The sequence below is a fragment of the Succinivibrio dextrinosolvens genome, from assembly GCF_900116345.1.
GTDB classification, from domain to species: domain Bacteria; phylum Pseudomonadota; class Gammaproteobacteria; order Enterobacterales; family Succinivibrionaceae; genus Succinivibrio; species Succinivibrio dextrinosolvens_B.
Genome location: NZ_FPAH01000012.1, coordinates 1 through 57,671, shown reverse-complemented (window position 1 = coordinate 57,671; position 57,671 = coordinate 1). Strand labels below are relative to the sequence as shown.

The following is a 57,671-nucleotide window of genomic DNA, read 5'->3' as shown; positions in this document are numbered from 1 at the left end:
TTTAAGAGATTCTCATCTGGCATGGTGATCTGCTCTTTATGCTCGATCATGGATTTTAAAAGACGGTGATTTACCATATCGCCGTACTTTCTGATTGGAGAGGTCCAGGTGGCATAGTTGTAGACACCTAAGGCATAGTGTGGACCTGGCTTGATAGAAATCTCGGAAAATTCCTGAAGCTTGCGGATACGGCTGTCAAGATAGTCATTGTCATGTTCAATGGCAAATCTTCTGATAGCGTTGTACTCTTCAAGCTCGCCTAGCTTATCCTCATTGAAAGGACATTCTTCCTTCTTCAGAAGTTCAATCAGATCTTTCTTCTTCTGCATGTCAAAGCCCTTGTGCAGGTTGAAGATACCGCTGTTGAGCTTCTCTGCAAGGAAGTTACCGGCTGCAATATTGGCAATGATCATTGATTCTTCAACAATACGGTTGGCAATACGGCGGTAATTAACCTCGATATGATCAAGTGAACCGTCCTCCTTGAGCACAAAGTCATAATCAGGCTTGTTCTTGAAGGTGGCGGCATGAGTTGCACGATATTTATCGCGGCACTCGGTAAATCTTATAAGTTTCTCTAGAATTTCTCTGATTTCGTCGGTTGGAACATAGTCTGCCCCCTCTACCTTCTCAAAGAAATCTGAAACCTTGTTATAGGCAAGTTTGCCGTGGGACTTGATGGTTGCAAGCTTGAACTCGGTTTTATCGTTTAAAAGAGTTCCGTCTTTAGCCACAGTCATGATACCCACTAAGGCTGGTCTTAATTCATTCTCACGTAGAGAGCACAGGTTCTGAGAAAGAATTCTTGGCAGCATAGGGATATCTCTGCCTGGAAGATAGATTGAGAAGGCTCTGTGAGAGGCGCTTTCATTCTCAGGAGTATTCTGCTCAATATATCCGGTAGGATCGGCAATAGCCACATACAGCTTGTAGCAGTCCTCGTTCTCCTCGATATACAGAGCATCATCCATATCCTCGGTATGCTCTGAGTCGATGGTAACGAAAGGAATTGCAGTCATATCCTCACGAGGAAGATCTTTTTCCTTGAACTCGAATTCTGAATCCTCTGGCTCCTGAGTTGGCAGGTCGTATTTTCTTAAGCTTACAAGCCATGGAGTCTTTGGATCATCCTTTTTACAGATGAGCTCGTCTAAAGTTGCTCTGAACTCTTTTTTCTGCAGAGCATGGGCTTTGAGGTTACAGATAACCCAGTCACCGTTGTTCAGCTTTACTGACTGATCCTTGCGTCTGTCATCCGCTGCAATCTTGATATTGATGTTTGGATGATCAGGAATAATGAACAGTTTGCCTGAAACAAAAAGTACCTTGGCCACGAATCTTGTCAGATAGGCTTCAACCAGCTTCTCAGGAATAGCCTTGGTCTTGTCGCCATCCTTTTCGATAATGGCCACAACCTTATCGCCGTTAACCACATTCTTCATGTCGTTAGGGGCAATAAAGAAAGAATCTCTGTCTACCTCAAGAAAACCGAAAGCGCGGTCGGTAGTCTTGATATAGCCTTCTTTTCTGACTTTCTCTTTTTCAAAGGTGTTTTTCAGCTGTCTTAATGCTGGATCGTCAAATAACATTATTAAAGTGCTCTCCGAAAAAATAACAGCGTGAATTATACATGGATAGCGCATTCTTTTCACAAAAATTAAAAAAATCGCCAAAAGTAATTTAAAATAGAAAAAAAGAAGCTATAAAAATCAAATAATAATCATTATTTACTAAGAACAGAAAAACTAACACGATGCTTAATGATCAGATAAACTCCAAAATTCGTTTTAATTCGTATGCATTTGCTCTAACAAACTGTATTCTTGGCTGTGCGCTTGGATTTTTCTATGGTCATATCACCCTTGAAACTATAATTACCGCAATCTCCATTTCCATTACCGGTGTGAGCGTGCTTGCTCTGTGCAATTATTCTATTGACTACTCCAGAGCCTATAAGTCCCATCTTAAGGATAAAAAGGAAGGAATTATCTCTCCGATTATGGTGGGAGATATTCCGGTTACCCAGCTGCGTAAGCGTATGGCTATCATGACACTGATAGCTACTGTTTTCGGCGCCATTGCCATCTATCTGGCACTGGGATCTAATATTCAGGTTTTATCCTGGTTTATCTTTCTGTGCGTAATGTGTGTACTTGCGACACTTTTTTACAATGTTTCGGCTTTATACCTTTACAGAGGTCTTGGCGCAATTGCGATTTTTCTGCTTTTTGGAATCGCATCTGTAATTTGCGCACAGTTTCTGATCGTGGCTGCCAGTCATTCCACCATTGATATCTATCCTGATACCATCCTTCTGGCCTTCTCCTCCGGAGCAGCCTCTCTGATGATTCTCTATGGACGTTCCATAAGAATGATGGTGAACGATACCCCCAATGTGGTAAGAAAGTCCTTTGTCCTTTCCTTTGGCTACAAGATTACTTCAATCTATCTGTTAGCACTGCTTCTGGCCAATATTTTCTTTTCGGTTCTGGCATGTGTGTCCTCCCACAGACCTATTGAGTCTCTACTGCTGCTGATAGGCTTTATTCCTATGTCCTATCAGATTTACACCATTATTCGACATATGAAAATGTCGGTAATTCTAAAGCAGAGTTTCAATAATCTGATGTTCTACTGCTGTATAAATAATCTGGTATGGGTTATTATCCTTACTATAGATTACTGGTTATATAACTGATTCTTATTATTTCTGAGCTTTATATGATGTCCGACTGGTTAAGCGAATTACGAATTAAAACTCTTCTATTGTCATTTACAAACTGCGCAGTGGGCTGTGCTTTAGGTTTCTATTACGGAGCTGTATCTGTCTATACTCTCACCGCAGCGGTGTTGATTATTATGACAGGTGTACTGCTGCAGATTTTAAGTAACTTTGCGGATGATTATGGTGATGCCCTCAAGGAGGCTGATGGTGAAAACCGTATCGGCCCTATTCGTGCAGTCATGATCGGCTCCATATCTCTCACTCAGCTGAGAAAAGCTATGGGAACTGTTACCGTGGCAGCTACCATCTGCGGTATGCTTGCCCTTTATATGTGCCTTGGTCATGATCTTCAGGCTTTATCCTGGTTTGTATTCCTGGGTGTGCTGGCAATTCTGGCAGCAATCTTCTATACCATAGGCTTTGCATACGGCTATAAGGGATTTGGAGATATAGCCGTTTTTATCTTCTTCGGACTTGCTGCTGTGGTTGGAGCTCAGCTTCTGGTTCTAGGTGCCAGCGGTCAGCCTGTGGATATCTTCCCAGATTCTGTTTATCTTGCCTGTGCCATTGGTATCCATTCAGTGATGATTCTGCATATATCAGCCATGAGAGATATCGATGAGGATCGCACTACCGGCAAGAAGACTGTTGCTGCAAGATTAGGTCATAAGCTTTCAGCCCTATATCTTGCTGTAATGTTTGTGGTATCAGCTATGCTTTCCATAGGAGCCTGTCTGACTTCCCATAAACTCTGGGAGTGTTCGATTCTGGTTATTGCTCTGATTCCTCTTCTGGCCTCCACTTACAGAGCCTTTATTCACTGTGAGGATGGAACAAAGGTTGCCAAGGAGCGTAAGTTCAGTCTGATAGGCATCGCCATTCACAATATAGCCTGGATAATTATTCTGGTTATTGATTTCTGGGTTTATTATTAGAAATCTTTCAGAAAAAGGAATTGAGAAGGCTGAGACTTGATTGTCCCGGCCTTTTTTATAACTTGTAGAAGGTTCTGGTAAAGCACAGCAGTACAGGCAGAATCTCAAGACGTCCCAGAATCATGTCACAGCTGAAAAGCAGACATAGTGCATCTGAAATCTGGCTGAAATTGGTGGATGGGTTTAAGGTTGTACCCATAGCAGGACCAATGTTTGACAGACAGGAGATGGTTGCAGTCACAGAGTCTCCCAGATCAAGGCCTAGAATTGAGGCGATAACTGAGGATACTGCAAGCAGGGCAATATAGGACACCATATAGGTGATAACCGCTGACAGAGTACCTGGGTCGATAACCTTGCCCTTGAATCTTGGTTCACTGACAATATGTGGATGGATCAGTTTTAACAGCTGAGTCTTATACATTGAGTAGCAGATCTGAAGTCTGAAGGTCTTGATACCGCCAGAGGTTGATCCTGAACAGCCGCCGATTGCCAGAATAAAGAGGAAGGCCATGGAGGCAAAGTGATTCCATAGGGTGAAGTCCTCAAGACCGAATCCTGTAGTGGAGGTAATAGCCACCACGTTGAACAGGGAGATTCTGAATGCCTTTTCTATACTGTAATCATTCTTGAATACCAGAGATATTGCCACACTTATGGCAATAACCAGATTTATCATCAGAAAGCCGCGAACCTGCTGATCTTTGAAGAACTGCAGATAGTTACCTGCAAGTGAGGACAGAATCAGCATGAAAGGACAGCTGGAGATAAACATGAAGATGATTGCTGTGTACTGAATAAACGGTGTGGTTCCGTTCATAGACATATCAGTAGGGGTCATACCTCCGGTTGCTACTGTACTCATGGCAGTGGTTACCGCTCTGAACAGATCAAAACCGCCTACCACATACAGGAAGGTACACAGACCAAGAATTGCGATGTACCAGATGATAAGGGACAGAGCCATGATCTTGATATGAGGGGTATACTTGGCAGAATCATCAAAGGAGCTTGATTCGGTTCTGAAGATACTCATTCCACCCATAGCCGAGATAGGAAGAATAATAACCGCCAAAGCCACGAATCCTACGCCTCCAACGTACTGCAGAATTGCTCTCCACAGCAGAATAGCATTAGGTCTTGAATCAAGATTGGTAATTACCGTTGAGCCTGTGGTGGACAGGGCTGAACAGGACTCGTAGATTGCCTTGTAGATATTGATATCCGGCAGATCATAGTAAAAAGGAATTGCCGAGATTAAGGATACGATTACCCATAGAGAGGTTGTAAACAGGAACAGCACTCGCAGGGATGGATACTGTCCGGCCTTTTTGCCGATCAGATAGAAGATGAAACTGATAAAGATACTGATTCCGCCTGTAAAGTAGAAGGCTGTACCGCCTTTTGCCTCGTTGATATGTGCGTATATCGCCGGAATGAAGGTAATCAGTCCGAATACAAATAAAGCCGGAGTAAGTAGCTTTGCTACCAGTCTGAAATCTACAACCACGATGGAATCCAGAATGAATCAGGTCTGAACAGTTTAACAAGCTTACGCATCTGAGTGTGGTCATCCAGGAAGGCAATCACATGATCCTTTGGAGCAAAGACAAAATTCTCGTCGATACGTACAAATTTTCTTTCGCGTTTTACCAGACCTAAGGTAACACCCTTAGGCAGATTCAGATCAGATGCTTTCTTGCCGATAATCTTTGAACTTGATTTGGAGCCTTCTAGAATAAACTCAATCGCCTCAGCCTTTCCCTGTCTGAAGAGGCTTACCGACTCCACACCTTCCTGTCTGATTGAGGTCAGCATGGCGGAAATAATTGATTCCTTTGGCAGAATCACGGTTCCGATTTCGCTTCGCTCGTTATCGGACAGCTGGAGATATCCTTCAGATTTAATAATTGCTGCAGTCTGAACGTTATGCATTCTTCGCATAATCAGCGAAGACATGATATTGGTTTCATCAGTTGGTGTTGCCGCGATATACAGATCGGTCTTATCCAGATTTTCCTCCAGAATGAAGTCCATGTCTGTAGGGTCAGCGTTGAACACCTGTACTGAAGAGCTGTGAAGGTTGATTGCAGAACGCTTGGCTCTCTGCGGATCAGCCTCGATAAGCTTAATACGGTAGTTTTCAGAGAGAATTCTTGCCATGTAGTCGGCAATATGGGTGCCACCGGCAATTGTAATATATCTCTTGGAAACCGGAAGAGGTCTGAATGCTCTTAAGTGATGCTTGATGTTCTCTCTGATACAGCAGTAGAAAACCTCATCACCCTCTACGAAAACCTCGTTTTCCATCTTGGAGAGATACTTTTCTCTGCCTGTTTCATCCTTTCTGTAGATGGCCATTACTACGGCATCGGCTGCATCGAATTTGTTGAAATCAGCAACCAGCTTGCCGCAGAGTTTTCCATCGGCTGTAACCTTGGTGCTGACGACAACTAAAGAGCCGTTGCAGAAGGCTCCGTAAGCATTGATTCCCGGGAAGTCCACCTTGGCCTTGATAATCTTGGTGACCTCATCCTCAGTGGCAATGATGTGATCGATTGGAATACCATCCTTGCCGAAAAGAGTGTTTCTCTCCTCAAGATAGTCATGAGCGCGAAGACGGGCAATGGTTCTGGTGGTTTTAAACAGGAAGTGGGCCACAGAGCAGGCGGTGATATTGGTTTCATCGTCTGAGGTGGTGGCTACCAGCAGTTCTGTATTCTTGGCACCTGCCTTACGCAGGGTTTCAGGAGATGCAGGATTGCCCACCACAACACGAAGATCAATACGGTTGGCAATTTCAGCCAGCTTGTCTGATGCAGTATCAGCAATGGTAACCGCATGACCGGCATCCACAAGGTACTTTGCAAGCTCTAAACTTACATCACCTGAACCTAAAATAATGATCTTCATATATGGTTATTCTTTGATAAATCTTGCGTAGAAGAATCCGTCGGCGTTTAATTCACCCGGAAGTCTCTGATAAGTCTCAACTTCATTCCCATTCATTATAAATGGAAGAAGCTTTGCATCAGTATGGCGGGTTAAAAAACTTCTAACTTGCTCAATATTTTCTCGTTTCAGAATTGAGCAGGTGGTATAGACAAGGATGCCTCCTTTTTTTAGTTTGGCAAAGGCATTGTCCAGAATCTTCTCCTGAGCCTGTACCAGTTTTTCAATATCCTTCTGACGGCGCAGCCATTTGATATCAGGATGTCTTCTGATGACACCGGTACCTGAACATGGAGCATCCACCAGAATTCGGTCAAACTCACCTTCAATACCGTTTAAGGACTCTGATGCATCTATCTGTTTTAAAACAGGATTTCTGTTAAGTCTGGATAAACCGCGCTTGGTTTCCTCAAGTCTCTTCTCGTCAATGTCACAGGAGATGAGTTCAATATCCTTTGCTAAATCAAGAATATGGGCTGACTTGCCACCAGGAGCTGCACAGGTGTCCATAACTCTCATACCATCCTTCAGATCTAAAAGAGGTGCTGCCATCTGAGCGGAAATATCCTGAACTGCAACATAACCCTGTTCAAAGTAAGGCAGTCTAGAGACATGCTCTGGCTCATCTAACAGTACTGCTGAAGGACACTGCTCAACTGCAGAAGCTCCAATCTCTTTTTTCTCAAGGCACTTGAGGTATTCTTCGGTGGAGATTTTGGAGTTCTCTACGCGCAGATACATTGGAGGATGTACATTAGAGTTCTTCATGATCTCCAGCACTTCCTCTTCAGTGTAGGTTTTGGAAAGTTCATCAAAAAGCCATTTTGGGAAAGAGTGCTCTACACATGGATCTGAACTGTGAACCAGATGAGCTCCCTCACGCAGGAATCTTCTTAAAACAGCATTAACTACACCGGTGAATTTTCGGCATTTGATTAAATCACAGGCGCCAACTGTAGCTGCAACCACTGCATGAGCAGGGGAACGGGTAAAGATAATCTGGTACAGAGCACAGATTATCAGAGTTCTTACCTGATTGAATCTCTGGTTGATTCCTCTGTCTAAAAGCTCTGAGGCTGTGGTGGACAGAAGTCTCTTATGACGCAGAGTACCGTAGACGATTTCCTGTACAAAGGCTCTGTCTCTATCATCAAGATCCTTTGTAAACATAGGCAGTGCGGTACTTAGTGAATTGCCTTCCTCAACAGCATTAACACACAGTGCTGCAGCAGCTCTGGACTGAGAGCCAGATGCAATTACCGGCTTTGAGAATGAAGGCTTGCGTTTTTGATTAGAAGGACGTGACTTGTATGGTCCTTTTCTTTGAATATCAGACAAATCTATTACCTACACTAAAAACATCTTTCTTTGATCTTGCAATATCTGCAGCCTTAACCGGACCTTTTCCTGGAGCCTGAATGGTTATAAGCTTGATCTGACCGCGGGCACAGGCAACATTGATGCCTTCCTTGTCCACGCTTACGATTGTACCAGGCTCTTTATTGCTGTCTTCATCGATAACTGCTGTGTCAAACAGCTTGTATTTGACATCATTTAGGGTTGAGGTAGCAACCGGCCATGGGTTTAATCCTCGGATAAGACGGCTTACAGCCTTTGCATCCTGATTGAAGTTTACAGCAGATTCTTCTTTTGAAATCTTGGCTGCATAGGTAACCTTTGACTCATCCTGAGGGGTTGCAGTAGCAGTACCGTCGAGAACAGATGGCAGAATATCGATAAGAGTTGATGCTCCAAGTGCTGCAAGACGATCAAACAGGGTACCTGAAGTATCCTCATCGGTAATTTTGGTGGTGGCGATCTTAAAGACGTCACCGGCATCAAGCTTCAGACCGATCTTCATGATGGAAACACCGGTCTCTTCCTCTCCGTCCAGAAGAGCTCTCTGAATTGGAGCTGCTCCGCGGTATTTTGGAAGAATTGATCCGTGAACATTGATACAGCCAAGCTTTGGTGCATCAAGAATTCTCTGTGGAAGGATAATGCCATAGGCAACCACGATGCAGAGATCTGCATTTAAGGCTTCAAACTGCTTAATGTCATCCTCGTTCTTGAAGTTAACAGGGGTATAGACATCAAGACCAGCCTCAAGTGCTACCTTTTTTACATCGGATGGGCATAGTTTGTGACCACGACCTGCTGGTCGGTCAGGCTGTGTATATACAGCAACAGGTCTGATTCCAGCCTTTAGCAGTTCCTGAAGATGGATTGCTGCAAAGTCCGGAGTACCTGCAAAAATAATTCTTTTATCCATTTTCTCTATTACTCTGCAGCGGCTCTTCTTTCTTTTTTGATTTTCTCAAACTTCTTTTTCAGACGATCTCTTTTTAGTCTTGAAAGCTTGTCGATAAACAGCTTTCCTTCAAGATGATCAATCTCGTGCTGCAGACAGATTGCGAACAGACCGTCCACGTTGTCAAAAACGCAGTGGTTGCCCTGAAGATCCTGATATTCAACAGTGGCTCTTTCAAATCTTTCAACAGTATCCTGATAGCCAGGAACACTCAGACAGCCTTCCTGTGACTCAACTTTTTCGCCCTCAAGCTTTTTGATAACAGGGTTGATGATTACCAGTTTGTTGTTGCCCTGTGAGCCATCCTCCTCAGGGATATCAATAACTACAATTCGTTTGTTTACACCGACCTGTGGTCCTGCAAGACCGATACCCTCAAATTCGTACATGGTATCGAACATGTCGTCGGTAAGAGCCTTTAGCTCCTCATTGAATTCTGTAACCTCTGTACAAGGTTTTCTTAAGATATCATCTGGATAAGTAATTACTTCGCGAATAGCCATTGTCATTCCTTTATATAGACAAACACTCCTTTATAAAAAAGGAGGAATCCAAACTTAAAACTTCTCTTTTCTGTAAACAAAACAATATATTCAGAGAAAACAATCGCGCTAATTTTACCATTGAAAAGTCTATTTTGCGCATTTTCCGGAATTCTCCTGCAAAAAGAAATCTCTATGCTTAAAAAATACTGATAAATGTGAGAGTTATCCAAAGGTATGGGTTAATAATTTTTACTTTTTGTCGCCTTGAAAAAATCCTTCATAAATTAAGTAGTAAAATGTGAGCCATGAAAGATTATTCTCAGTATGAGCATTTAAAGGAAGGAGATGCCTGTCCTTTATGCGGACAGAAACTGGTTTTAAGACATTCTAATCATGGTGATTTTCTGGGCTGTTCAGATTATCCGTCCTGTTCATTCCTAAAGCCTGTTGCTGTATCTCATTCCGTGGTTACCTTGGGGGAAGTTGGAGCTTCATGCCCTTCCTGTGGTGAACCGCTTTTAGTCAAGAAAGGACGTTTCGGTATTTTCATCGGTTGTTCAAACTACCCTGAGTGTACCTATGTACACAATCCTCAGGAGAGTGTGAAGATTAAATGTCCGGTATGTAAAAAGGGAGAACTTCACCAGAGAACTCTGCGATCTGGCCGAGTTTTCTACGCCTGCGGTAATTTCCCTGACTGCAAGTTTTCAACTCCAGGCAAGCCTGTAGAGCGAGTCTGCGAAGTCTGCTCCTTTCCTCTGATGTTTGAAAAGAAATTCAAAAGAGGTATCGGCCTTGTCTGTGCAAATGCTCTATGTGAGAGCAGAAAGAAACGTAAGCATTTAATCATTCGACCTAACTCATAAGCGTGATACAATTCACAGAGTTTTTTTAGGAGATTTCACTGATGTCTAACGCTTTTGTATCAATTATTATGGGCTCTGATTCTGATTTACCTTTACTGGAGAATACCATGGCTATTCTTAAGGGCTTTGGTATCCGCTATGAGGCCAGAGTTGCATCAGCTCACCGTACCCCTGATGTTGTATCCTCATATGTTGCAGATGCAGAAAAGAGAGGCTGTGCCGTATTCATTGGTGCTGCAGGTCTGGCTGCTCATCTTGCCGGTGCAATTGCAGCAAGAACAACAAGACCAGTAATTGGTATCCCATGTGATGGCGGTCCATTAAGTGGAATCGATGCTCTATACTCAACTGTTCAGATGCCAGGCGGAATCCCTGTTGCAACTGTTGCAGTAGGAAAAGCAGGTGCCAAGAATGCAGCTTATCTTGCAGCTCAGATCGTTGCTTTAACCGATCCTGAGATTGATGCCAAGGTTAAGGCTGACAGAAAGGCTGCCTGTGAAGAAGTCATGAAGAAAGATCAGAAACTTCAGGAAAAACTAGAAAATCTGTAATGTCTACCATATATACTGACAGTATTGAACAGGCAGCTTCAGTTATAGCCTCAGGCGGTGTTATTGTTTGCCCGTCTGAAGGTGTATACGGAATAAGCTGCTCTGTTTTTAATGAGGCGGCTGTAAAAAGAATTATTGCCATAAAACACAGAAGTTCCACTAAGGGACTGATTATTGTGGACAGCTCTCTTGAATACCTTAAGGAATACCTTGATGAATCAAGAGTTGATGATAAGGCCATGGCTTTAATGAATGGAATGTGGCCTGGTCCTCATACCTTTGTGGTTCCGGTGGTTGATTCCTTTAAGAATGCCGCTGTAAGAGATGATCACAGTGCCGGTGTCAGAATCTCCGCATTCAGACCTTTTGCACAGATCTGCTCTCTGGCCAGGACTCCTATTGTCTCAACCAGTGCCAATATCTCCGGAGAGAGTGCCACAACAGAACTGGATTCAATTGATCCTCGCGTAACCGATAATGTCGATCTGGTTCTAACCCTCCCATGCGGAGGTCTGTCATCCTCAACCTCTATCTACAATACATTAACCCACTCCCTGATAAGACAGGGGCCGATGTGGGAAGAGAAACTGGCAAAAATACTATAATCCTCATACATAAGGTGCAAAGATGAGTAATACCGATAAATATGCTGTCCTTGGAAATCCGATTGAACATTCGATGTCTCCTCTTCTGCACGAGTTTTTTGCCGAACAGACCAGTCAGAATCTATCCTATGGCAGGATCCTGGTTGAAACCGGTACTTTTGAGAAAACTGTAAGGGATTTTTTCAAAAGCGGCGGTTGCGGCTGTAATGTAACCGTGCCATGTAAGCTAGATGCCTATGAGCTTGCCGATAGCCTTAGTGATTATGCAAAAGCTGCGGGGGCAGTTAATACTCTTAAGGTAATGGCAGATGGTTCCATTTATGGTGACAACACCGATGGTCGAGGTTTAGTCTATGATTTAAAAAGACTTTCCTGTCCTCTTACCGATGCCAGAATTCTGATTATCGGTGCCGGTGGTGCAGCCAAGGGAATCCTGCTTCCTATTCTCAATGAATCTCCAAAAGAGATTGTGATTGCCAACAGAACCGTGGCCAAGGCTCAGGCTCTTGCAGCAATATATCCTGACAAGGTTAAAGGCTGTGGTTTTGATGAGATTGAGGGGGCTTTTGATCTGATTATCAATGCCTCATCATCCTCTCTAAGCGGTGATCTGCCTCCTCTAAAAGATGAGATAATAGCAAAGGCTTTGGCTGTTTATGATTTGATGTATTCAAAAACAGCTAAGACAACCTTTACTCAGAAGGCTTTATCTTTGAATGTTCCAAAAGTTAATGACGGATTCGGTATGCTGATTGGGCAGGCCATCCTGAGTTTTGATCTGTGGAGAGGAGTAAAGCCTGATTTTGATGCCGCAATTAAAAAGTTTCGCCCATGCTAAAGATTCAGATTGAAGATAATTCTCCTTTTAAAGAGGCTGCCCAGGATGTATTGTCTTATATAGACAGTCACGGTCTCTGCTTTGAGAATGATCTTCTCCTGAAGGTTGGTCAGAAGATTGTTCTTGAGCTTTCCGATGACTCGATTACTCCTCTTGACTTTGAAATTGATCTTTTCAGAGACAAACTTCTGTGGAGACTTGCTCATAGCGGTAAGAACTCAGAGGCGGTCTGCCGAGCCGTAATCGGTAAAACCGTTAAGCCTCTGGTGTTTGATGCTACTGCAGGTCTTGGCCGTGAGAGTATTATTCTGCAGTCAGCAGGCTGTCAGGTTTATATGTTTGAACGTAATCCTGTGATCTGGCTGCTGTTAAAATCTGCCATGACTCAGGCTGAGAACAACATTGAAATCCTATCTTCTCTAAAAAACGGTCTGCCTCACCTCACTTCATTAGGTTCTGTTGCTGAACAGTTAAAACGTGGCGAGAAATTACCTGAGCCTGATGTGATTTACTATGATCCTATGTTTCCTCAGCGAACCAAGAGTGCGCTGGTTAAGAAGGATATGAGAGTATTTCATGAGATTGTGGGCTTTGATCAGGATACTACCGAGTATGCCAATTATCTTCTGACAGTGGCAAAGCATCATCTGGTGGTCAAACGCCCTGCAAATGAACCACCATTAGAACTCAATCTCAGAAGAAGCAGCTTTGTTGACGGCAAAGCCTGTCGTTTTGACTGCTACTTCTGTGGAAACTAGTCGTTTAAAGCCTCGAATCCTGCGCTGTAGAATTCAGAGAGATTCTGTTTGTTTCCCATGATATAGTTGTAAAGTTGCTGAGTTTTATCTGACTTGTCGGTACTGATGATGTAGTAGTAGACAGGTGAATAATACTCATGAGGAACATACCAGTAGGAGCCGGTAGTCTGTCCGTTCTTCATGATCAGAGGCTTGGTGATAAATCCGGTCTGAATATTGTTGTTTTTCAGCAGAGAGAAGATCTGATACTCATGCTCAGCACGATAGATAGCGTTCTTCTTTTTTAGATACTCTGAAGGAAAATCCTTTCTCTTTACTACTTCGGTTGCAGCAAATCCAACAGTAGTCAGACTGTCCTTTGGAAGTGCCAGGGACTTAAGTTTCTTGTTGACGATAACGTTAATGTTGTCCTTTAACAGAAACTTGTTGTTAGACCAGAGGATCAGAGGGGCCTTAACAAGTCTTGCAACACTGTTCTGAGTGATTTTTCCTTCCTTGATAAGGTTTGCAGGTAATCTTTCCTCATTGGTGATAATCACATTGCACTTGCCTCGGTAATATATGGCGCGTGATTCGATATCCTGCATGGTTCCAAAATAGCTGTTAAAGGAAATCTTCGAGTTTTCTCTTATGCCTTCTACTGCTGAGTAAACCTGCGGAACACCGCAGACTTCAGGTGTGTCATCTGAGGCATAAACTGAAGTGAATGATGCTGAAAGTAGAAGTAATCCGATTAGTTTGATAATTCTGTTTTGCATAAAAGCTTTTCAAATGTAATGGTGAATTAGTGAGTTAATACTTTTAGGGCTATAAATCTGTTAAATAGCCTAACATCTTGATTTTTAGATAATATGGAATTATACCACAGATGTCCGTTTCGTATGCCTGCACCTCATTGAGCGGTAATTCTGGCATGAAATGTCCAAACAGAGAGCTTAGTTAATAATTGCACCTAGAGCTTATTTGCTATCGTATTTGTCTGATTTATTTAAACAACTTCTTTTCGCAAAGGATAAGTCTCTTGGTTATCTCCTCACTTGAACCGGCTCGTCTTAACTTATCAGCAAATCCAGGTTCACTTAAGATCAGTGATAAATTCGCAAGAATGTTGATGTGAGATTTACCATCATCAGGAACTGCAATCAGGAAGAACAGATCACAAGGCTTGTTATCTAAAGCACCGCAGTTAATAGGTCTTGAAAGTGAAGCTACAGCTACAGCAGAACGGTTAACAAATGGTCCTCTTGCATGAGGAATAGCAATTCCATGAGCAATTCCGGCAGGATTCTGCTCCATTTTCTCTTTAATTGCCTTTAGGAAATCATGCTTTGAATTGATAGCTCTGACCATGGACAGTCTGTCGGTCAGTACATGAATAATCTCATCTAAAGACTGTGCTTTAAGGTTATAGATTACGCTGTTTTCATCAAGAGCATATCTAACGGAGTTCAGATTTGATTTCGCTGAGTTTCTGTTTGCTCCGAAGTGGTTGATTGCATTGAGGATGTTTTCAAAGAAACTTCCGTGAAGTTTATAGTAATGGGTATAGATAACCATCATGCCGATTGTGCATACACACACCACAACCATACAGATATTGACAGAGTTGAAGAACAGATTCTCATCAAGTCCTGTTGAGGTAAACAGGGATGCATAGGAAGAGCCCTGAGTTGCAAAAACCATCGCTGCCAGAGAGCCAAATTTTGCTGACATGATTTGTACTGAGAAATCCATACACTCAGAACGGCAGCCAAACTTGAATTCACCATAGTCAATACAGTCTGCGGTCATAACTGTGGTTGATGCCTGTGACAGACTGAATCCCAGAGAAAGCAGACACATCAGGAAGCACAGTGATCCCATTGAGAGTCTTGCTGTTGTATGCATGGCATAAAGAGTCAGGAATGACAGCAGGATCAGCAGAGTAGAGAATATGAAAATCTGTCTGCGTGAGGTGTATTTAACTAAATGGTGGAAAGAGCAGTAAGTCAGCAGACTTACAACCAGCCATGGAACCTGTATATAGAAAAAGATCTCGTCATCGGATGGCACGCGATGAATGGTGATGGCAAAGAAGTTCTGATAACCTACAAAAACACACAGACAGGTCTGCTGAAGCAGTGTCAGGAAGAAAATAATCATCAGCTGATCATTTCCAAAGAAGGTTGATGCTGCCTCTTTTGCTCTGACTACCTTTCGCTTTGGTTCTTCCATGTCGAAGAATACATAGAACAGTATTGCACTTATGAAGGTAATTCCTGCCACATACCAGGAAACACTTCTGAATAGATTCTCATTTAGGGGAGAATAAATATGATCCGGTACCCCCTGATCCTGGTAAATAATGAAATATGCCAGAAGCATAACCAGAACGAAGCCAACAACAGCTGATGCTCTGCCAATGGCACAGATAATCTCACGGGTTTTGTGGTCTGAACCGAAAATTGAGGTTAGAGACCAGGATGGAATATCTATGAGAGAAAAAGTCAGAGCCCACATCAGGTACATGAAGATGGCGTAGATTACCTGTACAGACTGATGCATGTAAGGAATATCAAACATCTGGAGCAGGACTGCGGAATTAAGGATACCACCTGCCAGTACGGTCATTCTGAACTTGTTGTATTTAAAGACATCGGCACATAAATCTATAAGCATGCCGATAAAAGGCTCTTTTACAACGTCAAACAGCTTAACAATCAGGAAGATTGGAATTATATATATGGATGAGAGATCAAGAACGGTTGTCAGATACAGATAGTAAAAGGACAGCACGAACATATATATCGCGTCTCTGGCAATGCCCACGACTGCATATGGAAGCGCCCATTTTAAGGTGACCTGATTGTTCATAAAACTGAATTGATACTGTGTGTTTAATTAAAAAACATTGGCCTTCGATCTGAAAAAGAGGGAAGGCCGCTAGTTATATTTAAATTATTATTATTCTACGGTTACTGACTTAGCCAGATTACGAGGCTGATCAACGTCGGTACCGTTGATAACAGCACAGTGGTATGCAAGTAACTGCAGAGGAATTGTAAATAAAATCGGCTGCAGAATTTCAGGACAGTCTGGAAGTGACAGCATGTTGGTCTGACCGTCTGACTTGATAACTGTGGTTCCTGACTTGAAGATGTAAAGCTGTGCTCCGCGGGCTCTGACTTCCTCAACATTGGAGATAAGCTTGTCCATAAGAGAGTTGTCTGGAGCAACCACAACTACAGGCATTCTCTTGTCAATCAGAGCAATAGGACCGTGCTTTAACTCTCCAGCAGCATAACCTTCAGCGTGGATGTAGCTGATCTCCTTAAGTTTTAAGGCCCCCTCAAGAGCAATTGGGAACATCACTCCACGTCCTAGGAACAGACAGTGGTGTTTACCTGAGAACTGCTCTGAAAGCTCGGCAATAGTCTTGTCACAGGAGAGGAACTCCTCTGCAAGGGATGGCAGCATACGGATGGCTTCAACGATCTCGTGATTCTTTTCTGCACTGATTGAACCGTTCTGCTTGCCGATAATCAGGGCAAGGATCAGAAGTGACAGCAGCTGAGTGGTGAAAGCCTTGGTTGAGGCAACACCGATTTCTGCACCGGCCTTGGTGAACAGAGTGAAATCTGATTCACGAACTAAAGAAGAGCCGTTTACATTACAGATTGACAGAGTCTTGGTGTAATTCTGCTCTTTGGCAAGTCTTAATGAGGCCAGAGTATCTGCAGTCTCACCCGACTGGGAAATGGTAATGAACAGACTGTTGTCTCTTACTACAGCCTTTCTGTAGCGGTACTCAGAGGCAATCTCAACATTGGTTGCGATACCGGTTAACTCTTCAAGCCAGTATCTGCCTACAAGTCCAGCATGGTAGGAGGTACCGCAGGCAACGATCTGAATATTGCTGATGTTGCGGAAGGTGTTCTCGTCTGCGCCTACAACAGTCTCTAAAGAGATATCGTCGTCGTTTAATCTGCCCAGAAGTGTGTTTCTTAAAGACTGAGGCTGCTCGTAAATCTCTTTCTGCATGAAGTGACGGAACTTGCCCTTTGAAATACTCTCTGCATCAAGATCAGATTCAACAACCTGCTTTTCAATTATATTGCCGTCAAGATCGAATACCTTAACCTCATCAGTGGTCAGTACTGCAATCTCGTTTTCCTCAAGATAGATGAATCTGCGGGTTACAGGCAGCAGTGCCAGAGTGTCAGAGGCGATGAAATTTTCACCGATACCAAGACCGATAATCAGAGGAGAACCGGAACGTGCGGTATACAGTGTTGAAGGATCATTCCTGTCGATAAGTGCAAGACCGAAGGAACCTTTTACTTCCTTCAGTGCCTTCTTGAATGCTTCAAAAACAGAGGAGCTGTTCTTTAAATGACTGTGGATCAGGCATACCAGAACCTCAGTGTCTGTCTGAGACTTGAACTGGTAACCCTTCTTCAGTAAATCTTCTTTAATGGTGGCGAAATTTTCGATAATGCCGTTATGAACCAGAGCCAGATTCTCACAGATGTGAGGATGTGCATTAGCCTCTGATGGAATGCCGTGAGTTGCCCATCGGGTATGTGCGATACCGATCATGCCAGGACAGCCTTTCTCTTTTACGGCTTCCTTAAGATTCTTAACTTTTCCTGTGGTTTTGATACAGTGCTGTACGCCGTCACTGATAGTACAGATACCTGCACTGTCATAACCGCGGTATTCAAGTCTTGAAAGACCTTCTAACAGAATCTGAGATACGTTACGCTGAGCAATAGCACCGACAATTCCACACATATAAAACTAATCCTTTAAGTATTCTTTACTAATTTCGTGATCAGCTTTGTATTTTAACAGAATTTACAAAGAAATTTGCAGTTAAAAAGTCGCTTTCTGTTCGGAAATGTTTGGTTCTGAGGAAGGTTATGTATAACTTATTAACTTTTCAGAGAAAATACTGAAAATGAGGTAAGGATAATCTGCGCCAGAACATGAACAAGTCTGGCGCAAAGAGGTAACCTCAGACTACTTCTTGCGTGGTCTTGGGTAATTATCAATAACAGTTGACTGAGCGCGGGTAATGATTAAAGCTCCCTCCTCGGCCTTGATACGGTGGGTTACAGTTGTGCCAGCACCTATGGTGACTCCGTTCTTGACAGTAACTGGAGCAACCAGCTGAGTGTCTGAACCTACGAATACATCATCACCGATTACAGTCTTGAACTTGTTGGCGCCATCGTAGTTGCAGGTGATGGTACCGGCACCGATGTTAACATCCTTTCCGATTTCTGCATCACCCAGATAGGACAGGTGACCTGCCTTGGTACCAACTCCCAGATGTGCCTTCTTGCATTCAACGAAGTTGCCGACATGAACATTGTCTTCAAGCACATTGCCTGGACGAAGTCTTGCAAATGGTCCGATGGTTGCGGCTTTCTTAATCTCTGAATCCTCAAGTACTGAGTATGGAGAGATTACAGAGCCGTCTCCGATGGTGCAGTTTCTGATTACACAGCCGGCACAGATTTTAACGTTATTGCCAAGAACCACTTTGCCTTCAAAGATACAGTTGATATCGATGAATACATCATCACCGCAGGTTAAATCACCGCGAACATCAATTCTCTCAGGATCTGCAAGGGCAACACCTGCTACCATCAGCTTATCTGCCTGAGTCTTCTGATAAAGTCTCTCTACAAAGGCAAGCTGTGGCTTTGAGTTAACGCCGGAGAGAATGTCAAAATCAGGAGCAATCAGGATATTTACAGACTTGCCCTCTGCTGAAAGCTGACCTGAAAGGTCGGTTAAATAGTACTCCCCCTGGGCATTGTTGTTCTTAAGCTTAGGCAGATACTCCTTTAGAACAGATGCTTTGCATACAATCATGCCAGTATTGACTTCGCTTACCTTTCGCTGCTCATCGCTGGCATCCTTTTCCTCAACAATGGCTTTAAGCTTGTTGTCTGCACCGCGGATGATTCTGCCGTAGCCATAAGGATTTGGAGCAATTGCACTTAGAACACTCAGCTCGTTACCCTCTAGGGAGGCAATCAGATCCTGTAATAGCTCTGCAGGTGTTAAAGGCGTATCTCCGTACAGTACCAGCACGTCTGAATCATCGGCAACCTTAGGCATAGCGCAGTTAACTGCATGACCTGTACCCAGCTGTTCTGCCTGAACAGAAATGGTTACAAGTTTTCTTAATTCCTCTGGCAGGGTATTTATCATCTGCTCGACTTTTTCTGCCATATGTCCGATAACTACATGAATTGCCTTTGGATTTAATGCTGCAGAGGTTCTGATTACGTGCTCAAGCATTGGTCTGTCTGCAACCTTATGCAGAACCTTTGGAAGAGCAGAATGCATTCTTTTGCCTTTGCCTGCTGCAAGAATAACGATTTCTAATGACATTTTTTACATACCTTTATTAAGTTTTGAATTCTTTTTCACAGAGTAGATGATCACAGCAATGCCCACCAGAATAAAAGGAATGGACAGCAGCTGACCGACGTTGAAGATTGCATTGGTTGAGTAGTCTGCCTGTTCAACCTTGAATGGTTCAATAGCCATTCTTGCGGTAAAGGTTAGCGTTAAAAGCAGACCCACAATCAGTCCCTGAGGGCGGTTCTTTACAAACAGATAAAGCGCCATCAGGATCAGGAATACAGCAAAGTAGGCTACAGCCTCGTAGAGCTGAGCCGGATGACGGGGGAAAGTCTCTCCCAGTCTTACAAAGATAACTCCGAAATCTGAATTGGTTGGAGTTCCCAGAATCTCTGAGTTGAAAAAGTTTCCTACACGGATAAGTGAACAAACCAGGGCAATAGGAACACAGAGCATATCTCCCAGTTCAAGGAATCTGTACTTGTTTTTGCGCAGGAAAATAAGGACAGCGATAACTACACCTAAAGAGCCCCCGTGACTTGCAAGACCGCCTTCCCAGATCTTGAGGATTTCTACAGGATGGGACAGGTAGAAGTCTGGTTCGTAGATTAGGCAGTGGGCCAGTCTGGCACCGATGACTGTTCCTGCAAAGATATAAACCAGAAGTTTATCCAGATCCTCGGTTTTGTAATTTTTCTGTTTAAAAAACAACTGCATAATAATATAGCCGAGGATAAAGCCGCATGAGAAAAACAGTCCATACCAGCGTATAGACAGAGGTCCTGCTGAAAAAGCTATAGGATCTAAGTTGTTAATAAACATTTTTATTCCTGTTTTGGTAAAATTAGACGCGTGTATTTTATCAGTTTTTAATGATTATGATTAGTATTGAAGCAACTCAAACATTTTTTTCCGGTCTGGGACTGGCTTTCTGTATTTTAAGCCTTATTCTGGTTTTTATTCCTTCTAAAACCAAATTTGGCATCATTTCTCTGCTTCTCGGAAACGTTCCGCTATGGTCCGCAATTGTCATGCCTAAATCTCTGGCTCCTTTCATGGATTTTTTCCATGTAAATCAGTCAGCAAACCTGTTTGTGGCAGGATGTATCGCCGGTGTGGCATGTCTAATTTTATGGTATTTTATTACTAGTAAAATAATGGTAATTTATAGAGAGAAATTTAAGGCAGAATCAAAGGATCACAAAGAGGAGAATCAGTCTGCAGCTGAAGGTGAGAATGAGTCTTATTCAGGTACAGATACTCTAAAAAATTCAGAAGGCGCAAATGCCAATCCTCACCTTTTTGATAATCTGAAGGTTAACGATAGAGAGTAAACCTCACCTGTATGAAGATAATTCTCTCAACTATTGAAGATGCATATGCACAGAGTCATATCCTCAAAAAAGAGTGGCATGATTTTGCATCCTCCTTTTCAATGAACCGGCAGAAAAGCTTTCTAGGAGGCAGGACTCTTCTGCAGGAGAGTCTTTCTTTATTCTACGGTGTGGATTATCTTCCTAAGATTACAACTCTCTCTCATGGCAAACCGGTTTTCTTTGAAAGCCGCTATCCTTTCTTTAATATCTCCCACAGCTCTAAGCTGATTTGTCTTGCTGTAGGAGATCACGATCTTGGTCTGGATGTAGAGTACATCAAGCCTCGCCGTAATATTGAAGGACTTAAGAAAAGAATTCTCAGTGATGAGGAGTTTGAGTATTTTGAAAGCTTAAGCGAGAGTGATCAGCTTACTCTTTTCACTTCTCTGTGGACTCTAAGAGAGTGTCTTATCAAGGTCTCCGGCAGGGGACTGGTGGATATCAGTTCAATTGTCGCAGATATAGAGAAAAGAACCTTTGATTATTTCTCTGTACCAGAGGGGACCGGTGTTAATATCATCAGACTTGATTCTGTACTGAATCACGACGGGGCAGCTTTTATGTCCTACAGTTCAAAGGCCGGTGAGGAGTGTGATTTCTATATATTCAGGGACGGCCAGATTTTAAAGACCGACTCCCCTGAAATTCTGTACCGCTATGCAAAGGTCAGTGTCTAGTAGGCAATCTTAACGCTGTCTACACCTGCCATATCACGGATTCCCTCAACCAGATCATCTGAAGGCAGGAATCTGAACTTATCATCTCGAAGCTGAATCAGCTTGTTGTCAATAATCAGTCTTAAAGAACAGCCGGAGATGACATCATCTGGATTTTCTGCCATTTTCTTTTTGGCGTTGACTTCCTTAACATCGAGTTTGTTTCTCATCAGGATCTCGTCAATGTAGCCGATGTTTTCATTAAGCACATGACTGGTGAAGTTCAGAGTAAGCTTGCTGGCTCGATGCATGCGCAGTGTTTCCAGAGTATCAAAGCTTGAGATCCTCATTCTGGTGGAGCCGTTCTCAGGATCCATGGTCAGCCATCCGTCCAGAACCATGATAAGAGGTGTTGGAATATCCTCTCCCTTGGCAGTCTTCTTGCGAAGCTCTTTTTTCTCCTCAAGCTCTTCCATAATTCTGATCATCTTGTCGGCATTCTTGCCAAAGAGCAGAGTTTCAAAGGTGGCAGTACCGTCATCTAGGGTGATGATAAAGAACTTCTTGGTCGGATCTTTCTTAGAAGGCATACAGCTTGCGCCAATGACCACACCGCCGATGACCACATGATTAGGACTGTCCGGAGTTCCCGGCAGCATGTTGTTCAGGGTGGTATCGCCGCAGTATTTAACCAGTTCGGCCTTATAGCCGTCGATTGGATGGCCGGACAGATACAGTCCCAAAAGAGCCTTTTCATGGAACAGTCTTACTTTGTCAGACCAGTTGCGAACCATAACGTAGTTTGGTTTTACGTTCTGATCATCTAAAGCTGCAAAAAGATCCATCTGACCTGTAGCCAGATTGTCGGATTTCTGGGAGGCATACTTGATTGCGGTTGGAATCGAGGCCAGCATCTGAGCGCGGTTAGGTCCGATGCTGTCTAAAGCTCCGCTCTTAACCAGGGCCTCTAAGGTTCCCTTGGAGAGGTAATTGGTGCCCACACGGTAGACAAAGTCGAAGAAATCCGAGAATTTTCCATGGGCTTCACGTTCTTCCACAATATGATCCACCAGTCTCTCACCGATTCCTTTAATGGCGGAGAAGCCGTAGATTACATTGCCCTGTAGATCAACACCGAAACGGAACTTGCCGATGTTCACATCTGGAGGATTTACATCTACTCCCAGACGGTGACATTCACCGATATAGGCAATCAGCTTCTCGGTCTTCATACAGTCGGCGGTCATCATGGCGGCTAGGAATTCTGCCGGATAATGAACCTTAAGATAAAGAGTCCACCAGGCTACCAGAGCATAGGCGGCAGAGTGGGATTTGTTGAAGCCGTAGGCTGCGAACATTTCCACCTGATCAAAGATCTGCCCCATGATTTTCAGATCTTTACCTTTTTTCTGACAGCCGCGGTTGAAAACGTCACGCTGAGCCGCCATCTCGGCAGGGATCTTCTTACCCATGGCTCGACGGAGAATATCCGCACCGCCCAGGGAGTATCCTGCAAGTACCTGAGCAATCTGCATAACCTGCTCCTGGTACACGATAACGCCGTAGGTGGAATCAAGAATCGGTTTTAAGTCAAGATCCTGAGCTTCCGGAAGCGGATAGCTTACAGGTTCGGTGCCGTGCTTTCTGTCTACGAAGTGATCAACCATGCCTGAGTTTAAAGGGCCAGGACGGTACAGTGCCACCAGAGCTACCAGATCGTCAAAGCGGTCAGGCTGCATTTTGCCGATAAGCTTACGCATACCGGTGGATTCAAGCTGGAATACCGCGGTGGTTTCCGTCTCCTGAATCATCTTGTAGGATGCCTCATCCTCATAAGGAATAGCGGCAATATTGATAGGAGGCTTTCCCTGACGGGCCAGCTTGGCGTCAATCATTTCCTTGGCATCATCGATGATGGTAAGGGTGGTCAGACCAAGGAAGTCGAACTTAACCAGACCGGCGTGCTCCACATCCTTTTTATCGTACTGGGTGATAGGATGTCCGTCAGAATCCAGCATCAGAGGTGCAAATTCCGCAATTCTGGTAGGAGAGATAACCACACCAGCTGCATGTTTACCGATACTTCGGATCACACCCTCAAGTCTTACGGAAACATCAATCAGCTCAATGGATTCCTTATCATCGTTAGCCTTGGCACGGTTATAGAATTCAAGAAAATCAGGGGATACCGATTCACATGGATTTCCTTTCTTATCGATACCAAAACAGGCCTTAAAAGTGGTTCCGGGAGTTTCAGGAATCAGTGCTGCAACACGGCGCACCTGACCTAGTGGTACACCGATGGCGCGGCCAACACCCTGAATAGCAGCCTTAGGAGCCAGGGTACCGAAAGCTGCAATCTGGGATACAGCGGTTCTGCCGTAGTGATCCACCACATGCTGCAGAGTCATCTGTCGTTTTCTCTGACAGAAGTCCACGTCGAAGTCAGGCATGGAAACACGTTCAGGGTTCAAGAATCGCTCGAAAAGCAGATCAAAACGCAGCGGATCGAAATCGGTAATAGTAAGAGCATAGGCTACAAGTGAACCACCGCCAGAACCACGTCCAGGACCTACAGGCACACCGTGCTCCTTGGACCACTGAATAAATTCCATCACGATAAGGAAGTAGCCAGGGAAATCCATGGTGATGATAACGTTAAGCTCGGTTTCCAGTCGCTCCTCATAAATAGGTCGTTTTTCCTCACGTTCCTTTTCATCCGGGAATAGGAATTCAAGACGTTTCTCAAGACCTTCATGTGCCTTCATTCTAAGGCAGTCTGCTGTTGAGAGTTCGCCGGTGTCGTAGCGTGGCAGACGAGGTACATCCAGCTCAATCTCCACATTGCAGCGTTCGGCAACACGGCGGGTATTGATGATAGCCTCTGGCAGATCAGAGAAGAGTTCTGCCATCTCCTCAGGGGATCTCATATACTGCATTGGAGAGTAGGTTCTGGCGTTTTCACGGGAACCCTTTGAGCAGCCCTGCTGGATAGAGACACGGATATCGTGTACATAGTAGTCTGAAAGACCATCCTTTGGGATTTCATCCGGTCCCATCAGGAATCTGGTGTCATTGGTGGCTACAGGGCAGAAACCGTATTCAAGACAGTAGTTTAGAGCTGCGATTTCAAACTGCCCCTCGCCCTCACGGTTGGTACGGGTGATTTCAAAGCAGAATCTGTCTCCGTAGTATTTCTGATAGAGACCAAGGCGTTCCTTTATTTTTCCCTGTTCATCCTCTCTTAAAAAGGCGCCGATATCTCCGCGAAAACCGTTTAGAAGGATCATTCCCTCTGAGTATTTCCATAAGTCCTCAACCGTGCAGACTACATCTGTAATATCCGGGGAGCCGGTATTTACCCAGGCGTCGGAGAGAATGTCGTAAAGATTCTGTTTACCCTGACGGTTCATTGCCAGAAGGGTAACGGTAAAGATCCTTTCTGGATCACCTTGTTTGGTGTTTTCTCTTACCTGAAGATCTGCGCCCATGATTGGTTTGATTCCGGCACCGTAACATGCGTTATAGAATCTGACAAAGCCGGCCATATTGTTATAGTCGGTGACAGCCAGTGCAGGGATATGGAATTTTGATGCTCTTTTTACAATATCACCCACGTTCTGCAGACCGTCATTGATGGAGTAGCAGGAGTGAACGTGAAGCGGAACGTAAGTTAATTCTCTATCAATCATTTATATGTTTTTCTTGAATTTTTTTTGAGGTGGGCGCCTTTGAACTTTTTCTTTTTTCATTCAGTATTCTAGCAGATTTTGCTTTTGCATTTTCTGAATACCTTTCAGAGTTTCAAGAAAAAAGAAAATAAGAGTCTGAATTTCGATTTTTTCTGATTAAATTGCGGTTTTGTGCAAGATTTTGAGGGGATTGTGCAGTCATACTTTTGTTAAGCAACTATACTTTTATTACAGGGAGACAAAAAAAGAGGGGCAAGAGTTTATGAAGTTATGCAGATTGATAGTTCTGTCTGTAATGATGTTCCTTTTTGGACTGACAGCTCCTGCTTATGCCAAGATCACCGTAACTGTCGCTCATACCCATGTGGAGACCCATCCTCAGCATAAAGCCTTTCTGGTATTCAAGAACTATATTGAGAATGAGATTGGAGACCGCTATGAAATCCAGATTTATCCAAACGGTCTTTCCGGTTCAAATGAGCAGGTATTTTCTCTGGTTAAATTAAACTCCATTCAGTTTATGGCTATTTCTGCCTCTCTGCTTGAAAATGCTTCCAAACAGTACTCTATCTTTTCAGTACCTTATCTTTTCCGTTCCGAGGAGTCCTATGAAAAATTCATAAGTGATCCTGAGGTGCTTGAAGAACTGCGTGTGCAGGAGAAAAAGAAAAACTTCAGACCATTGAGTGCCTTTACTGCCGGTACCAGAAATTTCTATGCCTGCTATCCTATAAGATCTGTAGATGATCTTAAGGACCGAAACTTCAGAGTACAGCTTGGCCGTAATACCGGTCTGATGATGGAAGCTTTCGGTGCCAATGACTATGTAATGTCATTTAAGGATGTCTATCAGGCCTTAAAGAGAGGTGTGGTTGACGGAGCTGAGAACAATGAGCTTGCGCTGGTTGATCAGAAACACGGTGAATTCTGTAAGTACTACACCTATGACAGACATCAGATGATTCCTGATATGCTGGTTGGTTCCGAGGAATTTCTCTCCCATTTAAGTCCTGAGGATTATGAGGTATTTAAGGCTGCTGCCATGGAGGCTCAGCGGGTTGAAATCAGAGAGTGGAAGAGCCGTGTGCAGAAAGCGATTAAGCAGGCTGAAGAGATGGGCGTATCCTTTATAAAGGTGGATGTGGAGCCTTTCCGTAAGAAGGTTCTGCCTTTGCATGACAGTCTTTTAAACGATAATCCTGCTATAAGAAAGCTTTATGTGATGACGCTGAAGTATCAGTAGAGAGTTTGATTGAAATTTAACTGTCATAATCATTTCCTCGCCTGCGGCACTTCGGGCGAGGATTTTTTTTCTGTGCTACATGATTCCAAGATCAGTTCTGCGACGGGTCAGATCAGGGCTGAAGCTTGGAGCCAGACGTCTAGCCAGATCATGCACAATCTTGATATTAGGATTCTTGGCACGATTCTTAAGGGAACACAGTGCTACACGGAAGTTTGACCATGGCAGTTCCTTTATAACTACCACGTCATTCTTGAATGGAGAGATATCATAGACAAGTCTTGGTACCACAGAGATACCAAAGCCTAAGGCGGTGATTGACACAATGGCCTCATGTCCTGAGATTTCAGAATAGATATGAGGTGTTACCTCCAGGGTCTGGAAGAATTTTTCTACCTCATAGCGCAGCTGTCCTTTTTCTGGCATTACAAAAGGCACTCCGGAAAGATCATTTGATGACAGATCGTTTTCTGTGTTATAACGTGGCTTTTTTGGTGCAATCAGAATCAGAGGGAAGGTTACCAGATCAACATAGCGGATGTTATCAGGAATTTCATTAGGAAGTGCACTGATTACAAAGTCGGTATCTGGATCTTCAAGCTTTAAAAGAGCCTCGGCAGGATCACCGGTTTCAAGCTTGATTTCAAGATTTGGTGCAGTCAGATGCAGCTCATTGAGCAGTCTTGGAATAAACAGATATGATGCGGTAACCGAGCAGAAAATCTTAACTATACCGCTGGCTGTCTGCATATTTCCATTCAGATCATGCTCTAGCTCAGCATAGGCATTCAGGGTTTTTCGGGCAAACTCCTCAAATTTGTGACCGGCTTCGGTAATAAAGATTCCTTTCTTATCTCTGATACACAGTTTGGTGTTAAGCTTTGCCTCAAGTTTGTTCAAGGTTCTGCTCAGAGTTGAAGGACTTACCTCGCATAGAGTTGCTGTTCTGGTGAGGTTTGAGGTCTCACAGAGTCTTAAGAATGCCGCTGCGTCTTTTAAATCAATCACAATAATATCTTCCTGAAACTTGTCCTATATTGCAAAAATTGCAATATAAAATAAATCGTATTCCATTTTATAAAATTTCTGCTATGATTAAAAGCATATACCGCAAGGTTTAGTTTTTTTTAGTTTTTTCTTTTCTATGGTATAGGTCTAAACATGGCTAATTTCAATTATTTTAATACATTGAATTTACGCGAAAAATTAGCACAGCTTGGCTGCTGTGAGCTGATGGATCGCAGTGAGTTTGCTGATGGCTGTAATTTCTTAAAAGGTAAGAAGATTGTAATTATCGGCTGTGGTGCTCAGGGTTTAAATCAGGGCTTGAACTTAAGAGATTCAGGTCTGGATGTAAGCTATGCATTACGTCAGGCTGCTATTGATGAGAAGAGAGCTTCCTTCAAGAGAGCTACCGAGAACGGCTTCAAGGTTGGTACCTATGATGAGCTGATCCCAACTGCTGATCTTGTAATCAATCTGACTCCAGACAAGCAGCACGAGGCTGTTGTTAACGCCGTTCAGCCTTTAATGAAGTCAGGTGCCTGCCTGGGCTACTCACACGGCTTCAATATGATTGAGTTAGGTATGCAGGTTCGTAAAGACCTTACCGTAGTTATGGTTGCTCCTAAGTCACCAGGTACCGAGGTTCGTGAAGAGTACCGTCGTGGTTTCGGTGTTCCAACCCTTCTGGCTGTTCACCCAGAGAATGATCCAAACGGTGAAGGCTGGGATTATGCAAAGGCCTGGGCTGCTGGTACCGGCGGTCACAAGGCAGGCTGTCTGCGTTCATCATTCGTAGCTGAGGTTAAGTCTGATTTAATGGGCGAGCAGACCATTCTTTGCGGTGTGCTTCAGGCTGCTACAGTTCTATGCTACGACCACGCTGTAGCTTTAGGTGCTGACAAGGCTTATGCCTGCAAGCTTCTTCAGTACGGCTGGGAAACCATCTGTGAGGCTCTAAAGCAGGGCGGTATCACCAACATGATGGATCGTCTGTCAAATCCTGCAAAGATCAAGGCTTTCCACTTAGCTGAGGAATTAAAGGCTCTGATGAAGACCTTATACCGCAAGCACATGGATGACATTGAGAGCGGTGAGTTCTCACGCATCATGATGGAAGACTGGGCAAACAATGACGTAAATCTTCTGACCTGGAGAGAGAACTACGCTAAGTGCGCATTCGAGAATGCTCCTGCATGTGATGAGAAGATTTCTGAGCAGGAATACTTCGATAAGGGCACTCTGCTGGTTGCTTTTGCCAAGGCTGGTATTGAGCTTGCATTCGAGACCATGACCGAGTCTGGCATCTACCCAGAGTCAGCATACTATGAGTCATTACATGAGCTTCCTCTGATTGCAAACACCATTGCACGCCGTCGTCTGTACGAGATGAACGTGGTTATTTCTGACACTGCTGAGTACGGTAACTACCTGTTCGCCAATGCAGCAATTCCTCTATTAAAGGAATTCATGAGCCGTCAGAAGCTGGATGTATTCGGTGAAACTCTGCCAGGTGACAACAGTGTTGATAACGCTGAGCTGATCCGTGTTAACGATGCAATCCGCAATCACCCAATTGAGATTGTTGGCCGCAAGCTGCGTGCTTACATGTCTGACATGAAGGCTGTTGCCGTAGGTAACAACTAATCATCTGATTTACAAAGATTAATTCAATATATCTTAGGATGGAGTCGCAAGGTTCCATCCTTTTTTGTTTAAAATCAGTATGATAAAGCTTAGAGATGTGATTAAAGAGTGTTTTTGATCTTTTCAATAATGGAGAGATCGGCCTCAAGCCACTTTACATCAGAGAGTTCAGATAGTCTTAGCCATTTTGCGGACATATGCTCCAAAAGAGAAGGTTCCTTTCCATCCAGTGAGCAAAGAAAACAGTCCATATGCAGGTGAAATTTCGGATAATCAAATTCAATTGCCTCAAAAAAGCGCTCAACCTTAATAGTACAGTCCAGCTCTTCTAGGATTTCTCTTTTTAAAGCTTCTTCTCTGGATTCTCCATCCTCGATTTTTCCGCCTGGAAACTCCCACCAGCCTTTGTAATCTCCATAACCTCTCTGGGTAGCAAAGATTCTTTTATCCTCACTTACGATAATGGCGGCAACAACGTTAATGGTTTTCATAGTATTTCATCCAGCTGGCGCAGGGCCTCATCAAAATCACTCTTGTACTGTTCCTCTGAGGTTGCAGGAGCTTCTCCTAATGGATAGTACTCGATATCTGCAGAAGGCAGTTCTCGAAGAAAGCGGCTTGGAGAAATAGCTGTCGGAATGCCTCGTCTTGAAGAGGTTTCACGGGCCAGAAGCATGGTCAGCTCCTTGCGGGCACGGGTGATTCCTACATAGGCAAGACGTCTTTCCTCATCCACATTATCAAGATCAGGATTCTCATCTGAAGGCAGAGAATTCTTGTGGGGCAGACAGCCCTCTTCCATACCAACCAGAAAAACATAAGGAAATTCAAGTCCTTTTGAAGCGTGAAGAGTCATCATCTGTACTGCATCATTATCCTGATCGTCATTGTTGCGATCCATCATCTCACGCAGTCCAAGTCTGTCCACTGCCTCAATAAAGGACAGGGTTTCTCCGCTCTTTTTACCTCTGATCAGATCAATAATCCAGGTCATAAGCTGCCTGATATTATTGGTCTTGATTTCAACTGCCACCTTGCTTTCTGTATTGGCTTTGATATAGGCGTTATAGCCGATGATGTCCACCAGATTTTCGGCAAGATCAAGGTCTTTTTTAGACAGAATCAGTGATCTCATTTTTGTCAGAAGCACCATGAACTCTGTCAGGGATTTCTTCTGCCTTGGGATCATGTCATTGGCAATATTCGGATTCAGGGCTGTCTCATACAGGGACTTTCCTGTCTCTTTTGCCTTTGTAAACAGATAGTTAATTGTCTCTGCACCTATTCCTCGGCGGGGAACATTTATGACACGCAGCAGTGCCATATCGTCAAAGGGATTGCAGATTACACGGCACCAGCTGAGCATATCCTTGATTTCCACCTGTTCAAAGAAACTGGTACCGCCTGAGATAAAGCAGGGAATTCTGGCTGAGTGGAAAGCCTTTTCAAGCATCTTGGACTGGCCGTTGGAACGATACAGCACGGCATAATCCTTCCACTCGGTATGATTGCGGAACTGATGGGCCAGAATCAGCTGTACCACTCTGTCTGCCTCATCCGCCTCGGTTCTAAGCTCCATGATCTTAACCTTCTCACCCTCGGAGGAATTGGTGAAAAGAGTCTTGTTAAATATATGATCATTATGGGAGATAAGGGTATTGGCACAGTTCAGAATATGCATGGTTGAGCGGTAGTTCTGCTCGAGCTTGATAACCTTAAGATCAGGGAATTCATGGGCCAGAACCTTGATGTTCTCTGGTCTTGCTCCTCTCCAGGCATAGATAGACTGATCGTCATCGCCCACTACGGTAAAGGTCTTATAGTGGGAGGTCAGACATTTTAAAAGCTGATACTGGGTTTCATTGGTATCCTGATACTCATCCACCAGTACGTAACGGAAGAGTTTTGTATATTTCTCCCGTACCTTTTCATTATCTCTGAGCAGCAGTGTGGTTTTGAAGATCAGATCTTCAAAGTCAGCGGCATTGCATGCTTTGAGATATTCCTGATAGTCATCATAGATCTGTACTCTGACGGTTCTGTCCTCAATATCCTCAGGTCTTTGCAGATTGGTCTTCCAGTTGCTGATCATCGAGGCGATTTCCTCAACCACGGTTTTCTCGGAGTTATCCACCAGAATCTGAGGATATTTCTCTCTGACGATATCTCTTATAACCTTGAGGGAGTCGTACTGATCAAAGAGGGTAAAGTTCTTGGACAGTCCCATCTCCAGATACTCATTTTTAAGGATGGTAAGACCTAAAGAGTGGAAGGTGGAGATGGTGATTTTTGATGCGATTTCATTACCAAGCTCTTTTTTCACACGATCACGCATTTCAGCGGCTGCCTTGTTGGTAAAGGTAACCGCACAGATATTCTGAGGTGGAATATTGTAGCTGTGGATCAGTTTTACGATTTTGGTGGTAATTACTCTGGTTTTGCCAGAGCCGGCTCCGGCTAAAACCAGGCAGGGACCACTGATATAGTCAACGGCCTCCTGCTGTGCATCATTCAAACGCATGTCTAGATATTACTCGATTTGACAAAGAAAGCTGGTCGGCCCTGCTCATTGATGGTTTTTACGGTAAACTCTCCGCCCTCAGAAATATCCACATTCAGATTCTGAATACAGATACCCTCGGCGGCTTCTCGGGCAGACTGATTGCACAGAAGAATCATGGATACCTTCAGCACCTGATTCTCATCCTCTATCTTGCGGATGAGGCCTGCAGCCTCCTGCTCGGTAAGAGAGGTCAGATCAACGAAGGTAACAAGCTCGGTATTGCCCTGAATAATCATGGAGCCTACACCGGTAATCAGCTGGGATATCAGGTTCTCCTTGGTATATTCGATAAATCTGATGTTATCCCCGTAAGGCATACCCTCAGCATGATTATTTGTATTAATGATTGATTCTAAAGAATTTCTCTGACAGTTTAAGGCGGCATAGATGCATTTCTTGGAACTGTTCTTCATCAGTGAGGCGCAGATGCGTCTTAACACCATAGGATGACCGCTCAGAGAATAAAGAGATGGTGAGAATCTTAAGGCTGTAAGATCATCACTGCTGTTTATATATCTGTAGGCAGGAGCAGTACTCTTTAATCCGTCAAGCTTTACGGTCAGCATCTTTTCTAAAGAGGCCAGTCGCTGTGACAGAGTTTCACGGTCCCTGCACAGGGCTTCATTGAGATCTTTATAAGGATGTGCAAGATTGATGCGGTTAAAGCTTAAGCCTGCCTGGAACATCAGTGCACCAAGCTTGTTGGCAGCCTCCTCACCGGCAGCATCATTATCAAGACAGATATAATAATGGTGCTTTACATTAACACTGCGGATTTTTTCCATCAGCTGCTGAATGTTGCCGACACCGCCAAGAGCAACCGCGTGCATACCCAGGGTTTCCAAGGACAGGGCATCCATTTCCCCTTCGGTGATAAAGACAGTTCCGCTCTGCTCAAGAATCTCGTTATTGTAGATATTGAAGAAGCCTTTCTTTCTGAATCTGTTCTGAGGATCGGCCTGTACGGTATTTCTTGCAACATAGCCATGAGTTCCGTAAGGAATAATGGCAGCCTTCCAGATTACAGATTCCGGTGAATTCTCACCGTCGGCATAGTAACCGTCATCAAAACCTAAGTGGAATCTTTCAATAACCTCGTCGCTGAGTCCTCTTGCCTTAAAGTAGTCGGTGGCGCCTGCCATCTCGCAGCACTTTCTGATATAGGCTGAGTAGTCATAGGTATCCTCACGACTGAAGGTCTGGAATGGGGACTGCTCAATCTCATTAAGCTTTGGAGTTTCCTGACTGTTCTCAGGAGTGCTCTTCTGGGACTGCAGGGATGCTGCAATATTCTGTGCCTGACCAAAGCCGCTGAAGGCCGGCTGGTTCGGGGTATTTGAGGCTACGGTACTGCGGGCGTTGAAAGGATGCAGTCTGGCCTCATCAAATGGAGAGATTGAATTAACTGTTCTCTGAGGAGTAACGCCGCTGCCGTTCATATTTGAAGGACTGAAGCGTTCGCTGTTTAAAAGGCCTGCGCCAAAAGGCTCCGGCTCAATATGACCGAATCTGCTTTCATCAATCTTGGTGCCGCCGAATACGTCGTCAGACTTGATGGCATCATTCTGTCCGAAAGGAATAAAGGTATTCTGTTTCTGATGCTCATCGGCAATCTCAAATACCGGCTCCTTTATATAAGGTTTGCTGTTTCTGTTATCTGGTTCTGATGAAGGTGTCTTCTCAGAGTTCAGCTTTGAGAGAATAGATACAAAACCTATAGGCAGCTTGCCTACATAAAGTTCATATGCTTTGGCAAACTGCTGGGAGAAGCTTGAAAGATTGTTATCCAGTCCGATGAGATCAAAAATGTTGTAGCAGGTATTGCAGTTAAAGCACTTAACTGTATTGGTGGCTGCATCATACTTCATGGAAGGAAGATGAGAAGTGTCTTTTGGATTAAGACAGCTGAAGCTGGCTTCTGTGTTGATACCTTTTGCCTTCAGATAATCTGGAAGCTTGCTTAAAAGAAACTTTTTCTTACTTTCAAACTCTTGTTCTAACATTATGATTCTCTTATGCGTTTTGTGTAATTCGGTTGATCATCCAGGATGAAATCAGTAATCCTGCTGTGGCGGTTACGCTCATTGAGGCGCCGAAGGCAGGAAGATCACCGCTTATGTAACTGTCTTTACATGAGTATATAGGCTTTTCATTAGAAAATGTGCAGCTTATCCTGAAGTTTTTGCCATTGGCTGGAAAACCGTATTCTTTTCTCAGACGGGAGCGCAGCTTGGAAATAAGTGCATCGCCCTGAGCCTGTGCAATATCGCCGATCTTAAGACGGGTAGGATCGATTCGACCGCCGGCACCGCCTGCCACGATAAAGTTGGATTTCTTACGGAAAAGATAGTTTGCAATATAGGCCTTGGCATCCAGATCGTCAATGCATTCGCAGACGTTGTCACATCTGTCCTTCATAATCTCATCGATATTCTCTGGGGTAAGCTTCTGGGTAATGATTTCTATATTAAGTTCAGGATTCAGCTCGAGAAGGTGTTCCCTCATTACCTCAGTCTTGGTTCTTCCTTCAGTATTTACGGTGGTATGCAGCTGACGGTTAAGATTGGTGATCTCAATGACATCGCTGTCTATTAGAGTCAGTGATCCTACGCCGGTTCTGCACAGAGCTTCTGTACACCAGGAGCCGATACCGCCTATACCTACAACGGTAACATGGGAGTTCTGGAGTTTTTCAAAGCCCTCATCGCCATAAAGAGCTCTGATTCCACGGAATGCTTTCTTCTTTTCAAATGTCATAATTTGGTGCCTGTTCTCTCTGAACGAGTAATATATTAAACAAAATTCATTCTTTCTGAAAATTCATTAACTTATTTTACTTATCTTTCTTGCAAGATAAAAGATTATTGTTATAATAGGCTCTGTGTTCTGCAGAGAGAACAATCGATGATCCCGTAGCTCAGGTGGATAGAGTATCGGTTTCCGAAGCCGGTGGTCATGAGTTCGACTCTCATCGGGATCACATATTGCGAAGGTGGCGAAATTGGTAGACGCGCAAGCTTCAGGTGTTTGTACCGCAAGGCGTGAGGGTTCGAGTCCCTTCCTTCGCACCAATCTTTAAACGAAACAGGCAGTCAGATGACTGCTTTTTTTGTGCCTGAATATCTCGACATTCCATTTTAATTATGATTCCTGTCTGAATAAGAGTTGGTCTTCCTTCCGTGCAATCTAAGACTTGCTATAATGTTTGCAAGTTGTAAATATTATCTGACTTAATTATGAATTAATTTTTTGATTGACATCCTCCTCTTGCTTTGGCAAGAGGTGGATGTCAAGGCTGTTATGTGGAACTTTCAAGGCTTTTTCCAAACTGAAATGCTTCCTGAGGACCTGTGGTATTAAACACATCTCCTCTTTTTGCCGCGCCTCTGACCAGAAGTCTGCCGGCATCCTCAAGACTGAAATATCTTAGGCTTAATTCGTACTGCGTGATAATCGAGTCAAACATATCAGAGAGCGTATCCGCTCCAACCAGAATCAGACCTAATTTCTTCAGATGGAAGGTATCTCTTATTGGATTATGCAACCGGTCTATCACTGTCTTGAGCTGGGAACTGATCCCGTAGAAATAGACGGGAGAGGCCAGTATGAGAACGTCTGCATTCTTAAGCTTTTCATAGATGGAAAGCATATCATCATGATGAATGCACACTCCTTCTTTTCTCTTGCAGTGATCACAGCCGATGCAGAAGTTAATCTTTTTGTCGCGAACGTAAATAATCTCCACGTCGTTGTGTTCGGCTGCGCCTTTTGCAAACATCCTCACCAGTTCTTCAGTGTTGCCTTTCTTTCTGGGGCTTCCGCAGATTACAACAATTCTGCTCATTACACTCACTCCTCTTCTTTTGAAAGGTCTGATATTTTCAGTACATACGCGTTGTGATTGTACAGTGGTAAAGCTCTTTTGTCTTAAGAGCTTTATTACGCTGCAACTTAAATCACATTACCTCATCTTTTAATATATTGCATATATTACATTTGTTATGCAACACATGTTGTATATAATATTATTCGCAGCTTAAAGATCTGTCAATAATTAATTATTAATGAGGACTTAATTGTGGAAGAACCTGTCATCAGCATCCTTTGGAAAAAGATCTGAATCTGCTTTCTGGCTGATTTCCCTCTTTTTTAGATTGTTCATTATTTACATCTCTATGAGGGTTAAAGGTTGTTCCTGTTAATTCATGAGTATCGTTATTAACTCCCCATATGAGATAACCATATTCTTTACCTGACATTGCAGCAGCATTAGAAAGAGAGGAGATATAGTCTCCAATATCCTTGGAACTATACCAATTTTCTTTAAATTCGAACCATTCTTCCTCAGATTCTCTTTCGATTAAATTTTTACAATATTTTCTAATTTATTCATAAAGTTACCGCCTCTTTTTAAGTTTAATAATATATTAATTTTTGTCTTAGGTAAGTAATAAAAGTAAGGATTAAACGTAAAAAAAGTAAGGATTAAAAGTAAGGATTAAAATAAGGAATAGTGTTAAAAAATAAAGAGATAGAATTAAAGTAAGGATTAAATGTAAAAAAAGTAAGGATTAAAAGTAAGGATTAAATGTAAAAAGTAAGGAATAAATGTAAGGATTAAAGTAATTATTTGAAAAAACGGAGAGTTACCCGTTCTATACCAAAATCTCATTTTTTGGGTAGTTTGATGATTACGAATCCTGAAATCATCATTACGAATAATGCAATTTTCAAAAAAAATGTAACTTTTATTTCTATAAAACAATAGGTTATACCATGGTTACGAATAATAAAACATGATTACGAATATGGTTACGAATACTGCTTTTCTTTTTAAATCAACTAATTATATTAGTTACAGACTTCACTATGAGATCAAACTCTCCGATCTAACTCACTCTTTGCTAATTTTTTTACACCTATAATCGACGTATAGCTTTCATTTTTTTAAGGAAAAACTCTTATGAAGAAGATCTTTGCTCTGTTTGGACTTGTTTTGACTGTTTTTTCTACTTCCGTTCTGGCTACTGTTGAAACTGAAAAGAAATATGACCACGTTGATCTGGTCATGATTCTGGATAAATCAGGTTCGATGCATGGCATGGAAAGCGATACCATCGGAGGCTTCAATTCGATGCTGGACAAGCAGCGTAAAGTGGATGTTAAAACTGATGTGACCACAGTAATGTTCAACAACAATTCGAACTATATTCACGAGAGAAAGCCTTTAAGTGAAATCAGAAACCTTACCAATGAGGATTATATGCCTCAGGGGACAACCGCCCTGCTAGACAGTGTCGGTATGACTATCGATAAGGTGAATGGCTATTATGGTGTTAACGATAAGAAAAACAAGGTTATTTTTGCCATTATTACCGACGGTAAGGAAAACTCCAGCCGTGAGTATACAAAGCAGAATGTTAAAAAGCTGATTGAGGATAAGAAGGAAGCCGGCTGGGAATTTATCTTCCTGGGCGCAAACATTGATGCTGTATCCGAGGCCGGAGCTATCGGTATCACCTCTGATCGTGTGGTTCAGTACAAGGCAACTAAAACAGGCGTAAGAAAGAATTTTGATGCCGTTGCCTCCTTTGCTGCGGAAGCTGTTGAAGGAAGGGCGGTCTCTGAGAATTGGAAAGAGAAGGCTGAACAGGATACTCCAAAGAAATAGTTACTCTCGCAGGTCCTGCCTCTCTGGCAGGACTCTATTCCTACTGCTCTCTCTGTTTTTTCTTAATCTGGGATATAACCAGACCTCCGATTGCCAGTGTCATACCGATGGCGCTGTACATATTGAACTTCTCATCAAGAATAAATATCGCACCGATAGCTGTTACTACCGGAATACCGTAGATATAAACGTTGGTTTTTATCGATCCTATATATTCAATGGATTTAGACCACAGAAAAAAGCTCAGTGATGAGGCAAGAAATGCCAGGAAGGCGAAGTTTATAAGGTTAACCGGCTCAAAAATACGCTCTATCTTCAGGCTGTAGTTACCTATCATCAGTGGCAAGGTCAGCACCACTGAATAGAAGAAGGATTTTGTGGTAATGGTAAAGCTTGAGATATGCAGTCTCTGCAGCTTAACCACATACAGACTGTAAAAGCCCCAGACCACGGCACTGCCGATGGCCATCAGATCACCTATGGGATTGATGTTCATGGACATTGAGCCGAAGGACAGGAAGAATATTCCTATTATTGCCACCACAAAGCCGATGAAGAAGTTTAAGGTTGGCTTGTCTTTATCCAGAAAATAGTTCAGAAGTCCCACGAAGAAAGGGGCTGTTGAGACAATTAGACTTACATTGGCAGCATTGGAGTATATGAGTGCGTTGTTTTCAAAGACAAAGTAGATGGTGATACCGAAGAAGCCCACCAGTGCGGAATATAGCTCCACCTTCCAGGAAATGAACTTCAGCGACTTTGGACACATTATAAATAAAGCTAAGGTTGCAAGAATAAATCTGTCAAAGAGGATCTCAACAGGAGTGAAGTCTTTAAGCAGAATCTTGCTGCTGACAAAGGTAAGTCCCCATACCACGATGATGAAAAGAGCATAAAGATGCCCGATTATTATTTTTGATGTCATAAGTCCAACCTGTTCTCTGAGCAGACATTGTATCATGCAGCCATACTCTTATGACATGAGTCCTTTTTTGAGGCAAAAGGATAAATTAATGTGAAAGGATGTTTTTCAGAAAATCTATAAGCTCCGGTGAGGCAGTTCGCTGTCCTCTAACAGCTTTTACTCCCAGTTCTCGCATTTTTCTGATAGGGCAGAGACCTTTTGGTATTTCGCGTAACACCTTAAGCTTTACCGCTTTTTTCACCTTAAGATTCTGATCTTCATACTTGTAAGGAATATCTGGCTGCAGCACCTCGCATACAAAGCGGATTTCAGAGTCAGGACTCGTTACATAGATATAGGCGATATCTCCTTCCTGCAGTCTTGAACTCTGTTTCCAGAGTACCTCTTTGCTGGAGGTGAAATGCTCAATCACGTTGAAGAATTCCGGATTGGCAGGAATAATCCAATGCTCCTGCTGTCCTTTGATTCTAGCCTTGCCGCTAACTGCAAAGGAGCGACTTTTATCGATGAGCTCAAGAATGAATTCATCCTCAAGAGTGTCATCCAGAATTATGCTGATCCAGTGAGCGCGGTTCATATGATAACCTGGATATATACCTCTGATTTTTAGCAGTTCATGTTCTGCGCTCTCTTCAATCTTAAGATTAACAACCTCTACGATTTCATCTTTCTGTTTGCCGGTACATTCCTTGTCTACCTGAGAACGCTTGAGATTCATGATCAGAGCATACCACTTTCTGTTTGCAGGATATCTGAAGACTCCATAGGTTGGAAGTTTTGCAAAAGGATAGTCTGGTTTCTCCTGATATTGACACTCAATACTGAGTGTTAGACGATTGGACTGAGGCTTGAGGAAAGGATTGGTTCGAAAGCAGGCTGCGGCAATATCTTTAAGAATTAAGGTATAGGCTTTTCTTACTTTTGCTACATAGGCGCCGCTCTGATTTTCCACATGGAGCAGGATATATTCCTCATCAGTTCCGTTATCGATAACCTTGCCTGACACTACTCCGCCTGAAGTGATTATAACCTGCGCCTTAAAGGCTCCTTTAAGAAAATCTTTGGTATAGAGGTAGCCTTTATTGGTCTTTTGAAAACCGTATGGTATGAGCGCGGACTCAATTACCGTTTTTCTCTCAAAGATTTTGCTTTCCAGCTCCATGATAAGGCACCTGCTTTTGTGTACTGTCTTTGTGTGATCCTAGCAGATTAGAGTCGGTATGTTACATTTGAGGAGGAATTAATACAAAAGCTGCTGGCCTGTATACCAGCAGAAAAGGCCTAAATAGAGATTATTAAGGATGTTTTTTCAGATAGTCTTCAAATTCAGGTGTTCTTGACCAGTATTTAATCCCCCAGTTTTCAAAATTCCACTCCTCCATATAGGAGTTGCACTCATAGTCCACGTAGTAAATGAGGCCGTTTCTTACCACAAAGTTGGTTGGAAAATAGTCAATATTAAGGCCGCTGTTATGGGCCTTGTCAGCCATTTCCCTAATCTGCGGCAGATAGGCTTCTACACTGAGATCCTTTTTTACCAGATCGTATATAGTCTCACCTTCAATGTATTCTTTAACGATACGCTCGTTTTCTGCGTCTATATCGATCATGCGAGGAATTCTGATGCCTGCATTTTTTAATCGCACATAGTCATTTCTTTCAGCTTCAATCTTGTTGCCGAAGGTGTAGTAGTCGCATGGCTCGTGATGTATCTGCTTTAGGACAAACTGCTGATGCTCACTGTCCTCTGCAAGGTAGGAATAACCGCCTTTGCCATGACCTAATAGTTTTGTAATGGAGTAGTTTTTTCCGTTTACACGTATATTTTCCATGATCGTCTCACGTTTAATCTACAGAAAAGGATAGAGGTATTTTAGGATCGAAAATTGAGTAAATCTTACAGAAAAAAATGCACGGAATTAGCTTTTTGGCAAAGATGGATAAAGCCAACTGAAACAAATCAGAAGGCTTTTCAAATGATTATTATTTCTCTTTTCTTAACGCTTCTCTAACTTGTTGAATTGTTTCTAAAGACTGGTTGGTGAATTTTGAGATCTGACTATCGTCAAGTCCGGCTTGAATCATATTTGTGATGATTCTGTTAACCGCTTGATCGAATCCTTTTTCAAAACCTTCCTTGAGAGAACCTTCTCTGTTTGAAATTTCATCCATAATCGCCATTTCTCGATTAATGTATGCTAATCGTTCATCCATATTGTCCATGAATTTGTCTGATGCTTTTATGGCATTCTGATTTTGTGGTTTATTCATTTTTTTTAAAAAAAAGATTATTTAAGCCAACTGAAACAAATCAGTAGGCTTTTCAAATGATTATTATTTAGCTTTTTTCAAATCTTCTCTAATTTGTTGAATTGTTTCTAAAGACTGGTTGGTGAATTTTGAGATCTGACTATCATCAAGTCCGGCTTGAATCATATTTGTGATGATTCTGTTAACCGCTTGATCGAATCCTTTTTCAAAACCTTCTTGGATGAAGCCTTCTCTGTCAGAAACTTGGTCCATAATTGCCATTTCTCGTCTAATGTAGGCATTGCGCTCTTCTTTGTTTGCCATAAATATATCTGATGCATCTAAGGCGCCTTGAATTCCTGAGTCCTTCATCCCTAGTTCCTCCAGCTCTTTTGCGCTAAGCTTATTTGAGAAATACGCAAGCCAGCGTTCGATTCTGGTCATTTCTTCTATTGGTTTCTTCTGGAATTTGTTTATTTCGAAGAAATGCAATTCCATATCGTTGTTAAGTCTTGCTTTTGTCTCTCTATTATAAAGTAATAGGCACGCTAAAACCACGCAGTTTACTGCGAGGATGAAGCGTGCCGATTAGAAAATGGATATTTTCTAATCAGGAGTGTTCTGTTGTTCTATATATTGTCTGATGATAGAAATTGAGGCTCATCCACAACTGCAAGCAAAATAGGATGGCGTCCAAAGAGCTTTCCCTCAAAGATTTTTTTGTATAGACGGATAATTCTTTTTTCTGATAATTAGACTCGAATAGCCTTTGAGAGCTTGAACTAGTTTTGAGATTGCAACTTTTGGAGGATAACCGACTAGCAGATGAACATGGTCAGCCTCTCCATCAAATGCTAATAGTTTTGATTCAAATCTGACACATACTAACGAAAAGATATTTCTGTGTTCTCCTAAGATAGCTGCTGTTAATACTTTACGTCTGTATTTAATCACAAAAACCAGATGGACATGCAAATTGTAAACACAATGTCGGCCGTGCAAAAATTCTGTTTTTTTTTTATACTGTCATCTTCAATTGTTAATAATCTTGTTAGAGTCCTTTCATCGTAAATGAATATCAACTGGAAACAGGCATACAGATATAGGTTAAGACCTAATGGCGCACAGCAGAGAAGATTACTTCAGCTCTGCGGCTCTGCCAGATATGCATGGAACCAGGTCTTGACTGGAAGAAATGAGGAATATAAGGAATATCTTGAAGACATCGAATCAGCCAAATGCTGGGGAGAAGATGTTTCTTTAGTACCAAAGCCAAGACCTATAAATAGATTTTCATTTACATATGATCTTAATAAACTGATGGCAGAGGAAGAAAACAGCTTTCTCAAGACTCAGGGGCACTCTCAGGTGCTGCAGCAAAAGATGCAGGACTTGTACAGTGCTTTTAGCAGGTTCTTCAAAGGTAAAGGCGGATATCCTCAATTCAAGACCAAAAACGGATACAACTCTATAAGATTTCCTCAGGGCATAAATCTGGATGAGAAGAATAAGAGAATCTTTCTTCCAAAGACCGGTTTTGTAAGGTACAGAAAGTCCAGAGATATAGAAGGAGACATAAAGAATGTAACCGTCTCATTCTTTTCTGGAGAATGGTATGTATCTATACAGACCCAGAAAGAAATAGAAGTACCTGAAATAGACCTTAAAACCATGTTAGAGACTGAGGCTGATAATGCTTTGGGTATAGATATGGGAGCAGTACGCTTCTGCACCTTCTCTGACGGACGTTATGAAGAGTCACTAAAGAGTAATGAGCTTACCCGTCTTGATGAAAAGATAGCTATTGCTCAGAGACAGCTAAAAAATAAAAAGAAAGGCTCTAACAGAAGATTAAGACTTATAAAAAGAATCTCCAGACTTCATCAGAAGAAAGCCAATATTCGTTATGACATTCATCAGAAGCTCAGCACACAGATATGCAATAGCCACGCAATTGTTGTTGCTGAGGAGCTGAAGATAAAGAATATGACGAAAAGTGCAAAAGGAAGCCTGTTAAATCCTGGTAAGAATGTAAAAGCAAAGTCAGGACTTAACCGTTCCATTTTATCTGAAGGCTGGGGACAATTCTTTAAGATGCTTGAATACAAGCAGAAAAAGAGAGGTCATATCTTTTTACAGATTAACCCGAAGAATACCAGCAGAACCTGTCCTAAATGCGGTCATGTCTCAAAAGACAATCGTAGAACTCAGGCTCATTTCTGCTGTACGAACTGTGGATATACAGCTAATGCAGATGAAAATGCAGCGGGAAATATCCTAAGGGCGGGGCTCGCCCGGCTAGCGCAGGAAGTGAACTCCAAAAGGAGTCAGCACTGTGAACCCTCTGAAGCTGAACAGTAATGTCAGCAGTAGGAATCCCCTTGCTTCAGCAAGAGGAGGATGTCAACTGTCTGTGGATTGCCTTTAACGCCGCTTATGGAAAATCCCTTCCGCCAATGGATCATGCCAACAGTGAAAAATATGCCTTTAAGAACTTTATTGAAAAGATTATTTCTCTGGACTCGATAAATCTTCTGGCATCTGTGGTCTGTGGCAAGTACGCCATGAGAATCTCCTTTCTGGTAGAAAACAAATTCACCTTCCAGAAGTTCTGGGATTATTCCAAAGGTGATAAAAATGCGGCTGACTGGGACCGTTCTCTGGCTGCTTCCGTGAAGAAGTACAACGACTGCCGCATAAAAATGGATGTAAGCACCATTCTCTCCATTGTTTTTGATCGTCTGTATGTAATTCGCAACCAGCTGATGCATGGCGGCTCCTCCTGCGGCAGCAGGTTAAACCGTGAGACAATCGAGGATGCGGTAGGCTTTATGAGCGATCTGATCCCTTCAATGCTGCTGGTTATGATGATGAACTACAAGAAGGATCATGACTGGGGCGAGCTTTTCTATATGCCTATCAAGGAATAGGTCCTCAGACACTGAAGTTTTCAAGGTCCAGAAATCTCACTTCAAAAAAAGAAAATCCTGAGGAATTCCATAACTCCTCAGGATCTTTGAGAGAGAATTGGTTAATCTCTAACTGCCTTTACTCTTGTCGTACTTGAAGCTGTCACTGGCTTCCTTGGCCTTGTCGAAATTCTCCAGAATTCCATCGGCAGGATTGAAGCCGTTATGCAGTGACTCAATGGCACTGATGATGGTGGAGGATAGAATTTCCGGATCGAACTTAGCAATAAAGCCGTTGGCGCCTGCGCGTTTGAGCATACTCTCGTTGAATACACCGGAAATGGAGGTATGCAGAATTACATACAGCTCCTTTAACAGAGGGTTCTTGCGGATAGCTGCAGACAGAGAGTAGCCGTCAAGCTCCGGCATTTCCACGTCGGAGATCAGAAGCTCAATCTCACTGAGCTTACCTTCAGACTGGTACTTGTTGATAATTTCCAAAGCCTGCTTGCCGTCACGTGCCTCAATAGCCTCCAGACCAAGACTCTTCACGGTATTGACGGTCTGTTTTAAGGCGATCTTGGAGTCATCGGCCACCAGAATCTTGGCATTAGGTCTGATGATTTCCTGCAGATGTGCCTTAACATCATCAGGATGTTCAGCAATGACCTTCTTGTCAGGAGAAATTTCAGACAGGATCTTCTCTACGTCGATGATTTCCACCAGCTCATGGTCAAATTCAGTAACCGCCACCAGATAGGATTTCTGACCAACACCCTGAGGGGCAGGCTTAATCTTATCCCAGCTGATATCCACGATACGCTCTACACGGTTGACCACGAAACCCTGAATGGACTTGTTGTATTCGGTCATCAAAAGCAGCTGCTTGTCCAGATTCTTAGTGGCGGGACCACCCATGGCAAAGCTTAAATCGATAACAGACGAGGTGATTCCACGGGCATCAATCACACCGATTACTGACTGATGCAGTTTAGGCAGAATTGTAATATGAGGGCAATGAACGATTTCAAGGATCTTAAAAACATTCAGACCGTAAAGCTGTGGATTATTTGGAAGTCTGAACAGAAGCATCTCCATGCGGTTCTGTCCTACGATTCCTGTTTTTTGTTCAATACTGTCTATCAGTCCTGCCATGTTCTTTCACCAAACTATCTATTGAAAAAACCTGAAAAAATCATCTGGATCTATCAAATTATAGATATAGAGCTGAAGATTATCCTTATTTTTTTCAGGTTATTTGAAATTGCTCCAAAAAACACGGGGCAATCTCTGAATTTCTTTTTAAAACTGTTAACTAATGCAGTTATCGGCAGGCTCTTAGCCTATCTTTATGTTTTTTAAGAAAATCTGTAAAAATTGAATAATATGCTGTGCGGACTCTCCAAAAAACGAATTCCATTTCTTGCGAAAAAAACAAAAAAAAGCTTTTATTAAAGAAAAAAAATAATAAAAAATTTCTACAGCAAACATACATACGGAGAAAATAATATGTGCAAAGTACGTATCACCGTTGTGAAAATCGCAAATCATGAAGACCTTTCCGCTAAATATGAAATCCCTCAGGATGATCCATGCCCAATGAGCGAAGGCATGATCTTCACTGTAGATGATTTCTCCTTAAAACCTCACGAGATCTGTGAAAGTGCCTGGCAGACCCTGACACCTTTCATGATGACTCTAGGTTGCGGCGGAGAGAGAATCTATGGTGACTGGATGAAGAATCCTAAGTCAGCCATGATTTCATGCAATGACGGTTTCAGACCGGTAAGTTTTCTCTTAGAAGCGGTAGAGTAGTTTACCGCTTTTAATTTTTCTAAGTGTTACCTCTGTCACCGGATTTTTTCTGATTTTTGAAATACTCCGCTGAAATTTCAGAAAAAATCACCAATGATAGAGGTAGGTGACGTGTCCTCTCTGTCTTTGTCACTGACAGTTCTAATAAAGAGGTTTATATGTTTACAGGTTCTCTGAAAAATCTTGGAAAAGTCTCTCTTACTCTTGCAGCAGCTCTGATACTTTCAGCCTGTGCTACAGATAAAACAAAGCTGCCTCCTGATCTTGATTCTTTTAGAAACGATAAAGGTAGACTGATTCAGTTTGAACCAAAGGACAGATATCCTGATTTTGTAAAGCTGGTACCTCCACCTCCAGCAGAGAACTCCTATATCTTTGAAAATGACAAGAAGATCTTCAAGGAAACCAGAAAACTCAAGGGTACTCAGATCTGGAAGGATGCAGCACAGTTTGCGGAGATTAAGCCTGAGGTTCTAAGTGCCTACTTCTCACCTGCAATGAGTAAGCCTATAACTCAAGAGGCTACTCCATGGACGTACTATGTGGTTGCCCGTCTGATTGCGGATGTGGCAGGTCCTGGCACCAAGGGCATCAAGAAACACTACAAGCGCACCCGTCCTTTTGTATATTTCAAGAGTCAAACCTGTTCAACCCCAAAGGATGAAGAGGATCATGTACATACCTACTCCTATCCTTCAAGTCACTCTGCATACGGACAGGCACTCGCTTTAGTTCTCTCCGAGATTGATCCTGTAAATCAGGCTGCAATCATCAAGAAGGGAACTGATTACGGCTTCTTCCGTGTAGTCTGTGGCTTCCACTGGCAGTCGGATGTTGAACTGGGCCGTATTGTTGCCTCCTACGTGGTATCAAGACTGCATTCCAACGCCGAGTTTATGGAAGCTATGCAATATGCCAAGGCTGAGTTCAGCGCAGATAAGAAATAGAAAGCTTTTACTCTGATTATTAACCGGGACTTTATTGCCATGGCTGTGGATAATAAGGTCCCTTATTGTTTATAAGGACTACGTATGAAACGCTCTGAAATTAATAAAGTCATAAGGGATATGGAAAAGCTTTTGGCAGATTGTCATTTCTATCTGCCTGAGTTTGCTTCCTGGGCTCCTGATAAGTGGAATACAGTTAAGAAGGAGGCTCAGGAAATTATAGATAACCGTCTGGGCTGGGATATTACCGACTATGGTACCGGCAAGTTCATGGAATACGGTTTCTCACTTTTTACCATCAGAAACGGTAATGTCAAAGCTCCTGACAAATATCCAAAGCCTTATGCTGAGAAGGTGCTGATGCTTTACCCTGGTCAGTTCGCTCCAACCCATTATCACTGGAACAAGATGGAGGATATTATCAACCGCGGCGGCAATGATATCTATATTACGGTGTGGAACGGCAATGATGAAAATCAGAAGCTTGATACCGATGTGACTGTCTCCTGTGACGGCATTAAAAAGACCGTGAAGGCCGGTGGCAGGATACTGCTGCATCCAGGTGAGAGTATCACCATCACTCCTTACCTGTACCATAACTTCATCACCAACACCTCTGGCGGCCCTGTTCTTTTAGGTGAGGTCTCCATGTGCAATGATGATGAGAACGATAACAACTTCTTTGACAAGATTGGGCGTTTTCCTGAAATTGAAGAGGATGAAAAGCCTTATCGTCTGCTCTGCTTTGAGTATCCTAAGTAGATTGCATCCGACGTATATCCGGTGGGACCTGGGGATGTTATAAAAGAGGGCTATCTGAGTCAGAGTATCCAGAAGACAGGACTCTGACAGATGTCTTAAAGAAAGGGAACTGCTTTTTTTCAGTTCTCTTTTTTATTCAGGAAAAAGCATGCTGTTATGTGTGAACAGCGGGTCAGCATTACTTTTATTGCTGGAAGCTTCATTTTTTTTGACAAAAGCATAATTCAGTTTCATTTCAAGCGGTTAGGGAGTAAATCTGCTGTATAAGTAAATATACGCTTGTCAGTTCTCCAGAAAGTAATATAATGTATTTAATGAAATTAAATTTAGTTAAATGTAAATTAAAGGATATGAACCATGTCAGTATACGGTTCAACAGCAGGTACAGAGTTAGAGGATATCATCCGCAAAAGTGAGGAAGGCGAGGCCAATGGTGCGATAATTTATCAGGCTCTGGCTTTAATGGCCCGTGAGCAGGGCTATGCAGAGGCGGCTCAGGTCTTCTCGGAGATTGCCAGTATGGAATCTCATCATTCGGGCTTTTACGCTGCAATGAATGCTAGATATCCTAAGGATTTCTGGTCTCTTGTGGATAATATCCGTCAGGCAGAGGAGAATGCTGACAGCCGTATGCCGGAGACTATTGCGAAGGTAAGAGCTTTAGGTACAAAGGAGGCTCTTGATGCTGCAGAAGGAATGGAGCTGATTCGCTCACAGGAGCGTTATCACGGTGAGATTTTAAAGCAGCTAATTGAGCGTCATAAGAGAGAAGAGCGTAAAGATGAGGCCAGTCTTACAGTAAACACTGCCTGTGAAGCATCAAAGGCGGAAACTACTGAGGAAAACACAGGTGAACAGCAGAAGACTGGTTCTGATGACTCCGAGGTTAAGGTTTACGTGTGCAGGATCTGCGGCTATGAGCATGTTGGTTCTCTGGATGAAGAGCCTGATGACTATGTGTGTCCGCTGTGCCACAAAGGTAAAGAGTACTTTGTAGAAAAGGAATAGATTTTCTTTACAGACACAAATACTCCTGAAGATATTCCTCAGGAGTATGTCTTTAATTTTTCTCTGTCTTAAGAGATGACCATCTGTTCTGGATACCGCAAGAGGTTAAGACAGCTGGTCGACCATTATTGAAAAATCTGGCCTGACAGAGGCTTCATTTTTTTTGTCTGCATCTTCCGGGAATGGGATCGAAATCCATTCCTTCCAGTATCTTACAGCCTTCAGAAAGATTATCAGGACTTTCTCAAAATCAGGATAGGGAATATCACCATCTATAATTCTATGCATTACAAAGGTATCATCCTCCTCCTTGATTGAGATTGTAGCCTGTCCTGATTCCTCTCCAAGATAATTGGCTGAAAGAACTCTTCTGAGAACCTGCATATTGTCCTGGATTTTTCCAAGTTCGGAAATCAGATACAGCTGTGAACCAAACTTCTCAAAAACTACTTCGTCTTCATCAAACAGGACACTGCAGTATCCGTTTTCAGTAAAACTAAGCTCAATATTCAATACTTCTCCAAGCTGTTTGAGCAGCTCATCTGATTTCATGATTACTCCTTGTTTTTATTATTTGACGTCAGTAAATTTCTGACCGAATTCAATATTGTTTACAAAAGGTACTCCATTCTCAGAACCAGCTGATAAGGTGAAGTTTATCTTAACCGTTAAATCAACTGCACCTAAAGTCTTCTGCTCAGGTTTAACGTCAGCTCTGAAGTACTGTCTGCGGGTATAAGTCAGGGTACCGGTCTTTTTATCTGCGGATGTTTCAATGGTATAGACCTGATCCCCTTTCTTCTCCTGTACCTCCGAAGTTGGGTCGTCTGCAAGATTTATATGCTCTCTTCTGTAATGAATATATCCGCTGTCCCTTTCTTCATCAGTCAGAAGTTTGCCATCAGTCTTCATTGCTCCCATGCCAGGGAAAACGTTGATCAGCATTGGGGTTAAGAAGTGAGCTGGCATACGCTGATTTGCAAGTTTTGTAATAAACTGACGATCTTTTCCGGAAAATTCTGTTTTAAACTTATCAATAACAGTATCAGTCTTTCTCTCCACCTGCTGTCCGTTTATCACATAGATTCCTCTGTGGGCGTCATCGTATAATGTATGATAAATATCGTCAGTGTAGGTGTTTGTAGCCTCTCCTGGGGCATGGGTTCCCTTCAGATAGCTCAGATCTGATTTAACTGTGTTATTAATATCGTCGTAACCTGCAAAATCAGTTGCAGCATCCATATTTTTCCATTTGCCGACATATTTAATCATTTCTTTAAGCTTCTCTTCAGAGGCAGCCTTGTGTTTGTTGTCAAATGGAAGCAGTGGAATATATTTCTTAATAATTGATCTTACTTCAGCATTGGCTGTTGGCAGATATTTATTCTCCATCTCTGTGATGTTGGTTTTTACTTCAGCGATAACCCTGTCAAACAGTTTATCCTGTACCGCGATGAAATCATCAAGAGTCTTCTTATCATTTGCATTGTCGTAAAGCTGTTGAACTGCATTTGAATCTGAGATTACTGATGAAACAACAACCTGTGCTACAGGACCTTCTTTAGGCAGTCCTGCCTGGGTTAATTTGTTTTCTATAGCCTCACACAGATAATCTGTTTTCAGCATTTCAAGTAATCTATCCATGACATCTTTTTTAACACTCTCTGCTGTATAAATGTTGGTGACTGTAGCAGTCAGATCTGAATGAAGAGGACGTCCTCCTGGGAGTTTAACCTGAAGCAGAGAGTACAGATCGTTAAATTTAAGGGGGTTGCCAAATTTTGCCTTAAGTTCATTCAGTGCAGCATTCAGGCCCTGGACCACAGGATTGTTCTCTGGGTATACCTTCGTTGTGTTACGTGCGGAGATAATAAATAAACCAACCTGATTAGTCAGTAATCGTTTTGCCTCAGGGTTCTGCGCAAGAAGATTTTTGGCGCTGGCAAGATCTGTAATGTTTTTAGCCGCGTCACCTACTTTTTCAAAAATTGCACAGCTGACATTACGTACGTCTTCATTTGGAAGTTTGATATCCCCTGATACTGTATGCTCGACCACAGCCTCTCTTAGAGCCAGATAACTTGCCTCCTCCTTAAGTAGAGACTCAAACTGCTGCTTAAGTACCTGAGGAGTTACTTCATTATTGCTTTCTTTAACAAGGCTTTTTAGTTTATAGTTCAGAGACTTTTTGTCAGAAGTAGGACTTTCAAGTAACTTTCCCAGGTCATCCGGAATGATCTTGTTTCCGAACTGGTTACGTAACGGTGCTGCTGCCTCCTCAAGCGCACTCTTGTATTCCTGTGGAAGAGTATTACTCATAATGTTTTCCCCAAGCTGAGTATTGTGCTGATCAACCTGTGGGTTGGCATTAGGAACCATATTTGGGTTCCGTGGATTAACCTGATCTGGTTGGGTTCTGGTTGGCATGCAGTCTCTTACAAGGGCAATAACACCCTCGGAAATACCTACTGTAAAAATACAGGCAATGACACGCAGCACTGTGAGAAATTTAGAAGGTTTAGCTCTGCGCATTTCCTCTGGGGCATGATTTTCCTCTACCTGAGGTTGGTTATCAAGCTGCTGGACATTGTTGTTGCCGTTGTTTCTGACATTTAAATCACTCATAGGAACGCCCCCTGATTATTATCCATTTATCCGGTCTCTGCCATGGATAAATATATTTTAGAACTACAATTAATAATAATGTCAAAAAGTAGAAAAAAACAGAATCTGTAATCTGATATATGCCTTAAATCACAAAAAAAGAGTACATTCTCTAATTTTTTGTAACTACTGATAATTTTGAAGTGAAAGCCGTAAGATCATAAGTCGGAATCGGCTCTACATCTGCCTTCGCTGCATGTACTCAGAAGATTTGAAAGGCAGGAAGATGTGCTCCTGCCTGTAAACTTCTACTTTTTGGGGGTTCTATTCTAGGTTCCGGTTCTTCTGATTAAGTCTTAAGAGACCAGTATGCTGTTTTAAGATAAGCCTGGAGTTTTTGCCAAACAAAAAGGGTACTTTTTTCTAAAGTACCCTTCAATACAAACATAAGGATATATATTACTAATTCTTTGCCAGGCCCTGCAGGATCTGATTTGCATTCTTAATCTGATCACTTGCACCGCTTACGAAGCTGTTGTACTGGCCCATGAAGTCCTGCAGCTTAACCATCTGGGTCTGGTTGTCAGAGTTGCAGTTTTCTGCCAGGTGCTGAATGCCGGAAGTTATAGCACGCGCCTGCTCTGAAGACTTAGAGCCACCCCAATTAGAAACATCAACACCTAAGCCTTTTGCTTCATTCATATACTTAACTAAAATTGCACCTCTGGAAGCCTTGTCGCTATCCTCATCTTTGGTAATAGCACCAAGTTCGGAATTCATTTTGTCCAAAAGATTATTCAGCTGTTTTGCTTTATCATTCTGAGCCTTCATATCGCCGATTTTCATTTCTGCTTCTTTCTTCTTGGTGGCACCTACCTCTAACATAACCATAGCTGCCATCATCTGGATGGACATGCCCTCGAACTCGGTACCCTTGATTGCATTTACGCTTGAAGTTGAAATTGCACCTACTGACATAATCGTTACCTCTTAGTTGTAAAATCTTTTGAAGAAAGCTGAATTCTTATTCGTGAATCATATTCTTTTCGTTTAACCTTTGACTTAAGTATAAATCAAAAATTCCAAAAAGATGTAACTACTTCTATAAACAGATAGGGTTTTGTTCAGAAATGGTATACATATCACATATTCTTGTTGTTTTATAACTACATTATTATGATACAGCCACAAAGAAGATTAGGTGGGATGGAGTAAGATTAAAGTCGATTACTTTTATTCATAATTTTCCTTGATAACAGATAGTTAATTTGATTTAGAAAAAATCAATAATCTGATAATATTGTTTTGTTTTCAAATAATTATTTGAAAATCAAATCGTTATTTTAAAGAATGTTATTTAAATAATAAATATAAGGTCGTTATATATGGGTATGTCTTTTCGACACACAGCCGGCTTCGGAAAGAGGATGGAATTCCTGCTTGTAAGTAAGATGTTGATGGAAGGTCTTGATGTTTATCTTCCTTTGGTTGACGATCATGGTGTTGACTGTGTCATCAAAAATTCAGATGGAACTTTCATTGAAGTTCAAATCAAAGCTAGATCTGATGATGTTAAAGAGGGGGATGGAGCACTGTTCTCTGCAATTACGCATGAGCCTAGCAAAAACTTTTATTTTGTCTTTTATTCAAAAAGACTTGAGATGATGTGGATCATGTCATCTGAAGAGTTCCTGAAGGAGTGCGTCACAAATAAAACCGGAAAAAATGCAGGCAAGCATAGTATCTGGTTCAATGGAATGCGAACAAATTCACAAACAGGAAAGAAGGAAGAATACTGTAAAGAAAGGTATTTTGACTATATAAAAAAGGACTTTTCAATTTTCTACTGATACTTTTGTCGGTTATATAGTTTTTTTCTGTAAAAATTTATCAGAGGCTGGTGTAATCGCCAGCCTGTTTAACCGGATAATCCAAAATGTCAGGTTTCCTCTCAGCTTTAATTCTGTATTATCTACTAAAATTAGAAAAGACAGCCTCAATCAAATAAAAAGGATCCCCCATATGTCAGATCACAAAGAGCAGAACCTCTCTACGGAAAATATTCGCGATAAAGTAATTGTTAAAACCAGTGTTATCGGTATCCTTGTCAATGTCCTTCTGGCAGCCTTTAAGGCAGTAATCGGCATCATGTCCAATTCCATCGCTGTCCTCCTCGATGCAGTTAACAATCTCTCCGATGCCTTATCCTCAATTATTACCATTGTGGGAACCAAGCTTGCAGGCAAGCTGCCTGACAAGAAACATCCTTTAGGCTACGGCCGTATCGAGTATCTGAGCGCGATGATTGTCTCAGGTATTGTGCTTTACGCCGGTATCACCGCAGCAGTGGAGTCTGTTAAAAAGATTATCGAGCCAGAAACGCCTCAGTACAGTGTCACCTCTCTGATTATCATTGCTGTAGCCGTGCTCTTTAAGATTGCTTTGGGCCGCTATGTGAAAGGGCAGGGGGAGAAGGTTAATTCTGGTGCCCTTATAGCCTCAGGTGCGGATGCGCTTTTTGATGCGGTGCTCTCTGCCTCGGTTCTGGCCTGTGCCCTCATCTTTACCTTTACAGGCTATTCTCTTGAGGCCTATGTGGGTGCCCTGATTTCGGTATTCATCATCAAGGCGGGTATTGAGATGATGGTGGAGATGGTCAATGAGATTCTGGGTATCAGAGCTGACAAAGAGAAAACCTCAAGAATCAAAAAGCTTCTGACCGAAGAGCCTGAGGTTAGAGGCGCATACGATCTCATCATGTACAACTATGGACCTGAAAAGGACTTTGCCTCAGTCCATCTGGAACTGCCTGACTATATGACCGCAAGAGAGATTGATCGGTTAACCCGTCGTCTTGAGCGAAAGGTTTACCGTCAGACCGGAGTAATTCTGGCAGGAGTCGGACTCTACTCCTACAACACCACAGATGATGAGGCCTCCGTGATTCAGAAAAAGGTCCACGATCTTGTATCCTCCTACGACTGGTGTGTGCAGATGCATGGCTTCTATGTTGATCTTGAGAATAAAGAGATGTCCTTTGATGTGGTCTTAAGCTTTGATATAGAACCGACTCTTGGTGTATCCACCATTAGAGATGAACTTTTAAAGCTCTATCCTGAGTATCTTATTGAGATAGCTCCGGATGTGGATGTATCGGATTAGAAAGATAATTATAGGAAAGTCTCTCCACTAGATTAGATGGAGGGGCTTTTCGTTAAGGGAAGAGTCTTTTTGAACTGGTAAACATGGATTCGGTTAGGTAAATGCTCTCTTTTTTTTATGTCTAACCTTCTAAAACCTACTTCTTTTTAGCTGCAGCAAACTCAGCCTTGGCATTAGCTAAGGCAGTCTGGAAATCCTTGTCAGCATGAAGGCGAGCGTTGATGTAGGCAGCAATACGTCTACCCATATCCACATCAGACTGCCAGTGGAAGCCGCAGACTACACGGTTGTAGCCGTACCTGATACCGCTTTTATAGATTTCATCCTGATTGGCAGGATTGATTTCTGCAAGAATCAGGGCCAGAAGATAGCCATAGGCACTGTGACCTGAAGGATATGAGCCTGAGCCTATATGCTTGTCATCATCTTCCTTGGTGGAACAGGTTCTGTCCCCAAAATACTGATAAGGTCTTACTCTGCTGTAGAACTTCTTAGGAGTGCGGGTACCGCCGTCGATGGCATCACCGATTACTCTCTGAATCAGATAATAGGTCCATGGAGTCTTTTCTTTGGTAATCTCAATACCAAAGGCAGGAGAATAGAACTGACTTAGATAATCAGCACTGAGACTTGCTCCTTTGGCAGCATCCATCCAGTCCTGTGTGCCTTTGAGTTTTCGTGTTTCCTTGTAAATCTTCACATCGTTCTTAAAGAGAGCTGAGCCTTCTTTAGGAGGAGCTACAACTACGGTTCTGTAGTCTGGATACTGTGACTTGTCGAGGAAATGAGGGAAAACTGCTGCATGTCCTCCGGTACCTACACCTGAGGCATCGATCTGTGGTGGCAGCTTGTTCTGAGAAGTACAGGCAGTGAGAATGAAACATGTGGCAGCAATTGCGCTTAGCTTTAGAGCCTTAGAAAACTTAAGTGAATTCATAGACGGCAACTCCAGGAGAAAAAGACAGATTCATTCTGAGTATAAAAAGATTTTCTGCATCTTCAAGGGCGTTTAAGGATAGACTGCCTGATATTTAATTGATGTCTCACAGAATTTTTCCTGCAGAGAGCTGTTATGAAGAGAATAGAGAACTCTTCTGGGGCTGGATGGTCGGATTGTCCGATGGTCAGATAACATTCTATGATCATTGAAATTGCGGAGGCTACTCTGATTACAACCTTTAAGAAGGATGGGGAGGGAATATCAGAAAGATGAATATCTGTGAGGATAATATCAGCGAGGGGAATATAAGAGAACTGGCGTGGAATAATCTGGTGATTTGGAGTCGGTTTAAGCTGTTATTTAGCCTGCCTGGTTAAGAGAGAGTGTGGCAGGCTAAACTGAGATAGAGCTTGTTAAAGCCTAATTGCCTTGCCCTTTGAGTTTTGCAAAGCTCTCACAGCCATCCTCCAGACCTAAGTCACAGGCTTTTTTGTAGTTTTCTTTTGCGATCTTATTGTCTTTTGGTACACCGTGTCCGTTCTCATAGATTAAGCCTAGACCAAAACAGCCGGTACCATTGTTAAGCTCACAGGCCTTCTCATAATAGGATCTAGCCTGATTTAAATCTGTTTTAACTCCAAGGCCGTTAATATACAGATATCCAAGATTTCCACAGCCGGAGCCTGAATTGAGATTGCAGGCCTTTTCATAATAGATTTTCTCCTGCACGTGATCTTTTTTTACCCCCTGTCCTTTCCCATATAAGAGACCAAGATTCAGACAGCCGGCATTTGCATTAAGATTACAGCCCTTTTCATAATAGCTTTGGGCCTTCTGAAAATCCTGGGTTACCCCTTCTCCGTTTTCATACAGCAAGCCCACATTTACGCAGCCGTTGCCTTCGTTAAGGCTGCATCCCTTTTCCCAGTAGGTGTAGGACTTTTTATAATCCTGTTTTACAGCCTGTCCGGAATTATAAAGAAGCCCAAGATTTACACAGCCTCGGCCTGAATTGAGCTCGCAGGCTTTTTCAAAATAGGCTTTAGCCTTCTGAAGATCCTGTTTTTCTCCCAGGGCGTTTTCATATATAAGTCCAAGATTACCGCAGCCGTTTCCTTCGTTAAGAGAGCAGGATTTTTCCCAGTAGACTTTTGCCTGTTTGAAATCCTGTGCTACACCCTGTCCGTTGGCATAGAGAATACCGATATTGCCACAGCCGATTCGATCATTAAGCTCACAGCCTTTCTCAAAATAGACTTTGGCTTGCGCAAAATCCTGTTTTACTCCATCTCCCTCCAGATACATCGAACCAAGATTTGTACAGCCTCTGCCTTCCTTTAAATTACAGGCCTTCTCATAATATTCATGAGCTTTCTGGTAGTCTGGCTTATCCAGTCTTCCATAAAGATAGATGTTTCCTTTGACAAAACAGTCCTCGCCATTATCGCTGTCACAGCCTTTGGAAGCTAAATCAAGGCTGGTTTTATAGTTTTTTTGGGATTCTGGCTCGTTCTTTTTTGCAAGTATTCCTTTTTTAAGGACATTGCCTAACTCGTAGCAGGAATAGGCATGATTAAAAGAACAGCCTTTTGTATAGGCATCAACCACATTAGAGCCGTTTTTATCCTCTAATAATTTCTTCTCATATAGCTGACCCAGCTTAAGACAGCTTTGCCCGCTGGAGAGGTTGCAGCCTTTCTCATAGACTGCCTTTGCTTTTAAGTAGTCCTTATGCTCAGAATTAACATCTGAGAATTTGTTTCCTGCAAGAATACAGGCTTTTGAATTGCTGTCATTTAAGCAGGACTGTTCCAAGGCTTCTGCATCTGAACCTGATACCTTACTGGTATTTTTTTGTGCTTTTACTTCGTCCGTATTGAAGAATCTGTCTAAAAGATTGTCTGCATAAGAGTTTGAGGAGAGGAGCAGTAAGCCTGCCAGAAAACATAGTTTCTTCATGTTTATCCTTATATTCTTTTCATATATACAAATAAATGTAATTCAACTAACAAGATTTTCAATACTTCGATTAGTCGGGGAGTATGGAAGTAAGTTGTGACCGGAGTTTAATACGTGTTTATGAGTTTTTAATTAGAGATGGGGGGATGATTTGAAATATTGTTCTTAAAGTACAAATAGTTAGCTGAATATAAAAGAGCATACTTTGAATGATACTTTGGAATTTAGAGATGGTTTAATTTATGGCATCAAATTATCAATCCGTGGGATATGTCCGCGTCAGCAGCTACCAGCAAAATACAGATAGACAGCTTGCAGGAATAATGCTCGATAAAACCTTTGAAGAGAAGATATCCGGTAAAGACAGAAAAAGACCAGAGCTTGAAAGAATGCTCTCCTATATAAGAGAAGGAGACCATATTTATGTACACTCCATGGATCGTCTTGCCAGAAATCTTAAAGACCTTTTAGATCTTGTAAAAGAGATTACAGATAAAGGCTGCACCGTTCATTTTGTTACACAGAATCTTGTATTCTCAAAAGATGAATCAAATCCTACAGCGCGGCTTATGTTGCAAGTGATGGGTGCTGTGTCGGAGTTTGAAAGATCAATTATTCTTGAACGTCAAAGAGAAGGTATAGCTGCAGCTAAAGCCAGAGGAACCTATAAATCAGGAAGACCGGTGGTGATGACTGATGAGAAAAAGAAAATCTGTCATGAGAAATATTCTGCAGGAGTTCCTATGACTAGGATTGCAAAAGATCTTGGTGTGTCGAGAATGACGGTATATAGGGAACTTAAGAATCTTAGCAAAAAAAGTTAGTTCATAATCCATGATGCAAAAATTAAGAGGGTGACTAAAAAGGTCGCCCTCTATTTTTACCTAAATTTTGTGGTTTTATTAACATTATTGATAATATTTTTATATTAAATCTTTATCTATTTCCTTGATATACAAAGTTAATATACTATACTTAATAATATAAAGAGTTATATTATTGGTAATATCGTTATGGATAAAGAAGATCTTTTCAAACCCTATATTCAAGATGATTTAGCCTTACTTCCTCCTTGTATTGGTGATTTTATCTCCCCTTCAGATCCCGTCAGACTCGTAAGTACAATTGTTGATAAACTTGATATCTCCAATATT

The 57,671-nt window shown here is 42.5% G+C and carries 51 protein-coding genes, 2 tRNA genes and 1 pseudogene (1 of these 54 running past the window's edge); 23 read left to right on the top strand and 31 right to left on the bottom strand.

What is annotated here, in order from left to right:
• Positions 1-1,589, bottom strand: partial view of an exoribonuclease II gene (locus BM308_RS05705; RefSeq protein WP_074943602.1) — the 5' portion only. It extends 418 nt beyond the left edge of the window; 1,589 of the gene's 2,007 nt are visible here — the first part of the coding sequence; it begins with the start codon at positions 1,587-1,589; the stop codon falls past the left edge of the window.
• A gap of 164 nt (positions 1,590-1,753) precedes the next feature.
• Between BM308_RS05705 and BM308_RS05700 the strand changes: the two genes are divergently transcribed.
• Both BM308_RS05700 and menA read left to right on the top strand, forming a co-directional pair.
• Positions 1,754-2,698 carry a UbiA prenyltransferase family protein gene (locus BM308_RS05700; RefSeq protein WP_074943600.1) on the top strand — a complete coding sequence of 315 codons (945 nt, stop codon included), beginning with the start codon at positions 1,754-1,756 and terminating at the stop codon, positions 2,696-2,698.
• 23 nt (positions 2,699-2,721) lie between these two features.
• A complete protein-coding gene (gene menA, locus BM308_RS05695) occupies positions 2,722-3,660 on the top strand; it encodes a 1,4-dihydroxy-2-naphthoate octaprenyltransferase (protein ID WP_074943598.1) in 939 nt (312 codons plus the stop codon).
• A 55-nt stretch (positions 3,661-3,715) separates the two neighbouring features.
• On the opposite strand, the gene BM308_RS05690 is transcribed toward menA, so the two are convergent.
• From BM308_RS05690 to def, 5 genes are read right to left on the bottom strand one after another with little or no spacing between them, the layout of a single operon-like run.
• Positions 3,716-5,170, bottom strand: coding sequence for a TrkH family potassium uptake protein (locus BM308_RS05690; protein ID WP_074943596.1), 1,455 nt, complete (start codon positions 5,168-5,170; stop codon positions 3,716-3,718).
• Positions 5,161-6,573, bottom strand: a complete 1,413-nt coding sequence (gene trkA / locus BM308_RS05685) for a Trk system potassium transporter TrkA (RefSeq protein WP_074943594.1) — start codon at positions 6,571-6,573, stop codon at positions 5,161-5,163. The genes BM308_RS05690 and trkA overlap by 10 nt, the downstream gene beginning before the upstream one ends.
• A 6-nt stretch (positions 6,574-6,579) precedes the next feature.
• Positions 6,580-7,950, bottom strand: coding sequence for a 16S rRNA (cytosine(967)-C(5))-methyltransferase RsmB (gene rsmB, locus BM308_RS05680; protein ID WP_177214420.1), 1,371 nt, complete (start codon positions 7,948-7,950; stop codon positions 6,580-6,582).
• Positions 7,943-8,884 (bottom strand): methionyl-tRNA formyltransferase, encoded by a 942-nt coding sequence (gene fmt, locus BM308_RS05675; protein ID WP_074943593.1) that lies wholly within the window; start codon positions 8,882-8,884, stop codon positions 7,943-7,945. The genes rsmB and fmt overlap by 8 nt, the downstream gene beginning before the upstream one ends.
• A gap of 8 nt (positions 8,885-8,892) precedes the next feature.
• Entirely contained in the window at positions 8,893-9,426 is a 534-nt protein-coding gene (def, locus tag BM308_RS05670; protein WP_074943591.1) for a peptide deformylase, read from the bottom strand.
• Positions 9,427-9,713: 287 nt separating this feature from the next.
• On the opposite strand from def, the gene BM308_RS05665 reads away from it, so the two are divergent.
• The 5 genes from BM308_RS05665 to BM308_RS05645 are packed head-to-tail and all read left to right on the top strand — an operon-like array spanning position 9,714 to position 13,026.
• Positions 9,714-10,274 (top strand): DNA topoisomerase family protein, encoded by a 561-nt coding sequence (locus BM308_RS05665; protein ID WP_074943589.1) that lies wholly within the window; start codon positions 9,714-9,716, stop codon positions 10,272-10,274.
• Between the two features lie 41 nt (positions 10,275-10,315).
• On the top strand, positions 10,316-10,825 hold the full coding sequence (purE, locus tag BM308_RS05660) for a 5-(carboxyamino)imidazole ribonucleotide mutase (RefSeq protein WP_074943587.1): 510 nt from the start codon (positions 10,316-10,318) through the stop codon (positions 10,823-10,825).
• A complete protein-coding gene (locus BM308_RS05655; protein WP_074943585.1) occupies positions 10,825-11,430 on the top strand; it encodes an L-threonylcarbamoyladenylate synthase in 606 nt (201 codons plus the stop codon). The genes purE and BM308_RS05655 overlap by 1 nt, the downstream gene beginning before the upstream one ends.
• A gap of 22 nt (positions 11,431-11,452) precedes the next feature.
• Positions 11,453-12,268 (top strand): shikimate dehydrogenase, encoded by an 816-nt coding sequence (gene aroE / locus BM308_RS05650; RefSeq protein ID WP_074943583.1) that lies wholly within the window; start codon positions 11,453-11,455, stop codon positions 12,266-12,268.
• Positions 12,262-13,026: a class I SAM-dependent methyltransferase gene (locus BM308_RS05645; protein WP_074943581.1), complete on the top strand. Its 765-nt coding sequence runs from the start codon at positions 12,262-12,264 to the stop codon at positions 13,024-13,026. The genes aroE and BM308_RS05645 overlap by 7 nt, the downstream gene beginning before the upstream one ends.
• On the opposite strand, the gene BM308_RS05640 is transcribed toward BM308_RS05645, so the two are convergent.
• The 5 genes from BM308_RS05640 to lgt all read right to left on the bottom strand — a co-directional run bounded on the left by BM308_RS05640 (position 13,023) and on the right by lgt (position 20,208).
• On the bottom strand, positions 13,023-13,784 hold the full coding sequence (locus BM308_RS05640) for a substrate-binding domain-containing protein (protein ID WP_074943579.1): 762 nt from the start codon (positions 13,782-13,784) through the stop codon (positions 13,023-13,025). The genes BM308_RS05645 and BM308_RS05640 overlap by 4 nt on opposite strands.
• Before the next feature lie 226 nt (positions 13,785-14,010).
• Positions 14,011-15,879 carry an MFS transporter gene (locus tag BM308_RS05635; RefSeq protein ID WP_074943577.1) on the bottom strand — a complete coding sequence of 623 codons (1,869 nt, stop codon included), beginning with the start codon at positions 15,877-15,879 and terminating at the stop codon, positions 14,011-14,013.
• Between the two features lie 90 nt (positions 15,880-15,969).
• Positions 15,970-17,799, bottom strand: coding sequence for a glutamine--fructose-6-phosphate transaminase (isomerizing) (gene glmS / locus BM308_RS05630; protein ID WP_074943575.1), 1,830 nt, complete (start codon positions 17,797-17,799; stop codon positions 15,970-15,972).
• A gap of 228 nt (positions 17,800-18,027) precedes the next feature.
• Positions 18,028-19,413 (bottom strand): bifunctional UDP-N-acetylglucosamine diphosphorylase/glucosamine-1-phosphate N-acetyltransferase GlmU, encoded by a 1,386-nt coding sequence (glmU, locus tag BM308_RS05625; protein ID WP_074943574.1) that lies wholly within the window; start codon positions 19,411-19,413, stop codon positions 18,028-18,030.
• A gap of 3 nt (positions 19,414-19,416) precedes the next feature.
• Positions 19,417-20,208, bottom strand: coding sequence for a prolipoprotein diacylglyceryl transferase (lgt, locus tag BM308_RS05620; protein ID WP_074943572.1), 792 nt, complete (start codon positions 20,206-20,208; stop codon positions 19,417-19,419).
• Positions 20,209-20,264: 56 nt separating this feature from the next.
• Between lgt and BM308_RS05615 the strand changes: the two genes are divergently transcribed.
• Both BM308_RS05615 and BM308_RS05610 read left to right on the top strand, forming a co-directional pair.
• Positions 20,265-20,720: a hypothetical protein gene (locus tag BM308_RS05615; RefSeq protein ID WP_143098572.1), complete on the top strand. Its 456-nt coding sequence runs from the start codon at positions 20,265-20,267 to the stop codon at positions 20,718-20,720.
• 11 nt (positions 20,721-20,731) lie between these two features.
• A complete protein-coding gene (locus BM308_RS05610; protein WP_074943569.1) occupies positions 20,732-21,439 on the top strand; it encodes a 4'-phosphopantetheinyl transferase family protein in 708 nt (235 codons plus the stop codon).
• Here BM308_RS05610 and dnaE read toward each other — a convergent pair.
• Positions 21,436-25,110 (bottom strand): DNA polymerase III subunit alpha, encoded by a 3,675-nt coding sequence (dnaE, locus tag BM308_RS05605; RefSeq protein WP_074943567.1) that lies wholly within the window; start codon positions 25,108-25,110, stop codon positions 21,436-21,438. The genes BM308_RS05610 and dnaE overlap by 4 nt on opposite strands.
• A 262-nt stretch (positions 25,111-25,372) precedes the next feature.
• Between dnaE and dctP the strand changes: the two genes are divergently transcribed.
• Entirely contained in the window at positions 25,373-26,353 is a 981-nt protein-coding gene (dctP, locus tag BM308_RS05600; protein WP_074943565.1) for a TRAP transporter substrate-binding protein DctP, read from the top strand.
• Between the two features lie 75 nt (positions 26,354-26,428).
• Here dctP and ilvY read toward each other — a convergent pair whose 3' ends face one another.
• Positions 26,429-27,361, bottom strand: coding sequence for an HTH-type transcriptional activator IlvY (gene ilvY, locus BM308_RS05595; RefSeq protein ID WP_074943563.1), 933 nt, complete (start codon positions 27,359-27,361; stop codon positions 26,429-26,431).
• A gap of 153 nt (positions 27,362-27,514) precedes the next feature.
• Here ilvY and ilvC point away from each other — a divergent pair, with 153 nt between their 5' ends.
• On the top strand, positions 27,515-29,002 hold the full coding sequence (gene ilvC / locus BM308_RS05590) for a ketol-acid reductoisomerase (protein WP_074943561.1): 1,488 nt from the start codon (positions 27,515-27,517) through the stop codon (positions 29,000-29,002).
• A gap of 101 nt (positions 29,003-29,103) precedes the next feature.
• Here the strand turns inward: ilvC and BM308_RS05585 are convergent, their stop codons facing one another.
• Genes BM308_RS05585 through BM308_RS05570 form a run of 4 tightly spaced genes read right to left on the bottom strand, consistent with a single transcriptional unit; the run spans position 29,104 to position 34,322 of the window.
• Positions 29,104-29,493, bottom strand: coding sequence for a (deoxy)nucleoside triphosphate pyrophosphohydrolase (locus BM308_RS05585; RefSeq protein ID WP_074943559.1), 390 nt, complete (start codon positions 29,491-29,493; stop codon positions 29,104-29,106).
• A complete protein-coding gene (locus BM308_RS05580; RefSeq protein WP_074943557.1) occupies positions 29,490-31,523 on the bottom strand; it encodes a UvrD-helicase domain-containing protein in 2,034 nt (677 codons plus the stop codon). The genes BM308_RS05585 and BM308_RS05580 overlap by 4 nt, the downstream gene beginning before the upstream one ends.
• Before the next feature lie 2 nt (positions 31,524-31,525).
• Positions 31,526-33,568 (bottom strand): toprim domain-containing protein, encoded by a 2,043-nt coding sequence (locus tag BM308_RS05575; protein WP_074943555.1) that lies wholly within the window; start codon positions 33,566-33,568, stop codon positions 31,526-31,528.
• A 10-nt stretch (positions 33,569-33,578) separates the two neighbouring features.
• Positions 33,579-34,322, bottom strand: a complete 744-nt coding sequence (locus tag BM308_RS05570) for a tRNA threonylcarbamoyladenosine dehydratase (RefSeq protein ID WP_074943553.1) — start codon at positions 34,320-34,322, stop codon at positions 33,579-33,581.
• 149 nt (positions 34,323-34,471) lie between these two features.
• On the opposite strand from BM308_RS05570, the gene BM308_RS05565 reads away from it, so the two are divergent.
• Together BM308_RS05565 and BM308_RS05560 are read left to right on the top strand one after the other, a co-directional pair.
• Positions 34,472-34,545: transfer RNA gene (locus BM308_RS05565), tRNA-Arg, on the top strand.
• 6 nt (positions 34,546-34,551) lie between these two features.
• Positions 34,552-34,636, top strand: a tRNA-Leu gene (locus tag BM308_RS05560).
• A gap of 227 nt (positions 34,637-34,863) precedes the next feature.
• On the opposite strand, the gene BM308_RS05555 is transcribed toward BM308_RS05560, so the two are convergent.
• Both BM308_RS05555 and BM308_RS13650 read right to left on the bottom strand, forming a co-directional pair.
• Positions 34,864-35,409 carry a flavodoxin family protein gene (locus tag BM308_RS05555; RefSeq protein ID WP_074943551.1) on the bottom strand — a complete coding sequence of 182 codons (546 nt, stop codon included), beginning with the start codon at positions 35,407-35,409 and terminating at the stop codon, positions 34,864-34,866.
• 250 nt (positions 35,410-35,659) lie between these two features.
• Positions 35,660-35,926 carry an RNA-binding domain-containing protein gene (locus BM308_RS13650; RefSeq protein WP_373604441.1) on the bottom strand — a complete coding sequence of 89 codons (267 nt, stop codon included), beginning with the start codon at positions 35,924-35,926 and terminating at the stop codon, positions 35,660-35,662.
• A 602-nt stretch (positions 35,927-36,528) separates the two neighbouring features.
• Between BM308_RS13650 and BM308_RS05545 the strand changes: the two genes are divergently transcribed.
• On the top strand, positions 36,529-37,236 hold the full coding sequence (locus tag BM308_RS05545) for a vWA domain-containing protein (protein WP_074943550.1): 708 nt from the start codon (positions 36,529-36,531) through the stop codon (positions 37,234-37,236).
• Between the two features lie 40 nt (positions 37,237-37,276).
• On the opposite strand, the gene BM308_RS05540 is transcribed toward BM308_RS05545, so the two are convergent.
• The 6 genes and pseudogenes from BM308_RS05540 to tnpA all read right to left on the bottom strand — a co-directional run bounded on the left by BM308_RS05540 (position 37,277) and on the right by tnpA (position 41,413).
• A complete protein-coding gene (locus tag BM308_RS05540) occupies positions 37,277-38,161 on the bottom strand; it encodes a DMT family transporter (protein WP_074943619.1) in 885 nt (294 codons plus the stop codon).
• Between the two features lie 85 nt (positions 38,162-38,246).
• Entirely contained in the window at positions 38,247-39,323 is a 1,077-nt protein-coding gene (locus BM308_RS05535) for an MmcQ/YjbR family DNA-binding protein (protein ID WP_074943548.1), read from the bottom strand.
• A gap of 133 nt (positions 39,324-39,456) precedes the next feature.
• On the bottom strand, positions 39,457-39,993 hold the full coding sequence (locus BM308_RS05530) for a BUD32 family EKC/KEOPS complex subunit (protein ID WP_074943546.1): 537 nt from the start codon (positions 39,991-39,993) through the stop codon (positions 39,457-39,459).
• Between the two features lie 151 nt (positions 39,994-40,144).
• On the bottom strand, positions 40,145-40,375 hold the full coding sequence (locus BM308_RS05525) for a hypothetical protein (RefSeq protein WP_143098571.1): 231 nt from the start codon (positions 40,373-40,375) through the stop codon (positions 40,145-40,147).
• A 120-nt stretch (positions 40,376-40,495) separates the two neighbouring features.
• On the bottom strand, positions 40,496-40,969 hold the full coding sequence (locus BM308_RS05520; protein WP_074943543.1) for an Rpn family recombination-promoting nuclease/putative transposase: 474 nt from the start codon (positions 40,967-40,969) through the stop codon (positions 40,496-40,498).
• 102 nt (positions 40,970-41,071) lie between these two features.
• Positions 41,072-41,413, bottom strand: a pseudogene (gene tnpA / locus BM308_RS05515) (IS200/IS605 family transposase).
• A gap of 69 nt (positions 41,414-41,482) precedes the next feature.
• Between tnpA and BM308_RS05510 the strand changes: the two are divergent.
• Both BM308_RS05510 and BM308_RS05505 read left to right on the top strand, forming a co-directional pair.
• Positions 41,483-42,772, top strand: a complete 1,290-nt coding sequence (locus tag BM308_RS05510; RefSeq protein WP_074943541.1) for an RNA-guided endonuclease InsQ/TnpB family protein — start codon at positions 41,483-41,485, stop codon at positions 42,770-42,772.
• Positions 42,773-42,792: 20 nt separating this feature from the next.
• Positions 42,793-43,341, top strand: coding sequence for a hypothetical protein (locus BM308_RS05505; RefSeq protein WP_143098570.1), 549 nt, complete (start codon positions 42,793-42,795; stop codon positions 43,339-43,341).
• Positions 43,342-43,449: 108 nt separating this feature from the next.
• Here BM308_RS05505 and BM308_RS05500 read toward each other — a convergent pair whose 3' ends face one another.
• Positions 43,450-44,475, bottom strand: coding sequence for a chemotaxis protein (locus BM308_RS05500; RefSeq protein ID WP_074943538.1), 1,026 nt, complete (start codon positions 44,473-44,475; stop codon positions 43,450-43,452).
• 354 nt (positions 44,476-44,829) lie between these two features.
• Here BM308_RS05500 and BM308_RS05495 point away from each other — a divergent pair, with 354 nt between their 5' ends.
• From BM308_RS05495 to BM308_RS05480, 4 genes are all read left to right on the top strand, one after another.
• Complete coding sequence (locus BM308_RS05495) at positions 44,830-45,135, top strand: TIGR04076 family protein (protein ID WP_074841321.1); 306 nt, start codon at positions 44,830-44,832, stop codon at positions 45,133-45,135.
• A gap of 158 nt (positions 45,136-45,293) precedes the next feature.
• A complete protein-coding gene (locus tag BM308_RS05490; protein WP_074943535.1) occupies positions 45,294-46,082 on the top strand; it encodes an acid phosphatase in 789 nt (262 codons plus the stop codon).
• A gap of 84 nt (positions 46,083-46,166) precedes the next feature.
• Positions 46,167-46,844 carry a D-lyxose/D-mannose family sugar isomerase gene (locus tag BM308_RS05485; protein ID WP_074943533.1) on the top strand — a complete coding sequence of 226 codons (678 nt, stop codon included), beginning with the start codon at positions 46,167-46,169 and terminating at the stop codon, positions 46,842-46,844.
• A 357-nt stretch (positions 46,845-47,201) separates the two neighbouring features.
• Positions 47,202-47,852, top strand: a complete 651-nt coding sequence (locus tag BM308_RS05480) for a ferritin family protein (RefSeq protein WP_074943531.1) — start codon at positions 47,202-47,204, stop codon at positions 47,850-47,852.
• A gap of 105 nt (positions 47,853-47,957) precedes the next feature.
• On the opposite strand, the gene BM308_RS05475 is transcribed toward BM308_RS05480, so the two are convergent.
• The 3 genes from BM308_RS05475 to BM308_RS05465 form a co-directional block, all read right to left on the bottom strand.
• A complete protein-coding gene (locus tag BM308_RS05475; RefSeq protein WP_074943529.1) occupies positions 47,958-48,404 on the bottom strand; it encodes a type III secretion system chaperone in 447 nt (148 codons plus the stop codon).
• Between the two features lie 18 nt (positions 48,405-48,422).
• Positions 48,423-50,477 carry a hypothetical protein gene (locus BM308_RS05470; protein WP_074943527.1) on the bottom strand — a complete coding sequence of 685 codons (2,055 nt, stop codon included), beginning with the start codon at positions 50,475-50,477 and terminating at the stop codon, positions 48,423-48,425.
• Between the two features lie 441 nt (positions 50,478-50,918).
• A complete protein-coding gene (locus tag BM308_RS05465; protein ID WP_074943525.1) occupies positions 50,919-51,434 on the bottom strand; it encodes a hypothetical protein in 516 nt (171 codons plus the stop codon).
• A 407-nt stretch (positions 51,435-51,841) separates the two neighbouring features.
• Between BM308_RS05465 and BM308_RS05460 the strand changes: the two genes are divergently transcribed.
• Positions 51,842-52,306 (top strand): hypothetical protein, encoded by a 465-nt coding sequence (locus BM308_RS05460; RefSeq protein ID WP_074943523.1) that lies wholly within the window; start codon positions 51,842-51,844, stop codon positions 52,304-52,306.
• A 172-nt stretch (positions 52,307-52,478) separates the two neighbouring features.
• Positions 52,479-53,618, top strand: a complete 1,140-nt coding sequence (locus tag BM308_RS05455) for a cation diffusion facilitator family transporter (RefSeq protein WP_074943521.1) — start codon at positions 52,479-52,481, stop codon at positions 53,616-53,618.
• Positions 53,619-53,754: 136 nt separating this feature from the next.
• On the opposite strand, the gene BM308_RS05450 is transcribed toward BM308_RS05455, so the two are convergent.
• A complete protein-coding gene (locus BM308_RS05450; RefSeq protein WP_074943519.1) occupies positions 53,755-54,555 on the bottom strand; it encodes an acid phosphatase in 801 nt (266 codons plus the stop codon).
• Positions 54,556-54,978: 423 nt separating this feature from the next.
• On the bottom strand, positions 54,979-56,517 hold the full coding sequence (locus tag BM308_RS13590; RefSeq protein WP_074943517.1) for a tetratricopeptide repeat protein: 1,539 nt from the start codon (positions 56,515-56,517) through the stop codon (positions 54,979-54,981).
• A 242-nt stretch (positions 56,518-56,759) separates the two neighbouring features.
• On the opposite strand from BM308_RS13590, the gene BM308_RS05440 reads away from it, so the two are divergent.
• Positions 56,760-57,341, top strand: coding sequence for a recombinase family protein (locus BM308_RS05440; RefSeq protein ID WP_074943515.1), 582 nt, complete (start codon positions 56,760-56,762; stop codon positions 57,339-57,341).
• The last annotated feature ends 330 nt before the right edge of the window (positions 57,342-57,671 follow it).

Coding starts and splice junctions, on each gene's coding strand:
- dnaE (WP_074943567.1), bottom strand. CDS start 25,110: ATGATTGATAGAGAATTAACTTACGTTCCGCTTCACGTTCACTCCTGC.
- menA (WP_074943598.1), top strand. CDS start 2,722: ATGATGTCCGACTGGTTAAGCGAATTACGAATTAAAACTCTTCTATTG.
- BM308_RS05635 (WP_074943577.1), bottom strand. CDS start 15,879: ATGAACAATCAGGTCACCTTAAAATGGGCGCTTCCATATGCAGTCGTG.
- BM308_RS05610 (WP_074943569.1), top strand. CDS start 20,732: ATGAAGATAATTCTCTCAACTATTGAAGATGCATATGCACAGAGTCAT.
- BM308_RS05580 (WP_074943557.1), bottom strand. CDS start 31,523: ATGCGTTTGAATGATGCACAGCAGGAGGCCGTTGACTATATCAGTGGT.
- BM308_RS05440 (WP_074943515.1), top strand. CDS start 56,760: ATGGCATCAAATTATCAATCCGTGGGATATGTCCGCGTCAGCAGCTAC.
- BM308_RS05500 (WP_074943538.1), bottom strand. CDS start 44,475: ATGGCAGGACTGATAGACAGTATTGAACAAAAAACAGGAATCGTAGGA.
- def (WP_074943591.1), bottom strand. CDS start 9,426: ATGGCTATTCGCGAAGTAATTACTTATCCAGATGATATCTTAAGAAAA.
- glmU (WP_074943574.1), bottom strand. CDS start 19,413: ATGTCATTAGAAATCGTTATTCTTGCAGCAGGCAAAGGCAAAAGAATG.
- BM308_RS05475 (WP_074943529.1), bottom strand. CDS start 48,404: ATGAAATCAGATGAGCTGCTCAAACAGCTTGGAGAAGTATTGAATATT.
- BM308_RS05585 (WP_074943559.1), bottom strand. CDS start 29,493: ATGAAAACCATTAACGTTGTTGCCGCCATTATCGTAAGTGAGGATAAA.
- BM308_RS05540 (WP_074943619.1), bottom strand. CDS start 38,161: ATGACATCAAAAATAATAATCGGGCATCTTTATGCTCTTTTCATCATC.
- BM308_RS05640 (WP_074943579.1), bottom strand. CDS start 13,784: ATGCAAAACAGAATTATCAAACTAATCGGATTACTTCTACTTTCAGCA.
- lgt (WP_074943572.1), bottom strand. CDS start 20,208: ATGTTTATTAACAACTTAGATCCTATAGCTTTTTCAGCAGGACCTCTG.
- BM308_RS05665 (WP_074943589.1), top strand. CDS start 9,714: ATGAAAGATTATTCTCAGTATGAGCATTTAAAGGAAGGAGATGCCTGT.
- BM308_RS05450 (WP_074943519.1), bottom strand. CDS start 54,555: ATGAATTCACTTAAGTTTTCTAAGGCTCTAAAGCTAAGCGCAATTGCT.
- BM308_RS05480 (WP_074943531.1), top strand. CDS start 47,202: ATGTCAGTATACGGTTCAACAGCAGGTACAGAGTTAGAGGATATCATC.
- BM308_RS05530 (WP_074943546.1), bottom strand. CDS start 39,993: ATGGAAAATATACGTGTAAACGGAAAAAACTACTCCATTACAAAACTA.
- BM308_RS05645 (WP_074943581.1), top strand. CDS start 12,262: ATGCTAAAGATTCAGATTGAAGATAATTCTCCTTTTAAAGAGGCTGCC.
- fmt (WP_074943593.1), bottom strand. CDS start 8,884: ATGGATAAAAGAATTATTTTTGCAGGTACTCCGGACTTTGCAGCAATC.
- BM308_RS05510 (WP_074943541.1), top strand. CDS start 41,483: ATGAATATCAACTGGAAACAGGCATACAGATATAGGTTAAGACCTAAT.
- purE (WP_074943587.1), top strand. CDS start 10,316: ATGTCTAACGCTTTTGTATCAATTATTATGGGCTCTGATTCTGATTTA.
- BM308_RS05615 (WP_143098572.1), top strand. CDS start 20,265: ATGATTAGTATTGAAGCAACTCAAACATTTTTTTCCGGTCTGGGACTG.
- BM308_RS05490 (WP_074943535.1), top strand. CDS start 45,294: ATGTTTACAGGTTCTCTGAAAAATCTTGGAAAAGTCTCTCTTACTCTT.
- BM308_RS05465 (WP_074943525.1), bottom strand. CDS start 51,434: ATGTCAGTAGGTGCAATTTCAACTTCAAGCGTAAATGCAATCAAGGGT.
- BM308_RS05455 (WP_074943521.1), top strand. CDS start 52,479: ATGTCAGATCACAAAGAGCAGAACCTCTCTACGGAAAATATTCGCGAT.
- BM308_RS05460 (WP_074943523.1), top strand. CDS start 51,842: ATGGGTATGTCTTTTCGACACACAGCCGGCTTCGGAAAGAGGATGGAA.
- BM308_RS05555 (WP_074943551.1), bottom strand. CDS start 35,409: ATGAGCAGAATTGTTGTAATCTGCGGAAGCCCCAGAAAGAAAGGCAAC.
- aroE (WP_074943583.1), top strand. CDS start 11,453: ATGAGTAATACCGATAAATATGCTGTCCTTGGAAATCCGATTGAACAT.
- ilvC (WP_074943561.1), top strand. CDS start 27,515: ATGGCTAATTTCAATTATTTTAATACATTGAATTTACGCGAAAAATTA.
- dctP (WP_074943565.1), top strand. CDS start 25,373: ATGAAGTTATGCAGATTGATAGTTCTGTCTGTAATGATGTTCCTTTTT.
- BM308_RS05570 (WP_074943553.1), bottom strand. CDS start 34,322: ATGACATTTGAAAAGAAGAAAGCATTCCGTGGAATCAGAGCTCTTTAT.
- BM308_RS05700 (WP_074943600.1), top strand. CDS start 1,754: ATGCTTAATGATCAGATAAACTCCAAAATTCGTTTTAATTCGTATGCA.
- glmS (WP_074943575.1), bottom strand. CDS start 17,799: ATGTGTGGAATTGTCGGTGCTATTGCTCAGCGTAACGTATCTCAGATT.
- BM308_RS05470 (WP_074943527.1), bottom strand. CDS start 50,477: ATGAGTGATTTAAATGTCAGAAACAACGGCAACAACAATGTCCAGCAG.
- BM308_RS05655 (WP_074943585.1), top strand. CDS start 10,825: ATGTCTACCATATATACTGACAGTATTGAACAGGCAGCTTCAGTTATA.
- BM308_RS05545 (WP_074943550.1), top strand. CDS start 36,529: ATGAAGAAGATCTTTGCTCTGTTTGGACTTGTTTTGACTGTTTTTTCT.
- BM308_RS05525 (WP_143098571.1), bottom strand. CDS start 40,375: ATGGATGAACGATTAGCATACATTAATCGAGAAATGGCGATTATGGAT.
- BM308_RS05535 (WP_074943548.1), bottom strand. CDS start 39,323: ATGGAGCTGGAAAGCAAAATCTTTGAGAGAAAAACGGTAATTGAGTCC.
- BM308_RS05485 (WP_074943533.1), top strand. CDS start 46,167: ATGAAACGCTCTGAAATTAATAAAGTCATAAGGGATATGGAAAAGCTT.
- BM308_RS13590 (WP_074943517.1), bottom strand. CDS start 56,517: ATGAAGAAACTATGTTTTCTGGCAGGCTTACTGCTCCTCTCCTCAAAC.
- BM308_RS05575 (WP_074943555.1), bottom strand. CDS start 33,568: ATGTTAGAACAAGAGTTTGAAAGTAAGAAAAAGTTTCTTTTAAGCAAG.
- BM308_RS05495 (WP_074841321.1), top strand. CDS start 44,830: ATGTGCAAAGTACGTATCACCGTTGTGAAAATCGCAAATCATGAAGAC.
- trkA (WP_074943594.1), bottom strand. CDS start 6,573: ATGAAGATCATTATTTTAGGTTCAGGTGATGTAAGTTTAGAGCTTGCA.